At 60.0% G+C, this 55,218-nt stretch carries 57 protein-coding genes, 1 tRNA gene and 1 riboswitch (2 of these 59 only partly in view); of the genes, 23 read left to right on the top strand and 35 right to left on the bottom strand.

Annotation, left to right across the window (positions count from 1 at the left end; all coding sequences use genetic code 11):
- The 4 genes from cobS to IEX27_RS07485 form a co-directional block, all read left to right on the top strand.
- Positions 1-74 carry the final stretch of a cobaltochelatase subunit CobS gene (gene cobS, locus IEX27_RS07500; RefSeq protein WP_188720324.1) on the top strand. 913 nt of this gene lie to the left of the window's left edge, so the window shows 74 of its 987 coding nt (coding positions 914-987); the start codon falls outside the window, past its left edge; it ends in the stop codon at positions 72-74.
- A gap of 27 nt (positions 75-101) precedes the next feature.
- Positions 102-449, top strand: coding sequence for a GFA family protein (locus tag IEX27_RS07495; protein ID WP_188720323.1), 348 nt, complete (start codon positions 102-104; stop codon positions 447-449).
- A gap of 89 nt (positions 450-538) precedes the next feature.
- Positions 539-2,440: a cobaltochelatase subunit CobT gene (gene cobT / locus IEX27_RS07490; protein WP_188720322.1), complete on the top strand. Its 1,902-nt coding sequence runs from the start codon at positions 539-541 to the stop codon at positions 2,438-2,440.
- Positions 2,441-2,511: 71 nt separating this feature from the next.
- Complete coding sequence (locus tag IEX27_RS07485; protein ID WP_244630267.1) at positions 2,512-3,447, top strand: esterase-like activity of phytase family protein; 936 nt, start codon at positions 2,512-2,514, stop codon at positions 3,445-3,447.
- Between the two features lie 4 nt (positions 3,448-3,451).
- Here the strand turns inward: IEX27_RS07485 and IEX27_RS07480 are convergent, their stop codons facing one another.
- The gene (locus IEX27_RS07480) at positions 3,452-4,090 is read right to left on the bottom strand and encodes a VUT family protein (RefSeq protein ID WP_188720320.1); all 639 of its coding nucleotides are present in this window, start codon (positions 4,088-4,090) and stop codon (positions 3,452-3,454) included.
- A 69-nt stretch (positions 4,091-4,159) separates the two neighbouring features.
- Complete coding sequence (rpmB, locus tag IEX27_RS07475) at positions 4,160-4,462, bottom strand: 50S ribosomal protein L28 (RefSeq protein WP_188720319.1); 303 nt, start codon at positions 4,460-4,462, stop codon at positions 4,160-4,162.
- A gap of 200 nt (positions 4,463-4,662) precedes the next feature.
- Between rpmB and IEX27_RS07470 the strand changes: the two genes are divergently transcribed.
- Both IEX27_RS07470 and yddG read left to right on the top strand, forming a co-directional pair.
- The gene (locus IEX27_RS07470) at positions 4,663-5,421 is read left to right on the top strand and encodes a DUF3108 domain-containing protein (protein WP_188720318.1); all 759 of its coding nucleotides are present in this window, start codon (positions 4,663-4,665) and stop codon (positions 5,419-5,421) included.
- Between the two features lie 23 nt (positions 5,422-5,444).
- Positions 5,445-6,338, top strand: a complete 894-nt coding sequence (yddG, locus tag IEX27_RS07465) for an aromatic amino acid exporter YddG (protein WP_188720317.1) — start codon at positions 5,445-5,447, stop codon at positions 6,336-6,338.
- Here the strand turns inward: yddG and gloB are convergent.
- A complete protein-coding gene (gene gloB, locus IEX27_RS07460) occupies positions 6,335-7,102 on the bottom strand; it encodes a hydroxyacylglutathione hydrolase (RefSeq protein WP_188720316.1) in 768 nt (255 codons plus the stop codon). The genes yddG and gloB overlap by 4 nt on opposite strands.
- A gap of 167 nt (positions 7,103-7,269) precedes the next feature.
- Here gloB and IEX27_RS07455 point away from each other — a divergent pair, with 167 nt between their 5' ends.
- Entirely contained in the window at positions 7,270-8,031 is a 762-nt protein-coding gene (locus IEX27_RS07455) for a class I SAM-dependent methyltransferase (protein WP_188720315.1), read from the top strand.
- Here IEX27_RS07455 and metW read toward each other — a convergent pair.
- Positions 8,028-8,642 (bottom strand): methionine biosynthesis protein MetW, encoded by a 615-nt coding sequence (gene metW / locus IEX27_RS07450; RefSeq protein ID WP_188720314.1) that lies wholly within the window; start codon positions 8,640-8,642, stop codon positions 8,028-8,030. The two genes, IEX27_RS07455 and metW, sit on opposite strands and share 4 nt — an antisense overlap.
- Positions 8,639-9,808 carry a homoserine O-acetyltransferase MetX gene (metX, locus tag IEX27_RS07445; RefSeq protein WP_188720313.1) on the bottom strand — a complete coding sequence of 390 codons (1,170 nt, stop codon included), beginning with the start codon at positions 9,806-9,808 and terminating at the stop codon, positions 8,639-8,641. The genes metW and metX overlap by 4 nt, the downstream gene beginning before the upstream one ends.
- Before the next feature lie 58 nt (positions 9,809-9,866).
- A riboswitch (SAM riboswitch) is annotated at positions 9,867-9,944 on the bottom strand.
- Between the two features lie 78 nt (positions 9,945-10,022).
- Here metX and hisC point away from each other — a divergent pair.
- The gene (hisC, locus tag IEX27_RS07440; RefSeq protein WP_373869866.1) at positions 10,023-11,123 is read left to right on the top strand and encodes a histidinol-phosphate transaminase; all 1,101 of its coding nucleotides are present in this window, start codon (positions 10,023-10,025) and stop codon (positions 11,121-11,123) included.
- A 3-nt stretch (positions 11,124-11,126) separates the two neighbouring features.
- Complete coding sequence (locus IEX27_RS07435; RefSeq protein ID WP_188720311.1) at positions 11,127-12,053, top strand: prephenate/arogenate dehydrogenase family protein; 927 nt, start codon at positions 11,127-11,129, stop codon at positions 12,051-12,053.
- Positions 12,054-12,095: 42 nt separating this feature from the next.
- On the opposite strand, the gene IEX27_RS07430 is transcribed toward IEX27_RS07435, so the two are convergent.
- Positions 12,096-12,461: a response regulator gene (locus tag IEX27_RS07430; RefSeq protein ID WP_188720310.1), complete on the bottom strand. Its 366-nt coding sequence runs from the start codon at positions 12,459-12,461 to the stop codon at positions 12,096-12,098.
- Positions 12,462-12,546: 85 nt separating this feature from the next.
- Entirely contained in the window at positions 12,547-13,089 is a 543-nt protein-coding gene (hpt, locus tag IEX27_RS07425) for a hypoxanthine phosphoribosyltransferase (RefSeq protein ID WP_188720309.1), read from the bottom strand.
- A 282-nt stretch (positions 13,090-13,371) separates the two neighbouring features.
- Between hpt and ftsE the strand changes: the two genes are divergently transcribed.
- From ftsE to IEX27_RS07405, 4 genes are all read left to right on the top strand, one after another.
- On the top strand, positions 13,372-14,031 hold the full coding sequence (gene ftsE, locus IEX27_RS07420) for a cell division ATP-binding protein FtsE (protein WP_188720308.1): 660 nt from the start codon (positions 13,372-13,374) through the stop codon (positions 14,029-14,031).
- Complete coding sequence (locus IEX27_RS07415; protein WP_188720307.1) at positions 14,024-15,013, top strand: cell division protein FtsX; 990 nt, start codon at positions 14,024-14,026, stop codon at positions 15,011-15,013. The genes ftsE and IEX27_RS07415 overlap by 8 nt, the downstream gene beginning before the upstream one ends.
- Before the next feature lie 194 nt (positions 15,014-15,207).
- Complete coding sequence (locus tag IEX27_RS07410; RefSeq protein ID WP_188720306.1) at positions 15,208-15,804, top strand: YdcF family protein; 597 nt, start codon at positions 15,208-15,210, stop codon at positions 15,802-15,804.
- Between the two features lie 101 nt (positions 15,805-15,905).
- Positions 15,906-16,703: a lysophospholipid acyltransferase family protein gene (locus IEX27_RS07405; RefSeq protein ID WP_188720305.1), complete on the top strand. Its 798-nt coding sequence runs from the start codon at positions 15,906-15,908 to the stop codon at positions 16,701-16,703.
- A 3-nt stretch (positions 16,704-16,706) separates the two neighbouring features.
- Here IEX27_RS07405 and IEX27_RS07400 read toward each other — a convergent pair whose 3' ends face one another.
- On the bottom strand, positions 16,707-17,228 hold the full coding sequence (locus IEX27_RS07400) for a gamma-glutamylcyclotransferase (protein ID WP_188720304.1): 522 nt from the start codon (positions 17,226-17,228) through the stop codon (positions 16,707-16,709).
- A 58-nt stretch (positions 17,229-17,286) separates the two neighbouring features.
- Here IEX27_RS07400 and IEX27_RS07395 point away from each other — a divergent pair, with 58 nt between their 5' ends.
- A complete protein-coding gene (locus IEX27_RS07395) occupies positions 17,287-18,276 on the top strand; it encodes a DUF2125 domain-containing protein (protein ID WP_188720303.1) in 990 nt (329 codons plus the stop codon).
- 8 nt (positions 18,277-18,284) lie between these two features.
- Here IEX27_RS07395 and IEX27_RS07390 read toward each other — a convergent pair whose 3' ends face one another.
- The 9 genes from IEX27_RS07390 to IEX27_RS07350 form a co-directional block, all read right to left on the bottom strand.
- Complete coding sequence (locus IEX27_RS07390; RefSeq protein ID WP_188720302.1) at positions 18,285-20,843, bottom strand: TIGR02302 family protein; 2,559 nt, start codon at positions 20,841-20,843, stop codon at positions 18,285-18,287.
- Between the two features lie 152 nt (positions 20,844-20,995).
- Positions 20,996-21,277 carry a GNAT family N-acetyltransferase gene (locus IEX27_RS07385; protein ID WP_188720301.1) on the bottom strand — a complete coding sequence of 94 codons (282 nt, stop codon included), beginning with the start codon at positions 21,275-21,277 and terminating at the stop codon, positions 20,996-20,998.
- 9 nt (positions 21,278-21,286) lie between these two features.
- Complete coding sequence (locus tag IEX27_RS07380; protein WP_188720300.1) at positions 21,287-21,907, bottom strand: alpha/beta hydrolase; 621 nt, start codon at positions 21,905-21,907, stop codon at positions 21,287-21,289.
- A 147-nt stretch (positions 21,908-22,054) separates the two neighbouring features.
- Positions 22,055-23,110 (bottom strand): PRC-barrel domain-containing protein, encoded by a 1,056-nt coding sequence (locus IEX27_RS07375; protein WP_188720299.1) that lies wholly within the window; start codon positions 23,108-23,110, stop codon positions 22,055-22,057.
- Between the two features lie 236 nt (positions 23,111-23,346).
- Positions 23,347-23,619 carry a hypothetical protein gene (locus IEX27_RS07370; protein WP_188720298.1) on the bottom strand — a complete coding sequence of 91 codons (273 nt, stop codon included), beginning with the start codon at positions 23,617-23,619 and terminating at the stop codon, positions 23,347-23,349.
- Entirely contained in the window at positions 23,612-24,052 is a 441-nt protein-coding gene (locus IEX27_RS07365; RefSeq protein WP_188720297.1) for a hypothetical protein, read from the bottom strand. The genes IEX27_RS07370 and IEX27_RS07365 overlap by 8 nt, the downstream gene beginning before the upstream one ends.
- A gap of 12 nt (positions 24,053-24,064) precedes the next feature.
- The gene (locus IEX27_RS07360; RefSeq protein WP_244630266.1) at positions 24,065-24,379 is read right to left on the bottom strand and encodes a hypothetical protein; all 315 of its coding nucleotides are present in this window, start codon (positions 24,377-24,379) and stop codon (positions 24,065-24,067) included.
- 121 nt (positions 24,380-24,500) lie between these two features.
- Positions 24,501-25,049, bottom strand: coding sequence for a sigma-70 family RNA polymerase sigma factor (locus IEX27_RS07355; protein ID WP_188720296.1), 549 nt, complete (start codon positions 25,047-25,049; stop codon positions 24,501-24,503).
- 4 nt (positions 25,050-25,053) lie between these two features.
- Positions 25,054-25,257 (bottom strand): NepR family anti-sigma factor, encoded by a 204-nt coding sequence (locus IEX27_RS07350; protein ID WP_188720405.1) that lies wholly within the window; start codon positions 25,255-25,257, stop codon positions 25,054-25,056.
- 200 nt (positions 25,258-25,457) lie between these two features.
- Between IEX27_RS07350 and IEX27_RS07345 the strand changes: the two genes are divergently transcribed.
- Together IEX27_RS07345 and IEX27_RS07340 are read left to right on the top strand one after the other, a co-directional pair.
- Positions 25,458-26,255 (top strand): response regulator, encoded by a 798-nt coding sequence (locus IEX27_RS07345; RefSeq protein ID WP_188720295.1) that lies wholly within the window; start codon positions 25,458-25,460, stop codon positions 26,253-26,255.
- 206 nt (positions 26,256-26,461) lie between these two features.
- Entirely contained in the window at positions 26,462-26,629 is a 168-nt protein-coding gene (locus IEX27_RS07340; RefSeq protein WP_188720294.1) for a DUF1328 domain-containing protein, read from the top strand.
- A gap of 69 nt (positions 26,630-26,698) precedes the next feature.
- Here the strand turns inward: IEX27_RS07340 and IEX27_RS07335 are convergent, their stop codons facing one another.
- The 3 genes from IEX27_RS07335 to xylF form a co-directional block, all read right to left on the bottom strand.
- Complete coding sequence (locus tag IEX27_RS07335) at positions 26,699-27,520, bottom strand: ATP-binding cassette domain-containing protein (RefSeq protein WP_188720293.1); 822 nt, start codon at positions 27,518-27,520, stop codon at positions 26,699-26,701.
- Positions 27,521-27,523: 3 nt separating this feature from the next.
- Positions 27,524-28,834 (bottom strand): sugar ABC transporter permease, encoded by a 1,311-nt coding sequence (locus IEX27_RS07330; protein WP_188720292.1) that lies wholly within the window; start codon positions 28,832-28,834, stop codon positions 27,524-27,526.
- A 95-nt stretch (positions 28,835-28,929) separates the two neighbouring features.
- Positions 28,930-29,973, bottom strand: a complete 1,044-nt coding sequence (gene xylF / locus IEX27_RS07325) for a D-xylose ABC transporter substrate-binding protein (RefSeq protein ID WP_188720291.1) — start codon at positions 29,971-29,973, stop codon at positions 28,930-28,932.
- 147 nt (positions 29,974-30,120) lie between these two features.
- Between xylF and IEX27_RS07320 the strand changes: the two genes are divergently transcribed.
- A complete protein-coding gene (locus tag IEX27_RS07320; protein WP_244630265.1) occupies positions 30,121-31,368 on the top strand; it encodes an ROK family protein in 1,248 nt (415 codons plus the stop codon).
- A gap of 2 nt (positions 31,369-31,370) precedes the next feature.
- Here the strand turns inward: IEX27_RS07320 and phoB are convergent, their stop codons facing one another.
- The 6 genes from phoB to IEX27_RS07290 all read right to left on the bottom strand — a co-directional run bounded on the left by phoB (position 31,371) and on the right by IEX27_RS07290 (position 37,380).
- Positions 31,371-32,060 carry a phosphate regulon transcriptional regulator PhoB gene (gene phoB, locus IEX27_RS07315; RefSeq protein WP_188720290.1) on the bottom strand — a complete coding sequence of 230 codons (690 nt, stop codon included), beginning with the start codon at positions 32,058-32,060 and terminating at the stop codon, positions 31,371-31,373.
- Positions 32,057-32,770 (bottom strand): phosphate signaling complex protein PhoU, encoded by a 714-nt coding sequence (gene phoU, locus IEX27_RS07310; RefSeq protein ID WP_188720289.1) that lies wholly within the window; start codon positions 32,768-32,770, stop codon positions 32,057-32,059. Before phoU ends, phoB begins: the two co-directional genes overlap by 4 nt.
- A gap of 26 nt (positions 32,771-32,796) precedes the next feature.
- Positions 32,797-33,642, bottom strand: coding sequence for a phosphate ABC transporter ATP-binding protein PstB (pstB, locus tag IEX27_RS07305; protein WP_373869868.1), 846 nt, complete (start codon positions 33,640-33,642; stop codon positions 32,797-32,799).
- Between the two features lie 29 nt (positions 33,643-33,671).
- On the bottom strand, positions 33,672-35,027 hold the full coding sequence (gene pstA, locus IEX27_RS07300) for a phosphate ABC transporter permease PstA (protein WP_188720288.1): 1,356 nt from the start codon (positions 35,025-35,027) through the stop codon (positions 33,672-33,674).
- Complete coding sequence (pstC, locus tag IEX27_RS07295; RefSeq protein ID WP_188720287.1) at positions 35,028-36,248, bottom strand: phosphate ABC transporter permease subunit PstC; 1,221 nt, start codon at positions 36,246-36,248, stop codon at positions 35,028-35,030.
- Between the two features lie 100 nt (positions 36,249-36,348).
- Positions 36,349-37,380, bottom strand: coding sequence for a substrate-binding domain-containing protein (locus IEX27_RS07290; RefSeq protein WP_188720286.1), 1,032 nt, complete (start codon positions 37,378-37,380; stop codon positions 36,349-36,351).
- 191 nt (positions 37,381-37,571) lie between these two features.
- On the opposite strand from IEX27_RS07290, the gene rfbC reads away from it, so the two are divergent.
- From rfbC to rfbD, 3 genes are read left to right on the top strand one after another with little or no spacing between them, the layout of a single operon-like run.
- Positions 37,572-38,123 (top strand): dTDP-4-dehydrorhamnose 3,5-epimerase, encoded by a 552-nt coding sequence (rfbC, locus tag IEX27_RS07285; RefSeq protein WP_188720399.1) that lies wholly within the window; start codon positions 37,572-37,574, stop codon positions 38,121-38,123.
- A gap of 10 nt (positions 38,124-38,133) precedes the next feature.
- Positions 38,134-39,177, top strand: coding sequence for a dTDP-glucose 4,6-dehydratase (rfbB, locus tag IEX27_RS07280; protein WP_188720285.1), 1,044 nt, complete (start codon positions 38,134-38,136; stop codon positions 39,175-39,177).
- Positions 39,174-40,058 (top strand): dTDP-4-dehydrorhamnose reductase, encoded by an 885-nt coding sequence (gene rfbD, locus IEX27_RS07275; RefSeq protein WP_188720284.1) that lies wholly within the window; start codon positions 39,174-39,176, stop codon positions 40,056-40,058. The genes rfbB and rfbD overlap by 4 nt, the downstream gene beginning before the upstream one ends.
- A 3-nt stretch (positions 40,059-40,061) precedes the next feature.
- Here the strand turns inward: rfbD and IEX27_RS07270 are convergent, their stop codons facing one another.
- From IEX27_RS07270 to IEX27_RS07250, 5 genes are all read right to left on the bottom strand, one after another.
- The gene (locus tag IEX27_RS07270; protein ID WP_210315507.1) at positions 40,062-42,176 is read right to left on the bottom strand and encodes a peptidase domain-containing ABC transporter; all 2,115 of its coding nucleotides are present in this window, start codon (positions 42,174-42,176) and stop codon (positions 40,062-40,064) included.
- Position 42,177: 1 nt separating this feature from the next.
- Positions 42,178-43,350 carry an HlyD family secretion protein gene (locus IEX27_RS07265; RefSeq protein ID WP_188720283.1) on the bottom strand — a complete coding sequence of 391 codons (1,173 nt, stop codon included), beginning with the start codon at positions 43,348-43,350 and terminating at the stop codon, positions 42,178-42,180.
- A gap of 440 nt (positions 43,351-43,790) precedes the next feature.
- On the bottom strand, positions 43,791-44,018 hold the full coding sequence (locus IEX27_RS07260; protein ID WP_188720282.1) for a hypothetical protein: 228 nt from the start codon (positions 44,016-44,018) through the stop codon (positions 43,791-43,793).
- A 2,368-nt stretch (positions 44,019-46,386) separates the two neighbouring features.
- Positions 46,387-46,462, bottom strand: a tRNA-Glu gene (locus tag IEX27_RS07255).
- Positions 46,463-46,571: 109 nt separating this feature from the next.
- Positions 46,572-46,955 carry a fimbrial protein gene (locus IEX27_RS07250; RefSeq protein ID WP_188720281.1) on the bottom strand — a complete coding sequence of 128 codons (384 nt, stop codon included), beginning with the start codon at positions 46,953-46,955 and terminating at the stop codon, positions 46,572-46,574.
- A 27-nt stretch (positions 46,956-46,982) separates the two neighbouring features.
- Between IEX27_RS07250 and IEX27_RS07245 the strand changes: the two genes are divergently transcribed.
- Together IEX27_RS07245 and rpoH are read left to right on the top strand one after the other, a co-directional pair.
- Positions 46,983-48,008 (top strand): RluA family pseudouridine synthase, encoded by a 1,026-nt coding sequence (locus IEX27_RS07245; RefSeq protein WP_188720280.1) that lies wholly within the window; start codon positions 46,983-46,985, stop codon positions 48,006-48,008.
- A gap of 186 nt (positions 48,009-48,194) precedes the next feature.
- Entirely contained in the window at positions 48,195-49,100 is a 906-nt protein-coding gene (gene rpoH / locus IEX27_RS07240) for an RNA polymerase sigma factor RpoH (RefSeq protein WP_188720279.1), read from the top strand.
- 247 nt (positions 49,101-49,347) lie between these two features.
- On the opposite strand, the gene IEX27_RS07235 is transcribed toward rpoH, so the two are convergent.
- The 3 genes from IEX27_RS07235 to IEX27_RS07225 all read right to left on the bottom strand — a co-directional run bounded on the left by IEX27_RS07235 (position 49,348) and on the right by IEX27_RS07225 (position 52,806).
- Positions 49,348-51,027, bottom strand: a complete 1,680-nt coding sequence (locus IEX27_RS07235; RefSeq protein ID WP_188720278.1) for a hypothetical protein — start codon at positions 51,025-51,027, stop codon at positions 49,348-49,350.
- 120 nt (positions 51,028-51,147) lie between these two features.
- A complete protein-coding gene (locus tag IEX27_RS07230; RefSeq protein ID WP_188720277.1) occupies positions 51,148-52,446 on the bottom strand; it encodes an adenylosuccinate synthase in 1,299 nt (432 codons plus the stop codon).
- A 114-nt stretch (positions 52,447-52,560) separates the two neighbouring features.
- Entirely contained in the window at positions 52,561-52,806 is a 246-nt protein-coding gene (locus IEX27_RS07225; protein WP_188720419.1) for a hypothetical protein, read from the bottom strand.
- On the opposite strand from IEX27_RS07225, the gene IEX27_RS07220 reads away from it, so the two are divergent.
- Entirely contained in the window at positions 52,720-53,622 is a 903-nt protein-coding gene (locus tag IEX27_RS07220; RefSeq protein WP_188720276.1) for a DMT family transporter, read from the top strand. The two genes, IEX27_RS07225 and IEX27_RS07220, sit on opposite strands and share 87 nt — an antisense overlap.
- Before the next feature lie 62 nt (positions 53,623-53,684).
- Here IEX27_RS07220 and serA read toward each other — a convergent pair whose 3' ends face one another.
- Positions 53,685-55,218, bottom strand: partial view of a phosphoglycerate dehydrogenase gene (gene serA, locus IEX27_RS07215; RefSeq protein ID WP_188720275.1) — the 3' portion only. 65 nt of this gene lie beyond the right edge of the window; 1,534 of the gene's 1,599 nt are visible here — the last part of the coding sequence; its start codon lies off the right edge, out of view; its stop codon occupies positions 53,685-53,687.

Genomic DNA, 55,218 nt, shown 5'->3' with positions numbered 1-55,218 from the left:
TCGTTGCCGAGTTCTACCAGCGCGCTTTCGGCGAGGAGCTGCCGGAGTCTGCTTCCAACGTGGTCTTGGGATAATCGTTCATCTTCGGGAGGGAGGGAACAATGCAGTATCGGGGTAGCTGTCACTGCAAGGCGGTATCGTTCACAGTCGATGTCGATCTGGCGAACCCGATCACGTGCAATTGTTCCTACTGCCAGCGTCGCGGCAGCATTCTCGCGTTCACTCCGGAGCAGAACTTCTCGCTGGAAAGCGGCAAGGACAAGCTCACCGAGTACCGCTTCAACACGAACAAGATCGAGCACCTCTTCTGCTCGGTCTGCGGCATGGAATCCTTCTCCCAGGGTGAAGCACCCGATGGACGAAGGATGGTTGCCGTCAACGTTCGCTGCCTTGAAGACGTCGATGTTTCAAGCCTTAATCCAACCATGGTGGACGGGCGTTCCCGCTAGCCACCATGCATGACGCCAATTCTCAACGCTGTTCCGGATCATACCCGCCTGCGGGATCCAGGAGCGCGTAAACGCCGGAGTTCTCCTTCGTGAGTAGCCATTCAAATCGCAATCCCGCGCAGCAGCAGCCCGCGTCGCTCGACGCCTTGAAGCGGGCCCTTACTGTCACGGTCAGGGCGATTGCCGGCGACAACGAACTGGACGTCAGTTTTTCCAAGGACAAGCCGGCCATCGTGGGCAATCGTGCCCGCCTGCCGGATCTTGCCAAGAAGCCAACGGCTGAGTCCATCGCCGTGACCCGCGGCACCGGTGACGCGCTGGCCCTTCGCCACGCCTGCCATGACGCCAGCCTGCATGCAAAGCTGGCGCCTCAGGGCGATCAGGCCCGGGCGATCTATGATGCAGTCGAGCAGGCCCGCGTCGAAGCCATAGGCACCCGCGCCATGCTGGGCGTGGCCGACAACATCGCGTCGATGCTCGAGGAGCGGTACGCTCGCATTCCGGTGATGGAAGGCGCCAGCCGCGAGGATGCGCCAATTGAAGATGCCATCGCGCTTATGGTGCGCGAGCGCCTGACCGGCAAACCTGTACCGCAGAGCGGCGAGCGTCTGGTCGCCCTCTGGCGCGACTGGCTGGAAGACAAGGCAGGTGCCGACCTCGACCGCCTGATCGATACGATCAACGATCAGGACACCTTTGCGCGCACCGTCCGCGACCTGCTGGGCGCGATCGAGCTTGGCGAGGAGCTCGGCGAAGAGGACCTTGAGTCTGAGGACGAGCCCGCGGATGACCAGCCGCAGGGAGAGGACAGCGAAGAGGAAGGCGGCGAGGACCAGTCCGAGTGTGAGCGCACCCAGGCTGAGGACGCCGAAGCCTCCGGCGAAGAAAACGAGTCCGGAGAGAGCGAAGCTTCCAGCACCACGTCCGAAGAAGTGATGGACCCGGACCTCGACGAGGAAAACGCCGGCGAGGGCCGCCGTCCGGAGAACCCTTTCGATCAGGCTGCCAACGAAATCGACTACAAGCGCTTCACGACCGAGTTCGATGAAGTGGTGGCCGCCGAAGACCTTTGCGACGAAGAGGAACTGAACCGCCTGCGCGGCTTCCTCGACAAGCAGCTTGCGAACCTTCAGGGCGTCGTCGGACGGCTTGCCAACCGCCTGCAGCGTCGCCTGATGGCGCAGCAGAACCGCTCCTGGGAGTTCGACCTCGAGGAAGGCGTGCTGGACCCTGCCCGCCTGCCGCGCATGATCATCGATCCGATGCAGCCGCTCTCGTTCAAGCGGGAGAAGGACACGAACTTCCGCGATACGGTCGTCACGCTCTTGATCGACAATTCCGGCTCGATGCGTGGCCGACCCATTTCCGTTGCGGCAACCTGCGGCGACATCCTCGCACGCACGCTGGAGCGCTGCGGCGTTCGCGTGGAGATCCTCGGCTTTACCACCCGCGCCTGGAAGGGCGGCCAGTCGCGCGAAAAGTGGCTCAAGGACGGAAAGCCTGCGGCTCCCGGCCGTCTGAACGACCTGCGCCATGTCATCTACAAGTCTGCTGACGCCCCGTGGCGGCGCGCCAAGCGCAATCTCGGCCTGATGATGCGCGAAGGCCTGCTCAAGGAAAACATCGACGGTGAAGCCCTGCTCTGGGCCCACCAGCGCCTGATGGCGCGTCCGGAGCAGCGCAAGATCCTGATGATGATTTCTGACGGCGCGCCGGTCGATGACTCAACGCTGTCAGTGAACCCGGGCAACTATCTGGAACGGCATCTGCGTGCGGTCATCGATCTCATCGAGACCCGTTCACCGGTGGAGCTGATCGCCATCGGCATCGGCCACGACGTGACGCGCTACTACCGCCGCGCTGTCACCATCGTCGATGCGGAAGAGCTCGCCGGGGCGATGACCGAGCAGCTTGCTTCCCTCTTCGAGGAAGAAAACGCGCGCGGTGCACGTTCACGCGGTCAGTCGCAACTGCGACGCCGGGCCAGCTAGGCATGTATCTTGGACGGCTCGTCCTTCCGCTTCTTCTAGTTCTGAGTATCTCCAGCCCTTCCGCCACTTTGATGGCGGAAGAGCGTGTTGTTGAAGCCGTCGAGGTCACCACCCGGCCAATACGCTCCTTTCGCATCCGCTCGGACGAAGAACGGTTCGGTTCACTCCAGTTCATCGGCGGATTCGAGCTCAAGTCCTCGTACCCTGAATTCGGCGGCTTCTCCTCGTTTCGCTTCGTCCAGCCAGGCGGTCGGATCGTCGGCGTCACTGACAATGGCATGTGGTTTTTTGCCGGTATCGAACGCGATGAGGCGTTCAGGCCCGTTGGCGTAAGCGATTTCTCCATGCAGCCGATCCTGTCCGGTAATCGCCGGGAAAAGGAGAGCTCGGATGCGGAAGCGGTCGCAATCAAGGGTTCGAAGGCATACGTCGGCTTCGAGCGCCAGCACCGCATCACGCAATTCGAGCTTGGCAATGACCGCGCCGGAAATCCCGAGCGCGACATCCCTCCCCTGATCCCGCTCTACGAACTCAGAACCAACCGCGGCTTTGAAACGCTGGCCTTCGCTCCCGAGGACAGCGCACTCGCCGGCGCGCTGGTTGTCGTCACTGAAAAGAGCCTTGATCAGGCGGGGAATATCTTTGCCGCCGTTCTGGAAGGCCCGCGCGAGGGTATTTTCACGGTGAAGCGGGATGCGGGCTACGACATCACCGACGGTGCTTTCCTGCCCAACGGCGACATGCTGCTGCTGGAGCGGCGATTTTCAGTGTTGAGCGGGGTCGCCATGCGGATACGGCGCATTCCGGCATCAGCCATCGCGCCGGGCCATGTTGCTGACGGAACGGTGCTGCTGGAAGCCGACATGGACTACCAGACCGACAATATGGAAGGGCTGGATGTATGGCGTGCGCCGGATGGCGCACTGATGGTTTCGCTCATGTCGGACGACAACCAGTCGATCTTCCAGCGGAACCTTTATCTCGAGTTCCGCTACGTCGGCAAATAGAAGGCTAGATCACGCGTCGTGCCGACTTGATCATCGGCTGAAAGACCGAGAGCAGCGCTCCGTAAGGGACCAGCATCAGGAGCGCGATGGAAATCTTCACCAGGAAGTCGCCAAGGCCAAGTGACACCCAGAGCGGCACTTCAGGGCCAAAGCCCAACAACGGGACAGCGAAGGCAAGCGAGCCGTCTTCAAGCCCGAGGCTCGTGTCCAGGAAGGCAAAGCGCGCCGCGAAGGCGATGCCGAAGAAGATGATCGTGTCCAGCACCGAGCCACAGAAGCTGGAGATGAACGGCGCCTTCCACCAGGTGCCGTTACGCAGCCTGTCGAAGATCGACACATCGAGCAATTGAGCGCAGAGGAACGCCATGCCGGAGGCGATCGCGATGCGCGGGCTTGCGAGCCAGGCTGAGATGCCGAAAGCGAGGATGAAGCCGATCAGCACCAGCTTGCGTGCAGCGCGCACGCCGAAGGTGCGGTTCGTCAGGTCCGTGATCAGGAAGGCGACCGGATAGGTGAACGCGCCCCAGGTGAGAATTTCTCCCAGGCCGAAATGCTCAAACGGATACTGAACGAGGAAGTTGGATGCGGTAACTACAACCGCCATGGCCACCATGAAGGGCCATACAGGAGTCTGAGAGTTCATTTTTTTAGCCTGGGTGATGGAACCAGTGAGGGTGGGCAGAGCCCACGCCTCTCGGATCTTCAAGCGAAGTTACGCAGCAGCAGCGGCGTCTTCAGCAACCTTCTTGGCGATCTGCTTCTTGAGCAGACGAGCGCGCTGTGACAGGTCGTTGGAGCTTGCCTTGAGCAGGAAAGCGTCCAGACCACCGCGATGCTCAACCGAACGGAGCGCATTTGCCGAAACGCGAAGACGGAAGCTCTGGCCGAGGGCTTCGGACATCAGGGTCACTTCGCAGAGGTTCGGGAGAAAGCGACGGCGGGTCTTGTTGTTGGCGTGAGAGACGTTGTTGCCGCTCATCACAGCCTTGCCAGTAAGTTCACAAGCGCGAGACATATTCGTTCTACCTTATCTTTCGGGCAAACCGGACTGACGCCTTGCGGGCGCAAAGACACCGGCAGCCTCGTGGAAACGGTGCTTCCTTAGAGACATTTCCCAGCAAGGTCAAGCTTTGCCGGGAATTCAGGGGCGGAGCATCCATAGAACGGCCAGATTCTACCTGCGTGATGGATAGAGCAGGAGTAACGGAGAGCTGAATGTCATTGCGCAGAGCAACCCTCGTTCTCGCGGCGGTTTGTACCGCCATCATGAGCCTTGCGGCAAGCGCTCAGGCGCAGCGGATGCAATACGACGTCTCGCTGCTGGGGCTTCCCATCGCGCGCGCCGTGTTTGACAGCCGCTTCAATGATGCAGGCTTCGCCATTTCCGGCTCGTTCTGGAGTGCAGGTATCGCGCGCATCTTCGACAAGACGGACGGCACCATTACGGTCACCGGCAGGTTTGACGGCGGAGAAAGCCGGCCGCAGGAGTATGCGCTGAACTACGTGAGCGGCAAGAAGAAGCAGCTGACGCAGATCCAGTTCAACGGGGCACGGGTGACCAACACGGTCAACGAGCCGCCATTGCGCAAGCGCGGTTCTGACTGGGTACCGCTGCAGGACGAACATCTCGCTCGGGTGGCGGATCCCATCACCGCCTTGCTGATGCCCGCGGACAATGCTGCAAACGTATGCAACCGGACGGTCAGGGTCTACGACGGTGAAGCGAGGGTCGACCTGGTGCTGAGGCCTGCGCATCCATCGGACAATTTCCGCTCGGCTGAGGTCACCTGCGTCGCGCAGTTTGTGCCGGTGGCCGGCTATCGCCCGAACCACTCGACCATCAAGCATCTGCGCGACAAGGCGAAAATCCGCATTGGTTTTGCACCCGTCGGCAATCAGAGGCTTTATTCTCCCGTAGAAGCAAGTATTGGTACGAAAATCGGGACCGTGTACGTCAAGGCGCGGCCTGCATAACGCGCTTTTCGGGGGGCTCCTTTATGGTCCGCGCTACGCTTGTCGGCCTTTCAACGTTCGCCATGTGGGCGCCGCTTGCGCTGCTCACCGCCTTTTCGGGCGACGTGCCCCCATTTCTGCTTTCGGCCATCGCCTTCGCCATCGGCACCGCAGTCGGCATCCTCGCCCAGGTTGTCTTCCCGTCTTTCCGGCAGCGGGCGCACGTGCCGCCAGCAGCCTGGCTGGTCGGCATTGCAGGCCTGTTCGGATATCATTTTCTCTATTTTACGGCGCTGAAGAACGCACCGGCAGTCGAGGCGAACCTCATCTCCTACCTCTGGCCGCTGCTGATCGTGCTGGGATCGGCGTTGATGCCGGGCGAACGGCTCGGCTGGCACCATATCCTGGGGGCCATTGCCGGCCTTGCCGGTACGGTGCTGATCGTTGCGAAGGGCGGCAGCCTTTCGTTCGAGGGTCAGCATTCGGTGGGCTATCTTGCGGCTGCAGGGGCTGCGATCTTCTGGTCCAGCTATTCGCTGCTGTCACGGCGGTTCGGGGCGGTGCCGACGAGTACCGTCACCTGGTTCTGCGGCGCGACGGCGGTGCTTTCCGCCCTCTGCCATGTGCTGCTTGAACCGACGATCTGGCCAGCGAACAGTGCTGAGTGGATCGCTGTGATCCTCATGGGCCTGTTTCCGCTTGGCGCTGCCTTCTTCACCTGGGACTACGGCGTGAAGCACGGAAACATCCAGCTGATCGGCTCTGCGAGCTACGTGATACCGATGTTCTCCACGCTGCTCCTGATCATCGCTGGAAGGGCGGAGCTTTCCGCCCAACTGCTGCTCGCATGTCTGCTGATCACCGGCGGCGCAACGCTGGCTGCCAAGAACATGATCCTGCGGTCGCGAAAGCCTGCGGTGGAGACCGTCCTGGATTAGGCCGCGTCCTTGCGCTTGCGGATCTCGGCAAAGACCGCTTCGTCCGTTGCGTCCATCAAATTCAGGTTCTGGCGGATGGCAGGATCTCCCCAGCGCAGGAACGGATTGGTCGCCAGCTCCTCGGCAAGGGTCGTGGGGAGCGTGGGCTTACCGTCACGCACGAGCGCCTCGATCTTTCTGGCGCGGTCCTGCAGTGCCTGATTGATGGGATCTACCGTCAGGGCAAAGCGGGCGTTCGACGCCGTATATTCGTGTCCGCAGTAGACGACGGTCTCAGGCGGAAGGGCTGCAAGCTTCTTCAGCGATTGGTGCATGATTGCAGGTGGACACTCGAAGAGCCTTCCGCAGCCCAACGCGAAAAGTGTGTCGGCGGTGAAGACTATGCCTGAATCCCTGAAATAGTAGGAGACGTGGCCAGCGGTGTGGCCCGGCGTCTCGATGACCGTGGCCTCTTCGCTGCCTATGCGAACGGTGTCGCCTTCCCGCATCGAACGATCGATGCCCGGGATCTTCTCCGCCTCCTTGGCAGGTCCGATAATGGAGAGGCCGAAGCGCTGTTTCAGCGCCAGATTGGCCTCCACGTGGTCGCCGTGGTGGTGCGTGATCAGCAGGAGTGAAGGCGGCTGCCAGCCCGAGGCTTCGATGGCGCGCAGAATCGGCGCCTCCTCCGGCGCATCGACTAGGGCCGTGGTTCCCGACTGACTGTCACGCAGAAGAACTCCGAAGTTGTCGCTTCGGCACATGAACTGATGAACTTCAAGCATGGCACCACCTGTTTCATTCCCGTTGCCCGCAGACTAGATGATCGGCGCGAAAATCAAAAATGCTTTTGGACGTTATGTGCGGGTCAGAAAAGAATGGGGTTGAATGCCGCATGCCGTCCGGGTGTGGTAACCTTGCAGAATGGATTTGAGCCGCCTACCGTTCGCGCATGAATACTGACATCGTTGAATTCCGCTCCTTTTACACGAGCCTCCTTGGCAAGCTGGTCGAACGGTCAATCGCGACCGCGCTTGCGTCCGTCTGGAGCAAGATGCCCGAAGAACGGCTTGTGGGGCTTGGTTACGCCTTGCCATGGCTCGAGCAGCTTGGACGTGATGCGGAGCGGGTCTTCGCCTTCATGCCAGCGCGGCAGGGTGCGGTGCGTTGGCCGTCGCACGGTTTCTGTGCCTCGGCGCTGGTGCATGAGGACGACCTCCCCCTGCCCGACGCTGCTGTCGACCGGATCGTGATGATCCACGCGCTGGAACATGCGGAAAATCCGCAGCAGATGCTGCTCGAAGCCTGGCGGGTGCTGGCACCCGGTGGCCGTCTGGTGATCGTCGTACCGCATCGTCGCGGGCTCTGGGCGCGGTTTGAACATACGCCGTTCGGCACTGGCCAGCCCTATTCGCGCAGGCAGCTCACCGACCTGCTGCGCGATGCGAATTTTACGCCAACGAGCTGGGCGGACACGCTGCACTTCCCGCCATCACAAAAGCGCTGGCTCCTGCGCATGGAGCCGCTGCTCGCAAGTGCGGGCCAGCATCTCTGGCCCCTTTTTGCCGGCGCGTTGATCGTGGACGCCGAAAAGCGGCTCTACCAGGGCATTCCCGCCATGGCGCGCCGGACCAAGCGCGCGCTGGTGCCGGTGCTTTCACCTCAGGGTGCAACGCGCGGGTTCAGACCCGTTGCCGGGCGCGTCAGGGATTAACGTCGCAGCAGGAAGATCGCTTGCTGGCCAAAGAAGTTCCAGAACCACCACGGCATCGAGAGGCCGATCTTCGTGCCGTTGGCGTCGAGTGCCTGAGCACTTTCGACCGTTGCCCCGACCTCGGCGCAGAGGGCGACGAAATCGCGGATGGTGCAGAAGTGGATGTTCGGCGTGTCGTACCACGAGTACGGCAGGTCCTTCGTCACCGGCATGCGACCCTTGAACATCAGCGAACACCGCACGCGCCAATGGCCGAAGTTCGGGAAAGAGACGATCGCGCGGTCGCCGATGCGGAGCAGCTCGTTCAGCACCTCTTTCGGGTTGCGTGTCGCCTGCAGGGTCTGCGACAGCACGACATAGTCGAAGCCCTTGTCCGGGTAGTACGAAAGATCGCGATCGGCATCGCCCTGGATGACAGAGAGGCCGCGCGCAACGCATTCATTCACGCCACGTTGCGAGATTTCCAGACCGCGTCCGTCCACCTGCTTTTCGCGGGCGAGCAGGTCGAGCAGTTCACCGTCGCCGGAGCCGACGTCCAGAACGCGGGAGCCAGGGCGGATGAGGTCGGCGATGACGCGCAGGTCGACGCGGGATTCAGTGTTGACGCTCATTCGCCAATCCCCATCTGGCGGGCTGCTGCATTGACGAAGCCGTGCACCGCCGCATGCATTTCCGGTTCATCCAGCAGGAAGGCATCGTGCCCCTTGTCGGATTCGATCTCCACGAAGGAGACGGAAGCGCCCGCCGCGTTCAGCGCATGGACAATCATGCGGCTCTCTTCAGTCGGGAACAGCCAGTCGCTGGTGAAGGACACGAGGCAGAAGCGGGTCTTCGTTCCCCGAAAGGCGTCAGCCAATCGCCCGTTGTGTTCGGCGGCGAGGTCGAAATAGTCCATCGCGCGGGTGAGATAGAGGTAGGAGTTCGCGTCGAAACGATCGACGAAGGTGAAGCCCTGGTGCCGCAGATAGCTCTCTATCTGGAAATCCGCGTCGAAACCGAAGGTGATCTCGTTCCTGTCCTGCAGGTTGCGACCGAACTTGCGGTGCAGTGCTGCCTCGGACAGGTAGGTGATGTGCGCACCCATGCGGGCCACCGCGAGACCCTTGGCCGGGTGCCGCCCCTGTTCGATGTAGTCGCCGCCGCACCAGTCGGGATCGGCCATCACAGCCTGACGGCCCACCTCGTTGAAGGCGATGTTCTGCGCCGTATGGCGCGCGCCGGTCGCGATCGGGATGGCGAGGCGGACACGGTCGGAAAAGCTGTGCGCCCATTCGAGCACCTGCATGCCACCCATGGAGCCGCCAACGACGGCGAAAAGCTGGTCGATGCCCAGATGGTCCACCAGCATCGCCTGTGCCTTCACCATGTCGCCAATGGTGATCACGGGAAAATTGAGGCCGTAGGCCTTGCCCGTGGCCGGGTCGATGGTGGCCGGGCCGGAAGAGCCCATGCAGCCGCCGATCACATTGGAGCAGATGACGAAGAAGCGGTTCGTGTCGATCGGCCTGCCCGGACCGACCAGCATCTCCCACCAGCCGGACTTGCCGGTGACAGGATGGACGTTCGCCACATGCTGGTCCCCCGTCAACGCGTGGCAGATGAGGATCGCGTTGGAGCGGTCCGCGTTCAGCTCGCCTTCCGTCTGATAGGCAATCTGAAATGGGGAAAGCAAACTGCCGGAGCCCAGCTTCAGTGGCTTATCGGCACCGAACTGAACCAGCTTGCTTGTTGGCGAATTTGCTTCATCGCGGGCAGATCTAACTTTTGACTGTTCCATACTGTTTGCCGTTCGCCGGAAACAAAAAGACCGGCACTGTTGTAACAATTGCCGGTCACGGAACACGGGATCGGCCCTTTAGCAAGTTATTTAACGTGGCTGCAAGCCGACCGGCCAAATCACCACGGATTTGTCTCACCTTTAGAACCGGAACCCCTTTGCGTCAATGAGTTTGATAGGATAAAGCAAGTGCGCCTAACCAATGGATTTGATGATGAGCACACTTGATCGCCCGCAGCCCAGACCGGGCGTAATGGATATCGCCGCCTACGTTCCTGGCAAAGAGACTGTTGAGGGCGTGGCAAAGGTGTACAAGCTGTCGTCCAACGAGACGCCGCTTGGGGCTTCTCCCAAGGCGATTGAGGCGATTGCAGCCGTGACCGATCGACTGGAGATCTACCCGGACGGTCAATCACACAAGCTGCGCGATGCCATCGCCGAAGTGCACGGGCTCAACCCGGCCAATATCATCTGCTCTAACGGATCGGACGAGCTTCTTGGCCTGCTCGCGCATACGTATCTGCAGCCAGGCGACGAAGGCATCATCACCGAGCACGGCTTTCTGGTCTACAAGATACAGATCATGGCAGCTGGCGGCGTACCGGTCGTGGTGAAGGAAAAGGATCAGCAGGTTGACGTCGACGCCATCCTGGCGGCCGTGACGGACAAGACCCGTCTCGTCTTCATCGCCAACCCAGGCAACCCGACCGGCACCTATGTTCCTGCCGAAGACGTCCGCCGCCTTCATGCGGGACTGCCAAAGAACGTCTTGCTGGTAATCGACGCCGCCTACGCGGAATATGTGCGCAAGAACGACTACGAAGCTGGGATCGAGCTCGTCTCCTCCTACGAAAACGTGGTGATGACCCGGACTTTCTCGAAGATTTACGGCCTTGCCGCTATGCGCATCGGCTGGATGTACGGCCCCCTGCACGTCATCGACGCGCTCAACCGCGTTCGCGGCCCGTTCAATGTGAATGCGCTGGCCATCGAAGCTGGTGCTGCGGCGATCCGCGATCGTGTCCACGTGCAGAATGCAGTGGAGTATAATCTGAAGTGGAAGGACTGGCTCACCGAGGAGCTGACCACGCTCGGCCTGCGCGTTACGCCATCCGTAGCAAACTTCATTCTGATCCAGTTCCCGGACCAGGATGGGAAGCGCGCTCCGGACGCAGACGAATTCCTCTGTTCGCGCGGTTTCGTTCTCCGGCAGGTCAGGGGCTATGGCTTCCCGAATTCGTTGCGCATGACCATTGGACCGGAAGAAGCAAATCGTGGCGTGGTGGACTCGCTGCGAGAATTCCTGAGCAGGTGATTTGTGACTGACCCCCACTTTAATAAGGTCGCGCTGATCGGCATCGGCCTTATTGGCTCCTCTCTGGCGAGAGTCATTCGCCGGGAGAAGCTGGCAGATACCATCGTAGTCAATACTCGCAGCGCGGAAACGCTTGCCCGCGCGCGCGAACTGGACCTTGGCGATGAGTATTATACGAGCGCTGCAGAAGCCGTGCGTGACGCCGACCTCGTCATCGTCTGCGTGCCGGTTGGTGCGTGCGGCCGCGTTGCCACCGAGATTGCCCCTGCCCTGAAGGCAGGCGCCATCGTTACGGATGTTGGTTCGACCAAGCGCTCCGTCATCGAGCAGATGAGCCCTGAGCTGCCGGACACGGTAGAGTTTCTTCCAGGCCATCCACTCGCCGGTACGGAGCATTCCGGCCCGGACGCCGGCTTTGCCGAACTCTTCCGTAACCGCTGGTGCATTCTGACGCCTGCTGGTCGTTCAAGCGACGAAGCGGTCGAAAAGCTCACGGCGTTCTGGGAAGCCTGCGGCTCGCGCGTCGACACGATGGATCCGGATCACCACGACAAGGTTCTGGCGATCGTCTCGCACCTTCCGCACATCATCGCCTATAACATCGTCGGCACCGCGGACGATCTTCAGACGGTGACCGAGTCGGAAGTGATCAAGTACTCGGCTTCGGGTTTCCGCGACTTCACGCGTCTGGCCGCTTCCGACCCCACCATGTGGCGAGACATCTGCCTGCACAACAAGGATGCGATCCTGGAGATGCTGTCGCGCTTCTCGGAAGACCTGTCGGCGCTGCAGCGGGCCATCCGCTGGGGTGACGGTCAGGCGCTGTTCGACCTGTTCACGCGCACCCGCGCCATCCGCCGGTCGATCATCGACGCAGGTCAGGACGTGGCCGCACCGGACTTCGGTCGTCAGGCTTCAGGGCAGAAGTGATTCTGGAACGGTCCCCGCAGGCAGTGGGGACCGATTTCCTGTTCAAGCTGCGAGAGCCTGACCGACACGTTCGCGCAACTCCACCAGCGTGAAGGGCTTGTTCACGACACCTCTGACGGTGCCATCAAGCTCCACTGCCCGCTCCCGCTGATCGGCAAAGCCGGTCATCAGCATCAGCCGCAGATGTGGGAAGGTCCGCGCAATCTCGCGGGCCATCTCGATGCCGTCCATCGTCGGCATGCGGATGTCTGAAAGCACCAGGTCATATGCGCCCGCTGCTTCCATGATCTTGTTCAGGCCGTCGAGCCCGTCCTCAGCAGTCTCCACGGTGTAACCGGAGGCTGCCAGAGCGCGGGCAACGAAGGACCGTACGGAAATATCGTCTTCGACAACAAGTAACTTAGCCATGAGCGGACCTTGCCACGGACTTCTTACGGTTCGCTGAACTGGCAAAGTGAACAAATGGTTCCTGTGGAAGACGCCCTATCTTCCCTCAGGCGTCACCCCGCACGACACCGACAAACGGCAGCTCGCGGAAGGCATGCGCGACGTCCATGCCGTAGCCGACCACGAAATAATCAGGACATTCGAAGCCCACATAATCGGCTTCGATATCGATCTGGCGCTTCGACCGCTTGTCGAGAAGCACTGCGATCGAGACTGACTTCGCGCCACGCGAAAGCATCAGGTCGCGCACGAACTTCAGCGTCTTGCCGGATTCCAGAATGTCATCGATGAGCAGGATGTCGCGGCCGGCAACATCGTTGTCGATGTCGCGCAGGACGTTGATCTGGCCGCTCGTGGTGCCCGTGCCGTAGCTGGAGATCATCATGAACTCGACCTCGGGCGATATCCCCGCATCATGCATGGCGCGAATGAGGTCAGCCGCGAAGATGAAGGAGCCCTTGAGGATCGAAATGACGAGAAGATCCTCGTATTCCCGCTCCGCGACCTGCTTGGCGAGCTCCAGGTTGCGCCTCGCGATCGTTGAAGCGGAATAGAAAACCTCAATATCCTTGCCACGGACTACCGGCATTGGCCCTTGTCTCCATCAAATTATAAGCGAACACTTACGCCATAATCTGGCGCCATAAAATGGCGGAAGGCATTTTCGCTTGATCCAGAGGGCAATCGATCCTGCATGTCCCCAGCAAATATTGCAGGTTCGACGTGCGGCAACGCGGGGGACGAAAAATTCGGTGGAATACGCGCTATTCTCAGCCGCGATCAGCCTATGTTAAGCAGGCGTTAACCATAACGCTTCGATTGTGCAGCAAACGCCCGGGGTTCCGGGCCGTACCAGATATGGCAAGTTTCAGTGATACGTTTTGAGAATGTAGGCCTCAGATACGGAATGGGTCAGGAGGTTCTTCGTGATATCTCCTTCCGCATTCCCGAGCGCTCGTTTCAGTTCCTGACCGGACCTTCGGGCACCGGCAAGACGACGCTTTTGCGCCTGCTGTTCATGTCGCTGAAGCCAACGCGCGGCCTCGTGACGATCTTCGGCAAGGACCGCTCCCGCATCACCCCGCAGGAGCTTCCGCTCATCCGCCGCAAGATCGGCATGGTGTTTCAGGACTTCCGCCTGCTTGATCACCTGACGACCTACGAGAACGTGGCCCTGCCGCTGCGCGTTCGCGGACGCGAGGAATCCAGCTACAAGAATGACGTTACCGACCTCCTGAAGTGGGTCGGTCTTGGCGACCGGATGCACGTTCTGCCACCAGTCCTCTCGGGCGGTGAGAAGCAGCGTGCCGCGATTGCCCGCGCGCTCGTCGAGCAGCCAAGCATTCTGCTTGCCGATGAACCCACGGGTAACGTGGACCCGCAGCTTGCCCGGCGTCTGCTGCGCCTCTTCATCGAGCTCAACCGGATGGGTACCGCGGTGCTGATCGCAACGCACGATCTCGGCCTCATGGATCAGGTTGACGCGCGACGCATGGTGCTTTCCGGTGGAAGGCTGGAAATCTATGACTAGCCTTTCCCGCAGCTCCAACGCGTTTGACAGGGCAAAGGGCCTCACCAGCGGCATGAAGCGCTTCGCCCGGAACAGGCTTGGCAGTGGCCAGAGCCCGATCGTACCGAGGGACAATGTTGCCTCACGGGCCATGGTGCTGGTCATTGCAATCATGACCTTCCTGTCGTGCCTGACCCTTGGTGGGGTTACGCTGGTGCGCGATACGGCGACCACCTGGCAGACGCAGATTTCGCGGGAAGCGACCATCCAGATCAAACCCGCCGACAATCTCGACATGGAAGAGGCGCTGACGAAGGCGCAGTCGATCGCTTCGACCTATGCCGGCGTGCGGACCGCCACGATCGTTGACCGCTCCGCCACCGTGCGCCTGCTCGAGCCGTGGCTGGGATCGGGACTGGAGCTTGAGTCGCTGCCGGTGCCGCGGCTGATCATCGTCACCATTGATCCAAACACACCGCCGGACTTTGAATCTATGCGCGCGGAACTCGCCCAATCGGTGCCGCAGGCGATCCTCGACGATCACCGCACCTGGGTTGACCGCCTCGTTGCAATGGCAACAACCACGGTGACCATCGGCATGGCGATCCTGGCGCTGATGCTTTCAGCCACCGCGCTTACGGTTATCTTCGCCACGCGCGGAGCCATGTCCGGCAATGTTCATGTCATTGAAGTGCTTCACTTTGTTGGAGCAGAAGCGCCCTTCATCGCGCGCGAATTCCGCCGTCACTTTCTTGTGGCCGGACTGCGCGGCGCTATCGGCGGCGGCGTCGCTGCCATCATTGTCTTCGTTGTCTTCTCCTGGTGGTCGTCGCGCAATCTGGGCACGCCGGAAGGAGACCAGGCTACGGCGCTCTTTGGAAACTTCGCCATCGGAAGTGCGGGTTACGCCGGCGTCGCTCTGATTGCCGTATTGATTGCAGTACTGGCTGCCGTCACCTCCCACTTCACAGTGATCACTTATTTGCGGCGAATTGAATCGTGATGCCAAACTCCCTCACGCCATGATTCTAACAGAAATTATTTTTGTAAGGCGCGGTGTGCAGTTCTGTCCGCCAGCCGCATTTATCGGTTACAACTAACGGTATGAGTGACGTGGCACAGGCGATTGATGGAGCGAGATCACGGACTTGGCTTCGGCTAAGGTCTCTCTATCGTACCTGCTTCGCTGTAAGCGGGATGGCCCTGTTTGCCTTCTTCATCGGCTTCCTGCTCTTTGTGGATCACGTTGCAGGGCTTGAAACCCCCTCCCAAATTCCAGCAGCCGACGGCATCGTGGTGCTGACCGGCGGCGCTTCGCGCATGGAAACTGGCATGGAGCTCTTGAAGGCCGGCAAGGCCAAGCGGCTGCTGATCAGCGGCGTCAACCCCTCGGCCCGGATCGTTGACCTCAGGAGAGCGACGGGAGCCGACAGCTGGCTCTTCAACTGTTGCGTCGATATCGACCGCGTGGCGCTCAACACGATCGGTAATGCGCAGGAAAGCGCCAAGTGGGCGCTCGCCAACACCTACGGCAGCATCATTGTCGTCACCAACAATTACCACATGCCGCGCAGCCTCCTGGAAATGCGGCGCATCCTGCCCAACGCCGTGCTGAAGGCCTATCCGGTTGTGAACAATCCGCTCCAGGGCACGGCATGGATCAGGGACGCCGACGCTCTGCGTGTGCTTACCACTGAATATGTGAAATACGTCGCCGCGCTCCTGCGTACCGTGCTTCCGGCGGAAGCCGCTGCTTCCTACAACCAGCTTGCCGCAGTCGCCCGCAGCCATTGAGCGCAGGTCTGTTTTCCGCACATTCGCCTTGCCAAATCCCGTCGATGGGTTAACCAGCAAGCTACACGCCGACGCGCCCCCGCATTTCGGAAACAAGCTGCATGGTCATCATTCGCTCGCTGCTCTTCAACATAGCGTTTTACATCAACACGATTGGGCGGCTTCTCATTTCCCTGCCCTACTTCTTTTTCCTCCCCCGGGAAAAGACCTGGGAAGTTCCCAAGCGCTGGGCGCGTTCGAACGCGTGGCTCCATCGGATTCTCGCGGGTACGGATTTCCAGATCACCGGGATCGAGAACATTCCTGACGGACCGTGCATCATTGCGCCAAAGCACCAGTCCTTCTGGGATACCTTCACCTTCCTCCCCTATATTCGCGATGCCGTCTTCATCCTGAAGCGCGAGCTCACCTGGATCCCGCTCTTCGGCTGGTTCCTCAAGAAGATGGACATGATCGCGATCGATCGCGGCTCAGGCTCGAAGGCTCTCCGGCAGGCCGTGGCTGCAGGACGCGAGCGAATGAAAGAGGGTCGGCAGCTCATCATCTATCCCGAGGGAACGCGGCGTCCGCCCGGCGCCGAGCCAGTCTACAAGTACGGGATCGTTGAACTCTACTCGAAGCTGAACGTGCCGGTCGTGCCGATCGCGCACGTGGCCGGGCTCTACTGGCCTCGCCGCAAGTTCCTGCGCTTTCCGGGAACGATCCACGCTCGCGTGCTGCCGCCCATTCCGCCCGGTCTTTCGAAGGAAGAGTTTCGTGACCGCCTGATCCGCGAGACCGAAGCGGCCTGTGACGAGTTGCTGATTGAAGCAGCAATGTCCACCAATCCGCCGCCGCTGCCGGAAACCGCACGGAGGCGGCTTGCGGAGCTTGGCGTCAAGCTGCCGGCTCGGAAGTAACCCCTACGCGCGTTTCAGCCTTGCAGCTACCTGCTCGAGCCAATGGTCTCGGATGCCAAGCGCCTGCAGGTGCTCGACGGTGTTGAAGACGTAGTCTTCGTTCGGCCCGGCCTGCCCTACCGCGCCCGCAACGTGGGTTGCGGCTTCCTCTGCCATCAGCGCGCCCGCATATTGTTCGTGGCGACGGTCCACCACATAGGCGACACCCTGAACCGTGCCGCCGTTTTCCAGTGCCATCGGCAGCATGCGTTCGATATATACATTGGTGACAAGTTCACGCTCGCGAAGGTAGGCTATCACCTCGTCGTGCAGTTCACCGGGCACCCGAAAGGCCATCCCGATGCAGGAACCGCCCCGGTCCAGACCCAGCACAAGACCCGGCCTCGCGGGTGTTCCGCGATGCACATGGGAGTAGATGCACAGCGCCCGGCGATAACCGTAAACGCGCGCCTTCTGCGTCTCCACATGCGCAAATCCTGGCCGCCACATCAGAGAGCCATAGCCAAAGACCCAAAAATCGTTCATTTCGTTCTTACTTCTTGCCGCCAGGAAGGACAGCGATTCGCCTAGCGAGAGGACATCCATGTCGTCAAGCCCTCAAAGTGGACCAAACTATAGCCGCCGAGCCATGTGGCTGGCGATTGCGGTTGTCGCGGTTGGCCTGATCTACACCGGATTCTGGTACTATGGGGCGAGCATGCTGATGGACCGCGTGAATACATCGCTCGCTCGCCTCAATGCGGACGGGCGTCGCGCCAATTGCGAGGAACCTGACATCCACGGATATCCGTTCCGGCTTGGCGTGCGCTGCCGCAGCGTGTTCTACGAGGACGTGAAGGAAGGCCTGTCCTTCCGCGCGGAGCAAACTGAAACGGCTGCCAACATCTACGACCCGCGCCACGTGGTGATGAAGGTTGGAAGTCCGGCAACGGTCCACCTGCCCTTCCTTCCACCTGCAACCGTGCACTGGGACGGACTTGGCGCCAGCACAGAGCTTGCTCAGCCGTTCCCGACGCGCGTTTCGATCGCGGGATCGAACATCGAGCTTGCCCCCGAGGGAAGCGAAGATGATGCCCGGCCGGTCGCCCGCATCAGCGCCGGCGAACTCCATGCCCGTCAGGTGGAGCAGGATGTCGAGATCGCCACAAGCTTCCAGGAACTGAAGCTCAGCGAGGACGTCGTCGCGAACGTGCCTCCGCTCGAAGGTCGGGCGATGGTCGTGGTAAACGACGGTCTGACCATGATGATGGACCGCAATATCGCGCTGCGCGGCCAAAAGGGTGTGATCGAGGAGTTCGTGGTTGGCGTCGTGGGTCAAAAGGCCGGCATCTCAGTATCGGGCCCGATCGAGTTCGACAATGAAGGTCTGATGACGGCGCAGCTCAGGATCAAGGTCGATGACCCGGTCGGCACAGCCAAGATCCTGGCCGAGATCTTCCCGAAAGTGGCTGATCCAATCCGGTCCGCCACAGGGATGCTCACAGCCCTCGGCAATGCAGCGGTGGAAATCCGCGTCGTGCGCGGTGACGCGTTCCTTGGTTTCGTCCCGCTCGGCAAGATCCCGCCCGTCTGATCAGCTGATCAACGCATCTCTAGCAGGCGCTCGAGGTATTCGCGCTCGAGTTCAGGGCTTAGAGCATCGCCCAGACGGCGGCGGATGGCATCGAGGATTTCGCGCGCCCGCTGAATGTCGATCTCATCGGGAACATCGACGGAATCGCCGAAGTCGGGGCCGGTGGTTGCGCGCGGACGCCCCAGCGGGTCACGATCGGCACGTCCAGCGCGCTGACCCGGACCATCCTGGCCATCCTGACCCTGCTGCATGGCCTGTTGCATCTGCTGCATCATGTCCTGAGCGCCACGACGGAGCGCTTCCAGCGCGCGGCCCTGTTCGCCGGTTGCGCGTTGGCCTTCGCCTTCACCCAGCGCACCTTCGGCCTCGCCCATGGCTTCGCCAGCTTCACCGAACCCTTCGCCGGGCTCCATGCCCATGCCACGCAGTGCCTCGGTCAGCTCCTGGAGCTTGTCGCGGAGCTGGCCCTGACCTTCCTGCAGCTGGCGTAGCGCTTCAGCGAATTCTTCCGCGGTCATGCCCTGCCCCTGGCCAGGCTGCTGGCCCTGTCCTTGTTGCCCTTGTTGGCCCTGTTGTCCCCTTTGGCCTTGCTGGCCTTGTTGCCCCTGCTGGCCGCGCTGCTCGCGATCCATGCGGAACGTCTCATTCAAGAGCTCCTGCTGGCGGCGCATGATCTCGCCCAGCTGGTCCATCTGCTGACGCATTTGGGAATTCTGCTGGCCCTGCTGCCCCTGTTGGGGACGACCGGCCTGAAGATTGTTCATCATGTTCTGGAGCTGCGACAGGAGATCCTGCGCCTGCTCGCGGGCACCTGAACGGGCGAGATCCTCCAGCTGATCGAGCATACGCTCCAGATCCATCTGGTTCATCATCTGGCCTTCTGGCGCTTGCGCCAGGTCCTGGGGGTTCTGCATGGCCCGTTCGGCGAACTCGCGCAAGAAGTCGCGCATCGCCGTGCGAAGCTCGTCCATCAGGCGCTTCAATTCCTCGTCGGTCGCGCCGTTTTCAAGCGCCTGCTTCAGCGCTTCCTGCGCGTCGCGCAGACGACGCTCCGCTGCCGTCAGATCGCCATCCTCAATGATGAGCGCGATCTCCCAGAGATCATCAACAACGCCGCGCAGCGCCTCGTCATTGCGGGCAAAACCCAGGCGCGAGCGGATCGAGGACAGCAGCAGGAAGTGCGCGGGATTGGTGATGGTCTCATCCGCCCAGAGCAGGACGGCATCCATCATGGCCATGGTGCGGCGCTTCTGGTTTGCGTCGAGCGCCAGCACCTGCCGCTGCTCCACGATGGCGCGGGCGAGGCTGTTGGTGAAGGAGCGCTGCGGAAGCGTGAATGTCTTCGTCTCGCTTTCGCCCGTCTGCCCTGCGGCGTCAGTGGCGGTTAGCTTCAGCTCGACCTCGCGTCCCGCCCAGGGGTGCTCGGTCAGGTCCTTGGCCACCTTTGCCACGTTGTCCTTGCTGGAACGGCGCGGCAGGCTCAGCGGCATCTCGGGCGCGTCATAGAGCGGCTTGGCGTTCGGGTTCTCGTCAACAAGGCCGAACTGCGCCTCGGCCTTGGTCACCCCGTGGTCGTCCTGCACGAAATAGGAGAGTTCAAGCGCGCCGTTGGCGGCCCGACGCGGATCTTTCTCGAAGCGAATGACGGGCGGCGCATCCTGAATGATCTTGAAGTGCCAGGTGGAAAGTTCACGCGAACCATCGGCCAGCGTCACACTGCTTTCACCGACTAGTACCTGGGAAAACTGAGCCGCACCAGCGGTGCTGCCCTCCTCAGGCTCCACGACCTGCTGCTCACCATTGGCATCCGTCAGAGTCAGGTTCTCTTCGCCGGACCCGCTGCTGATACGCACCGACACCGTGCTGTTCTCGGGCACGGTGAATTCCTGCTTGTCGCGGTTCACGTCGGCCGTCAGGAACACGGGTGCACGTCCAGTATAGGGCGGCGGCGTTACCCATGCATCGATGCGGGCAGTGATGGCTTCCGATGAAGGTACCGGCGCATGGAAAGCATCCCGCACGCTTCCGCCATAAGGCCCAGTGGCATAGGCGGCGGCCACAACGAACAATAGCGCCACAGCCGCGCGCAGCGCGAACGGATCGCGTTCAGGGATGTTGGTACTTGGAAGATCGGCGTGGAGGGAGGCGAGCTTTTCCGCCATCCGCTTCTGGTGTTCGCGCCACAACGCATCGGCAAACGGATTCGAGACACCACTTGCGAGGCGATCAGTCTGCGTCGAAATCGGCGCGTGCTGGAGCTTGTTGGCGCCCTCGATACGTCGATCGATCTCTTCACGCTCGGGAAAGCGGAGATGCCGAAACGGAATCAGGGCCGCAAGTGCGGCAAGCCCCAGGACACCCAGCAAGATGAAACGGCCGACTTCCGGAACCATCCGGAAGACGCCGAACCAGGAGAGGCTCAGGAACAGGCCCAACAGCAGCACGAATGGCAGGAGAAGCGGCCAGAGCCTTTCAAGGGTCATCACGGCCCAGATTGCCGAGCGCGTGCGAGAGAGCCGGGCTCCCAGGCTACGCAATCGACCATCTGTGACGTGGATATCCTGCATTCTTTCGCCTTACCGTGGGGGGCGAAGCGTTCCACCCAATCCACAAAAGATAGTAACAATAGCGGCGAAGGCGAGGCGTGGGCTAGAGATTGTGGGCCGGAACCTTCACGATCGCGTCATGCCCACAGCAATAGCCGTCTGTCACCAACAATTCACGCTTGAATATCGGCCCATTCAGGATGACGGCGGAAAGCCACCACAACATAAGGGCACACGGGGCGGATCTTGAACCCGCGAGCACGCGCGTCATCCACAACATGGCGCACCAGTTTCTCGGCCACACCCTGGCCACGCCAGGCTGGTGGCACAAAGGTATGGTCCACAACAATCTCGTGCTCGCCGACCTTCACGTAGGTGAGTTCGGCCTCATCGCCATCGCGCGCGAGGACATAGCGGCCCTTGGTTCCAAAATCCTGCAGTTCAATATCGGTCAAAGTTTTCTCCTATGCCGGGTTGGCTTTGTCCTGCTTGAAGAAGCGAGATGCCGCAAGCACCTCTTCCTGGCGAAGCTCATGGCCTCCATCGTGCCAGACCAGTTCGGCATCAGCGTCTGAACCTGCAAGGCTTGCAGCCAGCTGCTCCGTCATGTGCGGCGGGCAAATCGGATCGTTACGGCCCGCCGTCAGCAGGAAGCGTGTCTTGATCGGTCCTTCGATCCGCGGCTCAAATGGGATCAGCGGATGCATCAGGATTGCCTGATCGAAGAGCTGCGGCTCGGCGAAGATCAACGAAGCGAGGATGTTCGCGCCGTTGGAATAGCCAAGCCCAAGCACTGCGCCCGGTTTTGCTGCTTCCACGTGAGCCTTCACAAAGCCCGCCATCTTTTCGGTCGCGCGCGCAAGATCCGCCATGTCGTAGACGCCTTCCGCGGTGCGTCGGAAGAAACGGTTTGCGCCGAATTCGCTCACATCGCCTCGCGGTGAAACGATCGCGGCCTCCGGCACAAGCCGTGCTCCCAGGGTAACGAACTGCGTCTCGTCCCCGCCGGTTCCATGGAAAAGGAACAGGAGCGGGGCACCTTCAGAAGCCGCCTTTTGAAAGTGATCGTAAGAATCAGTGGACATAGTCAAACTCCTGCTGCGTGAGGCATCATATGGGCGGCCAGCAGGATTGCGGAAGGGCCAATAGACTTGACGCACTGTCCAGCAAACCGAAACGAAGAAAGGCCCCATGCTTGCGCTGGGGCCTTCTCGCGAGGGGGATGCTATCCCTTACTGAACGTTGAGACGCATCTTGTCGCGCTGCTCAGCATAGGTCGCCTCATCGTATTCCGGCTGTGCTTCCAGCTGTTCCTTGGTGAACTGGGTGTAAAGATAGTGGTCGCCATCTTCGTCAGCCAGGAAGGCCAGGTTGTCCATGCCGACTGCTACCTGCTTCTCACCGATGCCGAGGAAGCCGCCAACGTCGATGATGATTGCGTCGACCTTGCCGTCGTCCGAGAGAACCACGTCACCGATTTCGCCAACGTTTTCGTCATCTGCGCCGTATACGGTGGTGCCGATCAGGTTGTCAGCGGTGATCTCACCGGCCGGAACTTCGGTCAGGGTGTTGCGGTCAACAGCCGTGGCGTCAGGGCGGGTGGAGGACGTCGTGGTGGACGTATCCGGTGTGCCCGTTACGGCCGGCGTATCGGACTGAGCCATGTTGGTGTTGTTCGCGTCCGGCGTCGCCGGAGCGTCCGTTGCTGCCGTGTCAGCCGGAGCTGCGGTGTCTGCCGGGGCCGGTGCATCTGCCGGAGCCGGTGCGGCTGCAACGGTGTCACCGCTGTTTGCGGGTGCGGCGCCAAGGTCAGATGCCGTTACCGGCGTGGTCTTGCCTACGTCAGCATCAGCCGGCATCGGCTTGAATGCTGAGCGGTCGAATTCTTCCTGAGCCTCGAGGGCGTCCTTCGTGGTCGCTACAACGATCCAGCGGTCGCCGTCGGCCTGGTCGGCCCATTCAATGAGATCGTATTCAAGAGCGACGTCCTTCTGGCCGATGCCGAGGAAACCGCCAACGCCGACGACGATCGCCTGTACGTCACCATCATCGCTGAGGACCAGATCGACAACTTCGCCGATCTTCTCGGCATCGTCGGAAGTGCTGTTATAGACATCCTCACCGATCAGGTTAGAAGCCAGCTGACCATCAGCATGCTTTACCATCGGGGTTTCGCTGCCGGTCGCAGCCGGAGCGTCGACTGGTGCGGCTGGGGTGGTCTGTGCGAATGCTGCACCGCTAACTAAAAAACTAGCAATTGCGGTGGTCGCCAAGAGATTGCGGATCATGTTAAAGTCTCCATGTGCAGTTGATCTGTACATGGCCGCGCATCCGACCCTAACCTGCCAGTGAAAATCGGGTGTGCGGCCACCACGGGGATACAACGCGACTTCCCTGAATGGGTTCCGTCACTAATTTTACTTAAAATAACGGAACTAAACTTCGCGCATGCGCAAAGCCGGTAAAGAAACGGCCGGCGCGCATAGGCGAACCGGCCTCATTGATAAACAATCTGTATGTTGATCTAGTTCTGGCCAGCCGGCGGCAGCTGGTTTGGATCCTGCGGGGTGGTCTGTTCCGATTGCTGGCCACTAGGGTTCAGTTCACGGGACTCGTCCTGTATTCCCTCGCCGTAGAGTTCCACCAGCGCCCAAACGATAGCGACCAGGATCAGTCCTCCAACCAGCACCATGAGCACCGGAGTGCCTCTCCGACCCTGACGAGCCCGGGTACCGGAAACATCCACCTCGTGATCCGGGGGGTTCTTGCGCGGATCAGGGTTGCCGTTGTCATACATCTTTTCTGCTCCGCTGTTCGAATTGTCTGTAGGCCGCGTACCCTCCCAGTCCGGCAAGGACCAGCAGCGCTGCGTTTGCGCCGAGCTTCTTCTTGCCAAGGAGCGCCGGGATTGCCGCGGCTGCGGATGCACCTGCGGCAAGCGTTGCATTTTCAGCCCTGCGCATGCGTTGCTGGCGTTGGTAGGCGCGCGCCGAGATCCTGTGCGCACCAAAAATGATCAGTGCCAGGAGGGCAAAGACGACTGCAAAACCTATGGCTGCCTGAACGGCGCCCCATCTGTAGGCAGCGGCTATATAGATCGCCACCACCAGAAAGATCAGGGCCAGCAATCCCGCGACGGCTGCCAGTGCGTAGGTAATGAGCGCTGAGCGCAGGCGTCGCTTCAAGTCGGAAGCTTCACCCGCCAGAAGTAGGGTGAGTAGCTGAGCCACAATGCCCGCCCCTTATCGATGAGAGATCAGCGCGAACAGATAACCAATGCCTGCGGCCAGAGCGATCGCAGTAAGAGGCTTTTCGCGAACCATCTCCGCCAGTTCTTCCTGATAATCTTCAGCCGTACCACGAAGCTGCTGTGCGCCTTCCTTGGCTGCCCTCTGCGCCGTTGAGACGGAGCGGCTGCCCAGTTTCTTCATGTGATCAGAAAGACGCGCGATATCTTCGCGAAGTTGCTTGATGTCATTCTCGACGGAGGGACCATTCTCCACATCGCGATCGAGGTCCTGATCAGCCGATGCTCGTGCGTCTGATGTAGCAGCCATAGCAATCTCCTTCTTGCATGATGGCTATCAACGCTCAGATCGGGTTGCGGTTCCCATTAGCCGGATAATACCAAGTATAAGGAAGAAATGCGGAGAGGATACTGACGCTTCGGGGGATGCGTCAGGCAACGATCGTGCTGGTAACCTGAGCAGTAACCGGATCCGGACCAAAATCGCCTTCGCCCGTGATGCCAAGAATATCCTGGAGTCGGGTCCGTGCGCGGCTGACACGGCTCTTGATCGTGCCCACGGCGCAGCCGCAGATTTCCGCAGCCTCCTCGTAGGAGAAGCCGGAAGCGCCGATCAGAATGATCGCCTCGCGCTGGTCCTCGGGCAGAAGCTCGAGCGCCTTGCGGAAGTCGTTCAGATCGGACGAGCCATCCTGGGCGGGGTGAACAGACAGGCGAGCGGTGATGGCGCCATCGCTATCTTCTACCTCGCGGCGACGCTTGCGCATCTGCGAGTAGAACTCGTTGCGAAGAATGGTGAAAAGCCATGCCTTCAGATTAGTACCGGGCTGAAAGCTCGACTGCTTGTCCCACGCCTTTACAAGCGTCTCCTGAACCAGGTCGTCTGCCCTGTCGGCATTCTTGGAAAGGGAAACAGCAAAAGCGCGCAGGGTTGGCACCGACGCAAGCAAACCGTCGCGGAAACTCTGGGAATCGGACATAGCCTTACTCCTCAGTCGCCGATTGAGGCAGTTCATGCTTTTCCAGTTCTTGAAGGAGCTTGCTAAAACGATCAGGGACGTCGGGCGTCAGCAGCTCGTCGTAGTACTGCTTCAATTTGCGTCCGATTTCCGAATTGTTGCCCAATGGGTCATTTGCGGCGATGTCCCGCCCAAGCCCCCGATTCTTGTCCGGATTTTTTTGATTCATACCGCTCACAGTAAGGTTCTCATCCTTGCCATTCAGCCACGATGATCGCAGCGGCTGTCAGCCTTGTCCCTAGATTCGAAGCACAACGATTTTTCACGAAGAATGTTCCAACTTGCGGAACTTTTTTTTTGCGCGCACGTTGGAGCAGCTCGTGTTCATACAAACTAGTTTTAAAACCGTTCGAGGGAGATAGAAAAAGCATGAGTTTGTCAGCGAGAATAGCCCCCCATCTGCCGTACCTGCGCAGATTTTCAAGGGCCGTCTCTGGCTCCCAGACAAGTGGAGATGCCCTCGTTGCCGCCACGCTTGAAGCACTGATCGCCGATACTTCGATTTTCCCGAACGTCTCCAACGACCGCATCGCCCTGTTCAGGCTCTTTGCGCAGCTCTTTGGAACCTTTGACGTCAGGGTTCCTGAAGTGCGGCCGACCACCGCGTGGGAGCAGCGGGCCGTGACGAACCTTTCGGCGCTTGCGCCGGAACCCAGACAGGCATTCTTGCTGGTTGCCGTCGAAGGCTTCAGCATCGAGGAAACCGCCGAAGTACTTGATACGGACGCGGCGCACGTGAACGAGCTCCTGCGGGAGGCAAGCGACGAAATTTCCCGTCAGGTGGCCACCGACATCATGATCATCGAAGATGAGCCGCTCATCGCGATGGACATCCAGAACATGGTCGAGGGTCTCGGGCACAAGGTTGTGGGTATTGCCCGCACCCACGCCGAGGCCACCGCGCTGTTCGAGAAGACCAAGCCGTCCATGGTGCTGGCCGACATCCAGCTTGCCGATGGCAGCTCGGGCATTGATGCGGTGAACGAAATCCTGTCCGCGACGCCGGTCCCGGTGATCTTCATCACCGCCTTCCCCGAACGTCTTCTGACCGGCGAACGCCCTGAACCGGCCTTCCTCGTAACGAAGCCCTTCAACCCGGACATGGTCAAGGCACTGATCAGCCAGGCTCTGTTCTTCGATCATCAGGCAAGAGCCGCTGCGGCTTAAACCTGCAAGGTTTGCAACAAACGGCCGCCTCCGGGCGGCCTTTTCTTTTCGTGCGAGCCGTGTCGGATCAGCCTAATGTACTAGCCGACAAATAAACGTCCACGGAACCATTATAGAAGCAAGGCGTTGATCTTCCGTAGATTTTGTTTGTGCAGTTCCACACGACTTATCGGTCAACGATCCACTGGAACTGCTAGGAGGTTAATATGCTTTACTGGGCTCTCGTATTCCTCGTCGTGGCCATCGTTGCCGGCGCGCTCGGCTTCGGCGGAATCGCCGGCGCATCCGCAGGCATCGCGCAGATCCTGTTCTATATCTTCCTGGTTCTGCTGGTTGTATCGCTGCTGTTCGGCTTCTTCCGCCGCGCTCGCTAAACAAAACGGGGATAAAAGGGAAGCAGCAGCGTAGCCACTTCCCTAAACAAGATCCGCGACCGCCTCGTTCTAGGCGGCGGTTGCAACCTGCAAAGCGCCAGGCCCGGGAACAGCACCTGGGGGGCACTTGCCGAGGATGATCATGCCAAGCACCTCATCCTCCGTCACGTCCGACGTCCTGGCCGTTCCGACGACCTGACCGTTCTTCATCACCACAATGCGATCCGCCAGGTCAAAAACATCGTGGATGTCGTGACTGATGAGGAAGATGCCGATCCCATCCGCCTTCAACTGACGCACAAGATCCGAAACCTGCGCCGTTTCCTGGGGCCCAAGTGCGGCCGTCGGCTCATCCATGATCAAAATGCGCGCGTTGAAGAGGATCGCGCGAGCGATCGCCACCGATTGCCGCTGACCGCCGGAAAGGCTGCTGACCGGCTCCTTGAAGCGCTGGAAACGCGGATTCAGGCGACCCATCACCCGACGTGTCGCCGATTCCATCGCGGCATCATCCAACGTCCCCCAGCGCGTTCTCAATTCGCGACCCAGAAACAGGTTGGCTGCCGCATCCACGTTGTCGGCCAACGCCAGCGTCTGGTAGATCGTCTCGATCCCGTAGCGCTTCGCGTCGCGCGGGTTGGCGATGTGCGCTTCTTCGCCCTGAACATAGATTGAGCCCGCATCGCGTTTGTAAGCGCCGGAAAGAATCTTGATCAGCGTCGACTTGCCCGCTCCGTTGTGGCCGACGAGCGCCACGACCTCGCCCGCGTTTAGCTCCACCGAGGCATTGTTGACCGCGTGAATGCCCCCGAAGGAGATCGAAATGTTGCGCAGTTCCACAAGAGGTACGTTGCCGGCGCTACTGTTGGTGTTCTCGGAAATCTCTGTCATCGGTTACACCTTCACGCGCTTGCGATAAATCGTATCGAGCCAGACGGCCACCACCAGCACCACGCCAACGACGATGTTCTGCAGCGGTGTATCCACGCCGAGCAGGATCATGCCGGTCGCGATCGACTGCATGAGCACTGCGCCGATCATGGCGCCCGCGATGGTGCCGACGCCGCCGCTCAGTGACGTGCCGCCAATGACGGCTGCAGCGATGACAAGCAGTTCATCGAGCGTGCCCATCGCGTTCGTCGCGGCATTGAGGCGGGCGCTTGAAACCGCCGCCGCGATCGCTGCCAGCACACCCATAAGAATGAAGATCTTCATCATCACCCAGCGCGTATTGATGCCGGCAAGTACTGCAGCCTCGGGATTGCCGCCGATCGCGAAGACATAGCGGCCAAAGCGGGTTCGCCGCGCGAGGAACGTCATGATCACGCCAACGCCTACCGCCATCAGCACGGGGATTGCGATACCGTGCGAGATGAACAGCCCGCCTTCCGGAATGGGGATGTTGTTGTCCTCCGCATAGCGGCGGGCGATCGCGGGCGGCAACGGATAGGCATTGACGACAGCGATGCAGGCCAGGATGAAGCCCGAGCCGACCACACCGAGGAAGACTTCCGCCCATAGCGGGCGCAGCGGGAAGTTGAAGCGGCGGCGCTGCCGTCGCGCCATCCACAGCAGCAGCACCAGAGCCACGCAGGCGACGATGCCGACGATCCAGCTCCATTGCGCGCCGATCGCGCCATTTGCGCCGCCGCCCATCAGGCGGAAGGTGGAATCAAGAGGTGCAACCGTTCGGCCGCTCGTTACCCACCAGGCAGAACCGCGCCAGATGAGCAGCCCGCCAAGCGTGACAATGAAGGCCGGGACGCCGAGATAAGCTATGATGAACCCTTGCAGGCCGCCGATCATGGCGCCAACGGCAATGCCCACGGCAAGAGCGATGATCCACGTGGCGGGATGTTCGAAGCCCAGAAACTGCGGCAGGAAACTAGCCTGCGTCACGCCCATGACCATGCCGACGAAGCCCAGAAGAGAGCCGACGGAAAGATCGATGTTGCGGGTTACAATCACCAAGACCATGCCGGTCGACATGATTGCCACTGAGGCCGATTGAACCGATAGGTTCCATAGATTGCGCGGGGTTAGAAACAATCCGCCAGACAGGATGTGAAATCCGATCCATATGATTGCAAGGGCACCCAGCATGCCCAACATTCGGGTATCGAGTTCCGTCGCCTTCAGGAAACGGGACACCATTCCACCCGATGTCACCGACGCGCGATCCTGCGCCGCAGCAAGGTCGGCCATCTGCACCTCCATACTCCTCGCGCGATCCCTCGTTGAATCGTGCGCGGGATGGCCGCAGGACTTACGCCCTGCGGCTTTTGAGCCCCCTCAAACGATTATCCGCAAACCTCGGTCGAGCCCGGCTTCACGCCTTGGCAGACAACGTCCTTGGACACCCAGCCGGCATCAATGACGACATTGAGGTTGTCCTTGGTAATCGGGACAGGCGCCAGGAAGACTGCGTTCATCTCGACGCCGTTGGGGCCGTCTGCCCATTTCACGACGTTGTCGATCTCTTCCATGGTTGAACCATCCGCGAGTTTGCCAGCGATCTGGGCAGCCGCCTTGCCGAGATCACGCGAGTCTTTCCAGACCGAGACGGTCTGAGTTCCCAGCGCGATGCGATTCAAAGCGGCATGATCCGCATCCTGACCGGAAACGGGGACCGACCCTGCAAGGCCCTGGGCTTCCAATGCTGCGATCGCACCGCCGGCGGTACCGTCGTTCGAGGCCACAACCGCATCGACCTTGTTGTCGTTGGCGGTCAGGAACTGCTCCATGTTGCGCTGGGCGTTGGCCGGCAGCCAGCCGTCCGTATACGCTTCGCCGACATTCTTGACCTTGCCGGAGTCCACGGCTTCCTTCAGCACTTCCATCTGGCCCGCAAACAGGAAGTCCGCGTTTGGATCAGCAGAAGAACCCTTGATGAAGACGTAGTTGCCCTCAGGCTTCACGTCGAAGACAGCCTTGGCCTGCAGACGGCCGACTTCCTTGTTGTCAAACGTCAGATAGAAGGCGTCCGGATTTTCGATCAGGCGGTCATATCCAACCACCGGAATGCCTTCGGCGACAGCCTTTTCAACGGCTGGTCCAATGGCGGAAGAGTCCTGCGCAAGAATGATCAGCGCATTCGCCCCCTGCGAAATAAGGGACTCCACATCGGTCAATTGTTTCGAAGCAGAGGACTGGGCATCGGCGGAAATATACTTGTTTCCGTCGGCCTCGATCTGGGCCTTTATTGCCGCCTCATCGGTCTTCCAACGTTCCTCCTGAAAGTTCGACCAGGAGACACCAATTGTCTTTCCTTCGGCAAGTGCAGCGGTGGACAAAGATAATGAAAGCGTGAGACCTGCCAGAATGGCAGTCATTGTAGTCTTCATGATTTCCTCCCGGCGCGAAATATACCTGCGGTAGAGTTTACCGCCTCCCTGAGCTATATTTTTCGAGCTCCGAAAAAATAAATGACTCAGGACTCCACTAGTGTCAATATGACAACGCGAAACGATGATGGCAGGCAATCATTCAGAATGACGACCGGAATACTGAAGGGCGGTATCAGACACGATGAAATGCGCAGGAGTAACAGGTCGCTGGTGATCGGGGCCGTGCGCCGGGCGGGAAAACTCTCTCGCACAGAAATTGCGGGCCTCACCGGACTCAGCCAGTCGACGATCTCTGCCATCGCTGCCGATCTCATCTCGGAAGGGATCATGCTGGAGACGGAGCACGCTTCCAGCACAGCCACCACCCGCCGCGGCAGACCGCAGGTTGCACTGACCCTCAATCCGGAAGCGGCGAGGGCCGTCTGCCTCTACCTTTCCTACAACCAGTTGCTCGCAGCAATTGTGGACTACAGCGGCGCCACCATCCGTTCCACGTCGCAAACGCTGGACACCCTGGCGCTTGGCCGTGAGGAACTGATCGACGCCGTCATGGGCGCGGTGCGCAACATCACCGACGGCCAAGGACAATTCATGCGGATCGTTTTTGCGTTTCAGGGTGTTACCGACGCACGGGCGAATGAGGTGTTATGGTCGCCCATCGTCTCGCACAGCAACATTCCGTTCGGCAGCCTGCTTGAGGACGCGTTCAGCGTTCCAGTCAGCGTGCAGAATGACTGCAACCTCATCGCCACCGCTCTGCACTGGAAGAATCCGGAACGCTACGGCAAGAATTTCCTGGCCGTCCTGCTCTCCCACGGCATCGGCATGGGCTTGATGTTGAACGGGCGCATCTTCACCGGCATCCGGTCTTCCGGAGGCGAGTTCGGCCACATGATCCACAAGCCGGACGGTTCGCTCTGCCGGTGCGGGCGACGCGGATGCATCGAGGCCTATGCGGGGTCCTACGCCATCCAGCGACGGGCGCAGGACGAGAACCTCCACGCGCCGCTAGCCGATACGCATGGCGCTGATCTGCAGTCGCTGCTCGCCACCGCTCGGGCGAGCGAAGGACCGGCGCGTCTGGCGTTCCGCGAGGCCGGGCAGGCTATTGGCTTCGGCCTCGGCAGCCTGTTCTCGCTGATCGACCCCGCCCCGGTGGCGCTGATCGGGCATGGCACGGCCGCTTTCGATATTCTTGAACCGGAGATCCGCACAGCACTCGCGCAGACGGCGGCTGGTGACATTGCGAGCGAGCTCGCTTTCGAAGTCTGGCCGGACGAGGTTCCGCTGATCCAGGAGGGAAGCGCGATGTCGGCGCTGATCAGCGTCGACCAGGACGTCTTTGGCCCTGGCCTGCGTATTCTGGGAGCTGAGCCTGAGGTCGTAGCCTGACTTTATGACTCACTGATCGAATAACCCGCTCCACGAATGGTTCGGATGACATCCGGCTGGTCACCAAGGTTCACCGACTTGCGCAACCGACCGATGTGCACGTCCACCGTGCGCTCATCGATGTAGATCGTCTCGCCCCAAACCTTGTCGAGCAGCTGTGCGCGCGAGAAGACGCGACCCGGATTCTGCATCAGGAATTCAAGCAGCCGGAATTCGGTCGGCCCAAGGTTCAGCTCCACGTCATCGCGGTAGACGCGGTGCGTCTCCCGATCGAGCGTGAGGCCGCCAACCTTCAGGACTGTCGAAAGGGTCTCGGGCTTGGCGCGGCGCAGAAGCGCCCGAACCCGCGCGATGAACTCGGCCGTCGAGAAGGGTTTTACCAGATAGTCGTCAGCTCCGGTGGTCAGGCCGCGAACGCGGTCGTTTTCCTCGCCCCGGGCCGTCAGCATGATGATCGGCAGGCGCTCGGATTCGGGTCGCTGGCGGACGCGTCGGCAAAGCTCGATGCCGGAGACAGCCGGCACCATCCAATCGAGCACCAGAAGGTCAGGCACGTGTTCCTGAAGGCGCAAGTCCGCCTCATCGCCGCGCGTGATAACCTCGACCTGATATCCTTCTGCCTCAAGATTGTAGCGCAGCAGGACGCACAGCGGCTCGTCGTCCTCGACGACCATGATTTTGGGTGCGATCATGATCCCTTCGTGCTCTCCATTCGGCTCAGTTCATCCTGCTTTGGCCTTCCTACGGGAAGCTGCTGGCCAGTCAGGATGTAATAGGCATTCTCGGCAATATTGGTCACGTGGTCTCCGACGCGCTCAAGGTTTTTCGCGCAGAACAGCAGGTGTGTGCAAGCCGTGATCTTCCTTGGGTCTTCCATCATGTAGGTAAGCAGCTCACGAAAAATCGAAGTGTAGAAGATATCGATCTTCTCGTCATTGTCCCTGAGTTCGACCAGATCTTCCGGACGCCTTGCCACGTAATGCTCGATGACCGCGTCCACCTGCTTCAGCACCAGATCGGACATGGACTGGATCGAGGCCGAAAGTTCCGGCGATATTGGCGTCTGGCCGACAGCCCCAACGCGCTTGGCGATGTTCTTGGCGAGATCACCGATGCGTTCGATGTCGGCTGCCATGCGGATCGTGCCCACCACAAGGCGAAGGTCCTGCGCCATCGGCTGACGCCTCGCGATCAAGGTAACCGCCCGGTCATCGAGGTCACGCTGCTTTGCATCCACCTCGCGATCATCGGTGACCACCTTCTGCGCCAGCTCTACGTCGGCCTCCAGCAGCGCCTGCGTAGCCCGTCTGATCATGGAACCGGAAAGTTCGTCCATCTCGCGCAGGAGCTGGTCGAGCTGCCGCAGCTCCTCATCGAACGAACTGACAATGTGTTGCGCCATGAGCTTTCCTCTCGAAGTGCGGACGGTCAGCCAAAGCGGCCGGTGATATAGTCCTGGGTACGCTTTACCTCAGGACTCGTGAAGATCTTCTCCGTGGGCCCCTCCTCCACCAGATTACCTAGGTGGAACATGGCCGTGCGCTGCGACACGCGCGCCGCCTGCTGCATGGAGTGCGTAACGATGATGATCGTGTAGTTTTCACGCAGCTCGTCGATGAGTTCTTCCACGCGTGCCGTCGCGATGGGATCGAGCGCCGAGCATGGCTCGTCCATCAGGATCACTTCCGGAGACACGGCAATGGCGCGCGCAATGCAAAGGCGCTGCTGCTGGCCGCCGGAAAGGCCGGTCGCCGTATCGTGCAGCCGATCCTTCACTTCATCGAAGAGGCCAGCTTTGCGAAGGCTTCGCTCCACGATCTCGTCGAGATCGGCCTTGGAGCGCACGAGCCCGTGGATGCGTGGACCGTAGGCGATGTTTTCGTAGATCGACTTCGGGAACGGGTTCGGCTTCTGGAACACCATGCCGACGCGTGCTCGCAGCTCCACCACATCCAGCGAGCGGTCAATGATCGACCTACCGTCGAGCTCGATCAGGCCATCGACACGGCTGCCCTCAATCGTATCGTTCATGCGGTTGAAGCAGCGCAGGAACGTGGACTTGCCGCAGCCGGACGGGCCGATGAAAGCGGTCACTGCCTTCTCCGGTATGTCGATCGAGACGTCATGGATCGCCTGCTTCTCGCCGTAGAAGACGTTGACGTTGCGGGCCTTGATCTTGACCGGCTGCGGTTCAAGGTCAGGCGTCCGGATGGTCGTGGAGGGAAGAGTGTAGAGGTCGGTGTCGACCGCTAGCTGACGTACGACCATGTTCATTTGCGTGAGGTCCTCGCGTAGCGCGTTCATCATTTGCGTCGCTCCAGCCTTGTCCTCAGATAGATCGCGATCGCGTTTAGCGCCAGCATGAGGGCGAGCAGCACGATGATCGCAGCTGAGGTACGGGCTTCGAAGAAGTTGCGGTTTTCATTGCCCTGCCAGAGGAAGATCTGCACCGGCAGCGCGGTTGATTGTTCGAAGGGTGTACCCGGAACAGCCGCCACGAAGGCGTTCATGCCGATCAGCAGCAGCGGCGCAGTTTCGCCCAGCGCCTGCGCAACGCCGATGATCGTGGCCGTCAGGACGCCAGGATAGGTGACCGGCAGGACGTGGTGAAACACTGTCTGCGTCTTCGATGCGCCAAGCCCAAGTGCCGCCTGCCGCAAGGAAGGCGGAACTGCCCTCAAGGCCGAACGGGTGGCGATGATGATCGTCGGCAGGGTCATCAGGGTCAGCACCAGTCCGCCAACGATTGGGGCCGAGAGCGGCAGGTGGAAGAAGTTGATGAAGACCGCAGCACCCAGAAGACCGAAGACGATCGAGGGTACTGCCGCGAGGTTGTTGATGTTCACCTCGATGAAGTCTGTGAACCGGTTCTTCGGCGCGAATTCTTCGAGATAGATCGCGCTTCCGACGCCCAAGGGTACCGCCAGCACGATCACCACCAGCATCATGTAGAGCGAGCCCATGAAGGCTCCGGCCAGTCCGGCACTGGCAGGTGCCGAACGGGAGTCCACGTTGGTGAAGAGGTGCCAGGCGAAGGCGAAGCGGATGGTGCCTTCCTCCAGCAGCCTGTCGGCCAGCGCCCGCGCCGGTGCCGAAAGCTGCTGCTGCGCGTCGGGCAGGTTACGGTCGATATTCCCCTTCAGCCAGTTGTCGGCATTGGCCGATGCCAAAAGATTTACAGTGACCGTCTGCCCCAGCAGTCCGGGATCGTTCACGAACATGTCGCGCAGTTCGTAACGGCCATTGGTCTCGATGATGGAAAGCGCCTGCTTCGTGTCGATTTCCACGTCGGGTGCCGCCTTGCGGATGGCTGCCTTGATCACGCGGTTCCAGTTGACCATCGTCACCTGCCGCTCCCAGGCAAGCTGCTGCTTTTCCAGTTCGGCGGGAGACTGCCCCGGCTGCGGTTGCGGGCGTTCGGGAACCTTGATGATCTCGGGGTCGAAGAAGATTTCGAGCTCAACGTTCGCCTGCCAGAAGGCCGGGACGCCCTTGTAGAGGATCATCCCGAAGAGGATCGCCACGGCAGTAAGCGCGGCGCAAATTGCGGCAATGCCATAAGCGCGGAAGCGGCGCTCACGTGCGTGGCGTTTGGCGATCCCGGCGCGGATGGTGGAATGTTGCCGCTGCTGCGGAAGAGAGGAAGACGTGTCACTCATCTATTCATACTGCTCCCGATAGCGGCGGACGATAAAGAGTGCTGCGATGTTGAGCACGAGCGTCATGGCGAAAAGCGTAAGGCCCAACGCAAAGGCAACCAGCGACTGCGGCGAGCTGAAATCCGTATCGCCCGTCAGCTGGTTCACGATGGTGACGGTGACCGTCGATACGGGCTCGCCCGGGTTCAGGCGCAGGTAGGGGCTGTTGCCCGCTGCCAGCACCACGATCATGGTTTCGCCGATTGCTCGGCTGACGGCCAGCAGTACGGCGCCAACAATGCCTGGAAGCGCTGCCGGAAGGATGACGCGCCTGATCGTTTCGGACTCGGTTGCACCAAGGCCGAGCGACCCGTCGCGCAGGGCGCGCGGCACCTGACGGATCACGTCATCGGAGAGCGACGAGATGAAGGGAATGATCATCACGCCCATGACGATGCCAGCCGTCAGCGCACTCGTTGCGCGGATGTCCAGCCCGAACATGGCTCCCAGTCCGGCCAGCGCAGGCCCCACGGTGACGAGCGCAAAGAAGCCGTAGACGATGGTGGGTATGCCCGCCAGAACCTCGATCATCGGCTTGATGATGTTACGGGTCTTGGGCTTCGCATACTGCGTCAGGTAGACGGCTGTCATCAGGCCGATCGGGAGGGCCACGAGGATCGCGATGGTTGCGATCATGACCGTACCCCAGAGCAGCGGCAGCAGGCCGAAGTCACCCGAGCCAGTGCCAACGCTCGAGAAGCGCGGGTTCCATACCGTGCCGAAGAAGAAATCGACGGGGCTTACAAAGGTGAAGAAGCGCAGCGCTTCACCCAGGAGCGAAAGCACGATGCCAAGGGTGGTCAGGATCGCGACTACAGAGCATCCGATCAGCAGATAACGGATTATCCGTTCGACCTCGTTGCGGGCACGGAAACGCGCGCTGATGCGGTTTCTGGCGAGATAAAGGCCGATCGCGCCCGTGCCGAAGGCGCTCGCAAGAACAACTGCCGATGTAAGGGTCCGGAAACGTGTGTTGGCCGTCGCCGTACCGAAGAGAGCCCAGAGGCCAAGGATGAGCAACGCCGGGACGATCGCCCAGATCGCCACCAGCGCGCCATGATAAATCGGCTTGGAGTGCAGCCGGCCCTCAACCTGGGCCAGCCTACTGCTGCGCGACCAGCCGGTCTGATAGGCGAAGCCAAGCAACAGAAGAAGCACAAGGGTCACGAGCATGGAGTTCATGCTGGAACCTCGCTAAAGGGACGGGATGAAATCATTTGCATCCACTTCGCCATATTGGGAGGCGGTCGGAGCAATCCGTTGATTGCCCCGACCTCGCCATCTAGTTCAGTTCCGCAGCCGTGACCGCCTTGCGGTTCTGGAAGTTCTGGAGGATTTCTCCAGTTTCCTCCGCTGGGGCCGGGATCAGTCCGGCAGCCTCAAGCGTGCCGCCCGCACCCGCCATGCCTTCGGACAGGAAGAACTCGACATATTCCTCGATGCCCGGAACCGTGCCGATGTGCTCGCCCTTCACGTAGAAGAAGAGCGGGCGTGATACGGGGTATTCACCGGAAGCGATGGTCTCGAGCGAAGGGGTCACACCGGAGACCGAGGCGACCTTCAGCGTGTCGCGGTTCTGCTCGTAGAAGCTCAGACCGAAGACACCGACCGTGTCCGGATTGCTTTGCAGGCGGGCGAGCGTTTCGGTGTAGTCGCCGGCGATCTCGACCACCACGTCCTGACGTACGTTCAGGCAGGCTTCCTTGGGCGCATCGGTTGGCAGTTCTGCCGCCTTGCATCCTTCGGCGAGAACCTTTTCCTCAAACACTTCGCGTGTGCCGTGGTTTGAAGCCGGGATAGCAAGAGCAATCGGCTGGTCGGGCAGCGAAGCGTCAATTTCTTTCCAGGACTTGTAAGGATTGTCGACCAGCTTGCCATCAACCGCCACCTGCGCGGCAATCGCCTTGAAGATGTGTACCGGCTCGAGCGCAAAGTCGGCCTTGCTGGCGCTCGACGCGAAGACGATGCCGTCGTAGCCAATCTGGACTTCAAGGATCTCGTTCACGCCGGCCTTGTTGCAGGCCTCAACCTCGGAAGCGCGGATGCGGCGCGAGGCGTTGGCAATGTCGATCGTGTTGTCGCCGACGCCCTGGCAGAACTGGCGAAGACCGCCGCTCGAACCGCCAGAACCGACGACAGGGGTTTTGAACTCGGGGAATGCATTGCCGAATTCCTCGGCAACGATGCTGGCGAATGGCAGAACGGTTGACGATCCAGCGATCTGGATCGTGTCGCGCGTCTGCGCCCCTGCGGATGAAGTCATGGCGGCGATCGTAAGGGAAGCCGCTGCGGCCGCGAGGGAAAACTTCGTCATTGATCATCTCCTGTCGGAACCATCGCCATCTGGCGACGCGACGGGCAATAACGCGCTTATGTAACAGCTGCATGACAGTGACACGGGACCGAGTTTTTTCTTCGGCGAGCTGCGTTCCCTCTGGACTCTGCGCGAGTTTGCGTGAATGATGCAACCAGTGCGTGTGGAGCCACATCGCGATGGGGGAGGCAATGGAGATCCGCCCGCTGAGGCTCGGAGGTGTCTGCGAAATCCTTCCGCGGAGGATAGAAGATACCCGAGGGTTCTTCTCCGAGACCTACAACGCGCGGGCGCTGCGAGAACACGGGATCGAGATCGATTTCGTGCAGGACAACCATTCCCGCTCGCTTCGCAAGGGGGTGGTGCGCGGACTGCACTATCAGCTGCCGCCCCACGCTCAGGCGAAGCTGGTGCGGGTCGTCAAAGGCGCCATCTGGGACGTGGCGGTGGACATACGCCGGAACTCGGCGACGTTCGGGGAATGGGTGGGGCTCGAGGTTTCGGCGGAGAGGTGGAACCAGATCCTGATACCGGAGGGGTTTGCGCACGGGTTCATCACGCTCACTGAAGACACGGAGGTGGTTTACAAGGTCTCCGCCTATTATTCACCCGAGCACGACAGGGCGATCCGGTTCGACGATCCCGCGATCGGGATAGATTGGCCTTTCGTGGCAGCTGACGTTTGCCTGTCGGATAAGGACCGAACCGCGCCGCTGCTCAACGAGGCGGAGTTGTTCAAATGAGGCTGGTCGCATGAATATTCTGGTCACCGGAGGTGCTGGTTTCATCGGATCCGCAGTGTGCCGGCTGCTCGCCTCGGACCATCGATGTAACGTCGTCAACCTCGACAAGTTGACATACGCGGCGAACCTGAATTCTCTGCGCGGACTTGAAGACAAGCCGAACTACAGCTTCGTGCGGGGCGACATCTGCGACAATGATCTTGTTCGCGGAATACTCGAGAAATACGCGATAAGCGCGGTTTTGCATCTGGCTGCGGAAAGCCATGTCGACCGCTCGATTGCCAATCCGGAAGCCTTCATCCAAAGCAATGTTGTCGGCACATTCAGGTTACTCAACGCGACGTTGGAGTATTGGCGTCATTTGCCCGAGAGAAGGCGAGACAGCTTCCGCTTCGTGCATGTCTCGACCGACGAGGTTTTCGGTGACCTGCCCTTCGAGAGCGGAATTTTCACGGAAGATTCCCCGTACAGGCCTTCCTCGCCCTACTCGGCCTCAAAAGCGGCCTCCGATCATCTGGCAAGAGCCTGGTACGAGACCTATGGCCTGCCCGCCATCGTGACCAATTGCTCCAACAATTTTGGGCCCTACCAGCATCCCGAGAAGCTGGTTCCCGTAGTCATCCTCAACGCGCTGCGGAATAAGCCGATCCCCATCTACGGCGAGGGACGGAACGTGCGCGACTGGCTCTATGTGGAAGATCACGCCTGGGCGCTCAAGCTTGTTCTGGAGTGGGGGACGGTTGGGGAGAGATATAACATCGGCGGTGAAGCGGAGCGGACAAACCTGGAGCTCTCCTGGACCATCTGTGCCATTCTTGATGAAGAGCAGCCGCGCCCGGATGGCCGATCCTATGGAGATCAGATTGCGTTTGTCGAAGACCGTCTCGGGCACGATCGACGCTATGCAATCGACGCCACGAAAATCCGCAACGAACTCGGCTGGCGGCCCCTGGAACCGCTTGAGCAGAATCTCCGCAACACCGTCCGCTGGTACCTGGACAACGAGTGGTGGTGGACCTCAGCCCATCGAAGAGCCCTGGAGCCGGTGGGGTGAGGATTGTCGTCACCGGCAGGTTCGGCCAGCTGGCGCAGAGCCTGCGGGAGAAAGCCGCTGAACGGTCGGGCGTGGAACTGGTGATGCTCGGAAGGCCGGAACTCGATCTTGCTCGGCCTGACATAGTGCGTGCTGCGCTATGCGATGCTCGGCCTGATATCGTCGTGTCTGCCGCAGCGTATACAGCCGTGAATCAGGCAGAAGATGAAGCGGATCTTGCTTACACAATCAATGCCAAAGGTGCAGAAACCGTGGCGCTGGCAGCGCGAAAATGCAACGCACCGATAATCCATCTTTCAACTGACTATGTTTTCTCGGGATCTTCGGGGGAGCTCTATACGGAGGATGATGCTCCGGGTCCCCTCAATGTTTACGGGAAGAGCAAACTTGAGGGGGAACGCCTCGCCGCAGAAGCCCATCCGCAGCACGTCATCCTGCGGACATCCTGGGTCTACAGCCCGTTCGGCCGCAATTTCGTGAAAACCATGCTGCGACTTGCCGAGGAGCGCGCCAACGTCTCAGTAGTCTCCGACCAATGGGGCAATCCCACCAGCGCTCTCGACCTGGCAGAGGCGATCCTTCGCGTTGCGGAGCGGCTTCACGGGAATGAGCCGCCCGTTCATGGGACCTATCATCTTGCCGGCGCCGATCCAATCAACTGGAGCGGGTTTGCTCGCCTGATCTTTGGAATTTCGGATGAGCTCGGCGGTCCAAAGGCAAAGGTCGCCGATGTTCTCACCCGAGATTATCCAACCAAAGCCCTCCGGCCCCAGAATTCGCGCCTCAGTTGCGAGAAGTTCAAGGCTACGTTCGGTTTTGAACTTCCTGGCTGGAATACATCGTTGCGTCCCGGCGTCCAGCGTTTGCTCAAAAGAGGATAATCGTCACTCGCTGGCCCGCGTCAGGTGGACAACGCGATCGGCAACATCAAGACTGGTCTGGCGATGCGCGACGAGGATGCGCGTGATCTTCAATGCCCGGATGGAGTTGTTGATACGCGCCTCGTTCTCGTTATCCAGGTGGCTCGTCGCCTCGTCCATGATCAGGATCTTTGGTGAGCGATAGAGCGCACGGGCGATAATTACACGTTGCGTCTGGCCACCTGACAGGCTGCTGCCCATGTCTCCGACAAAGGTCTCGTAGCCCATGGGGAACGACAGAATTTCCTCATGGATCGCCGCGAGCCGCGCGCATTCCTCCACGCGCTCCATGTCAACCTTGTCTGCGAAGCCCGCGATATTCTGGGCTATCGAACCGGTAAACAGCCGATCGTTCTGCAGCACGCAGGCAACGTTCCTGCGATAGACTGCAAGTCCCATTGAGGCAACAGAAGCGCCGTTGAACAACACGTTGCCTGACGTTGGCTCGTTCAACCCCGCCGCGATCTTCAGAAGCGTGGACTTACCCGCACCGGAAGGTCCGGCAATGCCAATGCATTCGCCTTCCCGCACATCCATGGAGAAATCGTTCAGGATAAAGGCTTCATTGTCGCCGTATCGGAAGGAAACGTTTTTCAGGCTCAGGTGGACGTTCGTACTCTCGCGAACAGCCATGGCACTGCCGGATGCTTCCAATGACGACGGGCCTTTTTCCGGAACTGCCAACGCGATATCCGAAATACGTTCGCCATGGAGCGACAGCATCCGCGCGATCATCATCGCGTCAATGAGACCGGCAATGCGTTGGGTAAACTGATCGCGATAAGACAGGAACGCGATGAGCATTCCTACCGTCATGCTGTTTGCCATCACTGCCGCGGCACCGAAATAGATAAGCAGGATGCGGTCGCCCCCCAGCAGGCAACCACTCAAGGTGGCAAAGATGGCGTCCAGCTTGCGCACCCGCACGTCAGCCGCAATGCGCGCGACCAGGTGGTTGATCCAGGTTTCCTTGCGCCGGTGCTCCAGGCAGAGAGCCTTCAGGCTGGAGATCCCGCGAATGGATTCCAGAAAGTGCGAGCTTTCTCGCGCGGCATTGTGGATCGCCTGCTCCGACCGGGAGCGGTAGGCAGGATAAGTTGCAACCCGTAGAAGCACATAAAGTGTCACGGATACGGCCACGATGAGAACGAGCCAGCCGCCATAAGCAATCATGACGGCGAGCAGCGCCAGCGCCATGACGCCATCGAGGACGGCCATCAGCACGCGGGCAGTCAGCGTTTGCTGGATCTGGTCGAGCGAGTCGAAACGCGAAACGATGTCGCCAACGTGCCTCTTTTCGAAAAAGCCTAGCGGCAGCTGCATGAGGCGGTCGAAAAGCCCCGCCTTCCATTGCAGGCTCAGGGTGGAACTCAAGACAAGGGTCGACCATGCGCGGATGAAGCCGAGCATCGCCTGCAGGAAAAGAAGCCCGGCAAGGCCGATGACCACAGTCAGCAGGAGGTCGCGGTCTGCCACGACAATCACTTCGTCCAGAACGATCTGAAAAGCGAACGGCATGGCGATGCCGACCATCTCCAGAAGCGCCGAAATGGCAAGGATCTGGATCGCGGCACGTCCGAGACCAGACGTTCGTTTCACCAGATCCAAGACGCTGATCGACCGGCGCTCATCACGCTTCTCGAAGCTTAGGTCTGGCCAAGCCTCCAATGCGACCCCGGTAAAACGCTTCCCAACTTCGGCGAACGGAATCGTGCGGCGCCCGGCCGCCGGGTCATGAATGACGATGCCCTTCGCGTCCACCCGGACGAGCACGACGAAGTGGCTGTGATCCCAATGCAGAATACACGGTAAACGCAGCAGCTTGAGTTCGTCGAGATCGAGGGACAATCCCCGCGAGGCCATCCCCAGTTCACGGCCGACATCAATGATATCCGCCAGCGTCATACCGTTTATGGAGATGGTGAAACGCTGCCGTGCGGACGTCATATCCAGGTGGCGGCCGCGGTGTCCGGCCACCATCAGCAGGCAGGCGAGCCCGCACTCTGCTGCTTCAGACTGCAATAGGATGGGGGTGCGGTGACGCAGTGCATCCGCAAGAGGCATGGAAGGATTTGCCACGTCAAAGATCCGCTATTCTGCCGGTTACGCGCGAGAGCGGATTCAACAACCACTCATAAAGCTTTCGAGTTTCTGTGCGCACATGGGCTTCAAACCGCATGCCCGGCGGCAACTGAGCAGTCGTTTCGGCGACCGTTTCATTCGGCTCAATGGTTACAAGGTAGAAGGTTCCTGCGGGGCCGGAGAACCTTTGAGAGATAAGCGTACTGAGTTCGTCCTGGTTCAGCGCGGCGCCGGAGATGGAAACGATCCTGCCGCCGAACTGGCCGAATTTCTGGTAGGGAAAGGCTTCGTAGCGCATCAGCACCTCGTCGCCCGCACGGATGAAACCGATGCCGGTGCTCGGCACCAGGAGATTTCCTTGCAGATGGGCATCCTTCGGCACAATCGTAAGCAGAGGAAACCCCGCCTGGACCATCTGCCCCTCGTCCGCCATCACGGCGGTGACCACACCGGCCCGAGGAGCGACGATCTGAATCTCGCTTCGGCCTTCGCCTTCAAACATCTGGCGATCAATTTCCACCAGCCGCTGGCGAAGTTCGCTGATCCTTGCTTCGGCAGTCCGGTCGTGCATCTGCAGCCGGTGTTCCAGCTGGTTGATGCGGGCGCGCAGTTGCAGCCGGTCACGCTCCGCTGCCTCCAACTGGAGCTGGTAGGACATGTGGGCCTGCTGGCGCGTTTCCACCTGTCCAAGGGTGGCGAGCCCCTTGGCGATCAGATCCTCCTGACGTATCGCGTTCTTTTCCAGCGCGACCGTGAACTTGCGCAGAAGTGCCCGATAGGATCCCAGATGCGCCTGCTCCTGTCTCGCATCTTCCAGTTCGTCTGAAAGCTGCTGCTTTTCGATCCTGGAGAGAGTCTGTTGCCGCTCGATCGCGTCAGAAACTTCCTGCCTTTGCATGCGCAGCAGGTTGAGGCCTGCTTTGTTTACCCAGCCGTTCTCGGTGATGTAGTCCACGCAAAGCGTATACAGAACGTTGCCAGCCTGAACCGCATCCCCCTCCTGCACGCGCTTCAACTTGATCCAGCCACTTGACGGCGCTGTAAGGCGGGCTAGACCACCCACCGGAAGCATTACGCCTTCGGCTCTCACAAGGCGGGTATACTCGCCGAAGAAGAGAAACAATGCAGCCGCCAACAGCGCCGCGCTCGATACCCAAGCCGCTACGTTCAAGGAAATGCTGCGGGGCAGATGGGACTGAACAGCCCACCCATTCCTTCGCTCGTCATTTGCTTTAAAGAGAAACAATGAGCTTTGACCTGGTCGCTCCAAAAGCTGCCCCGCATAGTTTAGTCATTGTTGCGAATGTCGCGGTGAATGCCGTTCGTTCGCTGGTTACCCGGTGGGATGCTTGATCAGATCTAGAAGGTTGTAAATCAAACCAAGCGTGGTCCCGAACGCGCAGCCAACTCCGCCAGCAACAGCCGCCCCCACCGGACCGGCTAACACCGCCGCGGTAAGCCCGCCCACAATACACCCTCCAAGGATACCCTCCCTCATCGACTCCCCGTCCCAGCCGCCTGTAACGTTTTCCAGTTCTGTGTTGTGCAATTGCCGCATGGTTCCCCTCTAGGTATACTTTTGACGAGTGTATTCGGAACGGTACAACACCGTCAGCCCTTGGAGCCCCGGTACTGAACGCACTGGACCAGACCCTCGCCGAGGACGCTGTGAGCATCGGCGCCCGCACTTATCGGCAGAAAGCCGGCAGTTGTGAAAGCCCCACCTACTCCGCCTACCCTTGCTTCCAGCACGCCTACGGGCGAAGCAATGGCAACAGACGGACCAAGAATTGCGCCACCCGACACACGCGCCAGGCAGCGTTTACCAACTCGCAACATTGTTTATCTCTCATATTTCTGACTGAACTAGCTGCTTTGCAGCGCCAGAACGGTTGGTACGAAGAAGGTTTTGCACCAACTCCGCAGCTGATTTCATAGAAACGACTAAGTGCTTCACACCAGTTAAAATAAATTCTTTTTAATACTTCCGTGGAATTTTTGTGAACACGTGCGTCCACTCTGAAATAGGACGCCCCGCCAATTTGGCGATCTAAGAAGATCCATACCCGCTAAGTCATGTATTTATGCCAGAGCGCCGGGCGATGACTTCGATGTATCCACCTTCTTCTGCTCACCGGTTAGTAAGTATCCGATGGCCCCGCCTCCAGCGCCCATACTTCCACCGCCAATGGCAGCCCCAAGGGCGCAACCGATCACGCTACCAAACGGGCCCACGATCATCCCGCCGGTACATCCCGCTGCAGCACCTACCACTGCGCCCCACACTCCCAGGTAGATCGTGTACAAAAGCGACCTACCACCCACTACATCGATCAGCTCATCTTGATCCAACCGTCTCATAAACACCTCTAGTTTACCTGAACTATTGTATAATGGCTTCTGATTGCAGATGTACGAGCGCTCGACCAACCTAGGTGGTGTCCCCAGAAGTGTGAGAGCGGTTCAGAAAGTAGTGTATGACGCCAGTGCCAAGCCCAATCGTGTAGCCTATTCCGGCCATGGCAAGTGTGCAGATTGGACCAACAAATATTCCAGTAAGCCCATCTTCTATGCCGCCGGTCAAACCGCCCGCAAGCCCAACTGCGACGGAAATGCCTTCTTTATCGCCTCCTGACACGGTCGTCAGTTCGCAGTTACGTAGTGGTCGCATTTAAACCTCGTATATCGCTCGTCGGTCTAAAGAATAAGAAGCAGCGCCCAGCCGCTCAGCGCCCGCTGCCTCAATTACGCTCGTTTAAAATAACGGGATATATAGTACCCGGCTGCCCCGCCGCCCGCGCCAGCACCCAACGCGCCGACAGCCGCCCAGATGGCACTACCGGCAAGGCTTCCCACCGGGCCGAAAAACAATCCAGCCACAAGTCCGACCCAGCCCCCGACGCGGCACCCCACGCCCCCATTCCTAGCGCTGCCTTAATCTGATCGTTGCCACCAGCAGCCAACGCGATCTCGCGTCGTTCCAAAAATCTCATAAACTCAACAAAGCCCCTCAGTAAAAATACAATAAATATATAATTATTATTCTAATCTATTGGTGGCTTTGAGATAAGTGGTGCATCAGACCAAGACTACCCCCCAGCACCATTCCGACCCCACAACCGAGCAGTGTCCCGCAAGGGCCGAAGACGCGGCCAATGGCGCACCCGGCAGTACTGAGCGTGAACATGCCGGTCACACCTATGGCAGCCGACGGCCCGCTCGCTCCGCTCACCGTACAAGCCGCCAGCTTCAATTCAAGAGGGTTCAAGTAACGCAACCGAGCTCCTTAAATCAAACGCAATACAGACCAGAGCTATCGGTTCAGTTTATGCTGAATGAACAAAGTATATATTCAGTTATGCGTAGTGATGAAATGATGGACTACCCCACAGCTAAGCCCGAGTGCTGCCCCAACCCCGCATCCAACGAGACCCCCCACAGGACCCAAAAAGCCTCCCGCAAGGCAGCCCACCGCGCCCCCGGTAAGCGTCGCACCTGCGGCTACGGCTGCCCCTCTTGCGTCTTCTTCATCTAAATGACCGCCACCGATTGTCGTCAGATCACCTTCATCCAAACAGCGCATAGAATACCCCTTAGCAAGCGTATTTTGAAAAGCTTAAGCGAAATTTGTTCGAACAACGGACCCCATCGCGCCAAGGATGCCGGCGACGAGACCCGCCCCCATACCAATTCCGCAGCCAGCTAGTTTGGCAATCGGGCCACCCAGGCTACCAATAGCGCACCCGACCCCCGCGCTGGTCATAACCCCTGCCCAGGAGATTCCAATTACACCCAATCGCACCAACTCATCCTCGGTGCTTCCGCCTGCAATCGGCGTCTTTTCAGATTCAACCAAAAGGCGCATACAGATTACCCACCAGAAAAATAATAGAGCACCCTTGAATACATAAATAATCCAAATGTCAACTCTTATAAATTGTAAGTATATTTGTTTATATTCATATTATACTTATATTGAATTGCAAATTGATCATTCCGGATGGCAGCTGCACGAGTTTCAGCAATAGACTGGCGACTTGCGCCAGGCAACAGAAGAGCGCAGGGACGAGTACCCCAAGCCAAAGGAGAAGTTGGACGATAAGGAGGGTTCAAGACGGAGGAGTCAAAAACGACTGCGGCCAATCTTCTGCACGAAAGACAGAAGCTTTCTATCCGCGAAAATCTCTAATAATCTTCAATAGAAAGATGGTACTCCCAAGGGGAATCGAACCCCTGTTTCCGCCGTGAGAGGGCGGCGTCCTAGACCGCTAGACGATGGGAGCATCAGCAGTTGCCGCGATATAGACGGGCCTCGCGTTGAATGCAACACCTTCCTTCGTGATTTTCTCGGTATCTGTGAAGAAAGATGCGCGAAGCCCGGAATAGCTGGGGCTACTGCCCCTGCCAGCCGATCTCAAAATTCCCGATTACGCGGCGTTCCGTCAGATCGTAGAGGAGAATCGATTCGCCGCCGCCATTGCGACGGATGTGAAGCGTGATTCGGTTGCCGTCGAGGGACTGGGACACCACCTGTGACGACGGAGGCAACAGAATGCTGCCCGAGATCATCTCGCTCGACGGCGGAGCCTGCGTGACCGTGTCACTTGGCGATGGGCCGAAGGACTTGTAGACAAGCGCAACCATGACGGCCATAAGCGCAAAGAAAAGGATGCCCAGGTTGATGAACATGAATCGCAACATCTTGCGACGCACGTTCTCAGCAGCTGGATCCAGTGTCTTTTCTTCTTCGAGGTGGTCTGGGGCTTCCCCGTTCATGGCTGTCCTGTCGCCGAAAGGTTCGTGATGCACGCTTCTGATAACGAAGAGATGGCTGAATGGAAAGTGCTGCATGCCGATGCGGATGCTCAGGGCAGCCGGTTGGACCAGTGGCTTGCCGCCACGCTTGCTCCGGAACTTTCCCGCAACCGCATCCAGGCGCTCGTGCGCGGCGGCAGCGTGACGCTCAATGACCGCGTGGTGACGGAGCCCAAGCAGAAGGTTGCCGAGGGTGACGTATGCTGCATCAACATGCCCGAGCCAGAAGCGCCGGAACCCATGGGCGAGGACATCCCGCTCGACGTGCTCTACGAGGATGACAGCCTGATCGTCATCAACAAGCCGGTGGGTCTCGTCGTTCATCCCGGTCCCGGCAACTGGACAGGCACGCTCGTCAACGCGCTTATCCATCACTGCGGTGCGTCCCTGTCCGGGATCGGCGGCGTGCGGCGGCCAGGCATCGTCCACCGCATCGACCGCGACACGAGCGGCGTTCTTGTCGTTGCCAAGACGGACCAGGCACATCGTTCGCTGGCGGAAGCGTTTGCCGACCACGGACGCAACGGGGACCTGGAGCGTGCCTATGTAGCGCTCGTCTGGGGTGCGCCCAGCCGGGTGACCGGCGTCATCGAGACCTGGCTCGGACGCTCCAATCAGGATCGCACGATGCGGGCCGTTGTGCCGCAGGGGCGGCCGGACGCACGCCATGCGATCACGCATTACACATTGCTGGAGCGGTACGGCGACGCGAACAGTCCCATCGCGTCGCTGGTCGAGTGCCGGCTCGAGACGGGCCGCACGCATCAGATCCGCGTCCACATGGCCCACATCGGGCATCCGCTGATCGGCGATCAGGCCTATGGGCGATCATTCCGCACAAAGGTCAACAAGTTACCGGAAGAGTTGCGAACGGCGGTGGAAAGCTTCGAGCGGCAGGCGCTGCATGCGCGGCTGCTTGCCTTCCGCCATCCCGTCACTGGCGAGATGATGCGCTTTGAAGCTCCCCTGCCCGAGGACATGGCAACGCTTCAACACTTGTTTTCTGCGCTCTGAACGACTATCTCAGGGTCATTGAAATGACCTGCCCTTATAGCCTGCCCCGCCCATGCGACGGGATTGCAGGGCTATGCTTTAAATTTCGCCGCAATCTACCTATATATGTCGTACGTAGTGCGCTCAGGGGAGCGGCTGCGTATTTGCCCGCCGCATTTGGGGGCACGAGTGATAGGAGGGTGCTTAATGGCCCAGACATTGCCAAGTGTAGTTTCCGGTGAAGGCGGACTGGCGCGTTATCTTGAGGAGATCCGCCGCTTTCCGATGCTGCAGCCTGAAGAAGAGTACATGCTCGCCAAGCGCTATCAGGAGCATGGCGACTCTGATGCTGCACACAAGCTTGTTACCAGCCACTTGAGGCTCGTTGCCAAGATAGCAATGGGGTATCGTGGCTATGGACTCCCGATCGGGGAAGTCATTTCCGAAGGAAACGTCGGCCTGATGCAGGCCGTGAAGAAGTTCGAACCGGAGCGCGGCTTCCGGCTGGCCACCTATGCCATGTGGTGGATCCGGGCCTCGATCCAGGAATACATCCTGCGATCGTGGAGCCTCGTGAAGATGGGCACGACTGCGAACCAGAAGCGCCTGTTCTTCAACCTCCGGAAGACAAAGAGCAAGATCCAGGCGCTCGGTGACGGCGACCTCACCCCTGATCAGGTGAAGGAAATCGCTACCCGGCTGCATGTGAGCGAGGATGAGGTTGTTTCGATGAACCGCCGCCTTTCCGGCGACGCTTCGCTGAACGCTCCGATCCGCGCATCCGAGGGTGAGTCCGGCGAATGGCAGGACTGGCTCGTGGACGACCGCGAGAGCCAGGAGAGCATGCTCATCGAGCAGGACGAGCTGGAGCAGCGCAAGCGCATGCTGGACGATGCTCTCGGCGTTCTGAACGATCGTGAGCGCCGCATCTTCCAGGCTCGGCGTCTGTCGGAAGACCCGCTGACGCTTGAGGAGCTTTCCGGTGAATTCGAGATCAGCCGCGAACGCGTGCGCCAGATCGAGGTGAGAGCCTTCGAGAAGGTGCAGGACGCGATCAAGGCTTCGGCAAAGCGCCAGGCGGAAAGCATGGGGCGGGAAGCCCTGCCGGCCTAGCCCAGACCAGTTCGGACTTTCACAGAAGCTCTGAACTGCTCGAACTCTTTGTCTCGCGGTTCCGGACGGAAAACCGGTTCCCACTTTTCCTGGAACCGCTAACTCTTTGTTTTCTCGCGGTTCCGGACGGAAAACCGGTTCCCACTTTTCCTGGAACCGCTCAAGGCAGTCAACCACACATGAAAAAGGCCGCTTCGCGCGGCCTTTTCTTTGCATGAGTTCCGGACTGTCGGTTTCCCGGCGGTGTTTACCCGCTCATTGCCTGTTTCCAGGCATTCACCGCATCATTGAATACGGCGCTGCCTGGAACGCCCTTTTCAAGCGTGATCAGGGCGCGGCGACCGGACGTGTATACGATCGGAATGTCGATCCATTCCATACGGCCGAGCAGAAGATTGTTGGCTTCCACGTCCGCCTTATTGTCGCTCAGCGCTACCAGGAAGAAGCCGTCGGCGATCTTGGCGGGCACACCCAACAGGCGGTTGCCGGCATCCTGCTCCGTGCGCTTCAGCGAGACACTCGCGACGCTCCCAACCGCTCCACCGGGGAAATCTTCCGGCGTCAGGAAGATCAGCTCAGCGATGTAGCTCGCCGGCAGGGACTGGTCGACGTTCCGACGGATCGACATCTTCAGGCGCATCCGCTTGCTGGGGATCGTTGCCTCAGCGTAGATGACGGGCTCGGGCGGCAGGTCGGCACCCGGCGATTCCTGCTGGATGCTCCAGACAACATTTCCGTCGCTAGCCGATGCCTGTTCCTGGATCGTGCGTTCTTCGTAGAAGATTGCCTTCTGGCCCACCGCAACAGCAGGCTGGTTGTTCCCCGCTGGCTCGCTATTGGTTTCCTGCGGACCTGCAGCAGCAACCCTCTCGCTGGATGCGGCGATGGACGTACCCTCACCAAGCGTCGGATTCTCGGAAGCAGGTCCTTCATCGACCTCCGAGCCGTCGGGCAACAGGCGCTGCGTCAGCTTGCGCTGCTGAGCGCTCTGCGAGGCAGACTGTGCGGTCGCATTCTGGTCTGCGGCTGCTGCCACCGTTTCGGCTGGGGTTGAACTGTCTGCCGCCACCTCATCACTACCGGAGCCACCGGCAAGCTCCATCACCTGGTCGCGATAGAACCAGCCACCCGCAGCAACCGCACAGATCAACAGAACGGCAGCGGCCGCAAGCAATGGCTTCTTGAGCGAGCGCTTGGCCTTTCGTTCTCGTAGTTCACGCAGTGCCGGCCGCTCGTGCAACGCGTCGAGCACGGGATCTGCAGCCGCGTTCGCTTTCTTTGCAGGTGCTGGAGGCCGCTTGACGTCGAGGTGAATCTCATCGTCGGCAGGCTTTTTCGCTTTCGGGGCTTCGACTTCTGCCTTGCGCGCGGGCTGGGCTTGAACGGGCTCATCCACCCTGTGAACAAGGTCATCAAAATTATCGTCGTGAGCGTCCTCAGTATCGAGCTCAGGCTCGTCAGTCACCTCGTCGGAGGGCTCATCGACAACAGGTTCGGGCGACGTGGGCTTCGCCGCCGCGACAGGTTCAGCCTTCGGCTGTGTCGCAACCGGTTCAGGAGCCTTCGGTGCAGGTGCATTCGCTGCAACCAGTGGCGCAGGCGCCGTGGCGGGATTTTCCGTGGTGCTCCAGCTTGCGTTCGATGGCACTCTGGAAAGAGCTTCCAGATCCCGCAGAACCTCATCCAGCCCGTCCAGCCTATCCTCAGCCGGTGCGGGAGGAGCGTATTCCGCCTCTACCTCAGCGATCGCATCCTCGAGCACCTTCATCTGGCGGTCGACGACGTGCTGGGGCGGGGGCGGAGAAACTGCCTTCAGCTTGGCTTCAATTGTGGAGCGAGCCTTCTGATAGATGCGGTCGCGCGCTTCCGGAGTATTTTCCGCCAGCGTCGCTATCGTTTTCCGCAGAACCGCAGCAAAATCTGCCATGCTTGTCTTTCCGTTCCTACCCTGTCGCTCCCTGATGGCTTCATACACAAAATTGTGGTGACTCTAAAGCAAGCTGGCGGCCCCGATACCGGGGGACCGCCAGTTCACGGGAACCCTCCATCAGTTCTGGAAGGGATCCGTCACCAAAATTGCGTCTTCGCGTTCGGGGCTGGTCGAGAGAATTGCAACCGGCGCGCCGATCAATTCCTCGATGTTCCGTACGTATTTCACTGCCTGTGCCGGCAGATCGTTCCAGCTGCGCGCGCCCTTGGTGGTCTCGCTCCAGCCTTCGAAGGTTTCGTAGATCGGCTCGAGACGCGCCTGGGCACCCTGGCTTGCCGGCAGGTAGTCGATCACCTTGCCATCAAGCTTGTAACCCGTGCAAACCTTGATCTCTTCCAGGCCGTCGAGCACGTCGAGCTTGGTCAAAGCGATACCGGTGATGCCGTTGGCGATGACAGCCTGGCGCACCAGAACGGCGTCGAACCAGCCGCAGCGGCGCTTGCGCCCCGTGACTGTGCCGAACTCGTGGCCCTTGGTGCCGAGGAAGTCGCCGATCTCGCCCGTCTGTTCCGTCGGGAACGGACCCTCGCCCACGCGGGTCGTATAGGCCTTGGTGATGCCGAGCACATAGTCGATGGCGTGAGGTCCGAGGCCGGAGCCCGGAGAAGCCTGACCTGCAACGGTATTGGAAGACGTCACGAACGGGTAAGTCCCATGATCGATGTCGAGCATCGTGCCCTGAGCGCCCTCGAACAGGATGCGCTTGCCGGCACGGCGTGCGTCTTCCAGAATGTTTCCTACGCGGTCCACGAAGGGCAGGATCTTGTCGGCGACAGACGTCAGCTCTTCCATGATCGTCTCATGCGAGACTTCAGCATGGCCGAGGCCACGGCGCAGTGCGTTGTGGTGCGTGAGAAGGCGGTCGACCTTGGCCGGCAGCGTATCGAGGTCCGCCAGATCCAGAACGCGGATGGCGCGGCGGCCAACCTTGTCTTCATAGGCTGGGCCGATGCCGCGACGGGTCGTGCCGATCTTCGTGCCGGAGGCAGAAGCGGCATCCTCGCGGAAGCCGTCGAGCTCGCGGTGCAGGGACAGGATGAGCGGGGTGTTCTCGGCGACCTTCAAGGTCTCGGGGCTCACCGTCACGCCTTGCTCTGCGAGACGTCCGATCTCCGCCACAAAGGCGTGAGGATCGAAAACAACACCATTGCCGATGACAGACAGCTTGCCCGGACGCACCACTCCCGATGGGAGAAGCGAGAGCTTGTAGCTTGTGCCATCAATGACGAGCGTATGGCCGGCATTGTGCCCCCCCTGAAAACGCACGACGATGTCAGCGCGCTCAGAAAGCCAGTCAACGATTTTACCCTTACCTTCGTCGCCCCATTGCGAGCCGACGACTACGACGTTTGCCATTCCTGCTTCCTTCCGCGGGCGAGGCGTTTGCCAGCCCTCTGATCGAAACCAAAGGCTCTATAGCGCCAAGATTGTAATGATGCGACACTTCTTTCACTGTGGCGGCAAAATTGCCTAGGTTGAAGGGTCTCTGCTGTCGATAACAGAGGAACACCCCGTAATCCATTCCTCCCGGATTGCCATGCTGTTCAAATGGGATAAGTTCCTCCGCTCAAGCCATCCGCACCAAAGTGGCAGGTTCTCTGCCATATCCAGCACAGTCATCACCGCCTCATGCACCAGTCTGCTTACGTTCTTCTTGTTCTCACCACCCTGTTCTGGGGCGGCAATGCTGTAGCCGGCCGGCTTGCGTTGGGCCATGTCTCCCCATTCTCGCTCAATCTTCTGCGGTGGGGGATCATGTTCCTCCTACTCCTTCCCTTTGGCCTGAAGCATGTCCGGCGTGACTGGCCTGTCATCCGAAAGAACCTTTGGCTCATGCTGTTTCTAGGCGCGACCGGGTTCACCGGGTTCGCAGCCATCATGTACAAGGCGCTCGAATACACATCCGCCGTGAACGTCTCGATCGAGCAGGCGGCTATCCCGATGCTCATCATCGTCCTGAATTTTGTCCTTTTCCGGCTCAAGGCGACATGGCTGCAGATTTTGGGTTTTGCGATCTCGCTCGTGGGCGTGGCGCTGACTGCCACCCATGGCGAGCTTGAGCGACTGGCGCAGCTTGACCTCAACTTCGGCGATGCGCTGATGCTCCTGGCCATGTGCTGCTATGCTACCTATACCGCGATGCTGCGGCTGAGGCCGCAGATCCACTGGCTGAGCACGGCGACGGTCTTTTCGTTCGCGGGCTCTCTGGCGGCCATACCCTTCCTTTATTGGGAATATGCAACCGGCAATGCCTTCATGCCAGACCTGCAGGGTTGGGTGATCGCCTTATACGCCGCGGTGTTTCCATCGGTGCTGTCGCAGGTGTTCTTCATCCGCGGGACGGAGCTTATCGGCAGCAACCGCGCCGGGCTCTTCGTCAACCTCATCCCCGTGTTCGGGACGCTGCTGTCAGTCGCAATCCTTGGAGAAGCGCTCCACACCTACCATGTAATGGCGCTTGTCTTCGTGGTGATCGGCATCACGATCGCCGAGTGGAGCGGACGTCGCGCTGCAGGCGCCAAACTTCCGTAAATAAGAAGAGCCGCGAAGCGGGAGCTTCGCGGCCTTTGCATTCGTATCAGTGGCAGGCCTGATCAGGCGCCAATGTTGAAACGCAGCGGGCGTGCGGCGTTGATCTTGCCGGTTGCCAGAACTTCGTCGATGAACGCCTGCGGAACAGCCTCATCGAGGTAGAGCAGAGCGATCGCATCGCCACCCGGATGGTCACGGCCGAGCTGGAAGTTGGCAATGTTGATGTTGTGCTTCGCGCAGATCGTGCCGAGCAGACCGATGATGCCAGGCGTATCCGGATTGGTCGTGTAGAGCATGTGCTCGCCAACCTCAGCATCAAGATTGATGCCCTTGATCTGAATGAAGCGCGGTTTGCCGTCGGAGAAGCAGGTGCCTGCGATGGAGCGGGTCCGCGTCTTCGACTTGACGGTCAGCTTGATGTAGCCGTCGAACACACCGGACTTGTCGCGCTTGATCTCGGAAACGATGATGCCACGCTCCTTCACCATGATCGGCGCCGACACCATGTTCACATCGGAAACCTGCGGGCGGATGAGGCCGGCAAGGGCTGCGCTGATCAGGGCGCGGGTGTTCATCGTGGCGGTCGAGCCGTCGAACAGTATCTCGATCTCATCGATCGGTTCGTCGGTCATCTGGCCAACGAAGGAGCCCAGAACTTCGGCGAGCTTCACGAAAGGCTTCAGGCGCGGTGCTTCCTCAGCCGTGATCGAAGGCATGTTGATCGCGTTGGTGACGGCACCCTTGGTCAGGTAGTCCGACATCTGCTCTGCAACCTGCAGGGCAACGTTTTCCTGAGCTTCCGTGGTGGATGCGCCGAGGTGCGGGGTGCAGACGACGTTCGGCAGATTGAAAAGCGCGCTGTTGGTGGCGGGCTCTTCTGCGAACACGTCGATACCAGCGCCGGCAACCTTGCCGGACTTCAGGCCTTCAACCAAGTCAGCTTCGACAACCAGCTCACCGCGGGCGCAGTTGATGATGCGCACGCCGTCCTTCATCTTGGCGATGGAGGCAGCATTGATGATGCCGCGGGTCTTGTCGTTCAGCGGCGTGTGGAGCGTGATGAAGTCAGCGCGGGCGAAGAGATCGTCGAGCTCAACCTTTTCAACACCCAGCTCTTCCGCACGGTCTGCCGAGAGGAACGGATCGAAAGCGACGACATGCATCTTGAGGCCGACAGCGCGCATTGCAACGACCGAGCCGATGTTGCCGCAGCCGATGATGCCCAGCGTCTTGCCGGTGATCTCGACACCCATGAAGCGGTTCTTTTCCCACTTGCCGGCATGGGTGGAAGCGTTTGCTTCCGGGATCTGGCGGGCAACGGCGAAGAGCATCGCGATTGCATGTTCTGCAGTCGTGATCGAGTTGCCGAAGGGCGTGTTCATGACGATGATACCGCGGCGCGATGCAGCCGGGATGTCAACGTTGTCGACGCCGATACCAGCGCGGCCGATAACCTTCAGGTTGGTCGCAGCTTCGATCAGCTTTTCGGTGGCCTTGGTGGCCGAGCGGATGGCGAGACCATCGTACTTGTCGATGACGGACAGGAGCTTCTCCTTGTCCTTGCCGAGGTTCGGCTCATAATCGACTTCGATGCCG

Origin of the sequence: Nitratireductor aestuarii (assembly GCF_014641695.1) — a bacterium.
GTDB lineage: Bacteria > Pseudomonadota > Alphaproteobacteria > Rhizobiales > Rhizobiaceae > Chelativorans > Chelativorans aestuarii.
This window is presented reverse-complemented; position numbering and strand designations above follow the sequence as displayed.

What these genes read in the sequence shown, in the direction of transcription:
- IEX27_RS07495 (WP_188720323.1), top strand. Translation starts at nt 102, where the DNA reads ATGCAGTATCGGGGTAGCTGTCACTGCAAGGCGGTATCGTTCACAGTC.
- IEX27_RS07485 (WP_244630267.1), top strand. Translation starts at nt 2,512, where the DNA reads ATGGCGGAAGAGCGTGTTGTTGAAGCCGTCGAGGTCACCACCCGGCCA.
- IEX27_RS07480 (WP_188720320.1), bottom strand. Translation starts at nt 4,090, where the DNA reads ATGAACTCTCAGACTCCTGTATGGCCCTTCATGGTGGCCATGGCGGTT.
- rpmB (WP_188720319.1), bottom strand. Translation starts at nt 4,462, where the DNA reads ATGTCTCGCGCTTGTGAACTTACTGGCAAGGCTGTGATGAGCGGCAAC.
- IEX27_RS07470 (WP_188720318.1), top strand. Translation starts at nt 4,663, where the DNA reads ATGTCATTGCGCAGAGCAACCCTCGTTCTCGCGGCGGTTTGTACCGCC.
- yddG (WP_188720317.1), top strand. Translation starts at nt 5,445, where the DNA reads ATGGTCCGCGCTACGCTTGTCGGCCTTTCAACGTTCGCCATGTGGGCG.
- gloB (WP_188720316.1), bottom strand. Translation starts at nt 7,102, where the DNA reads ATGCTTGAAGTTCATCAGTTCATGTGCCGAAGCGACAACTTCGGAGTT.
- IEX27_RS07455 (WP_188720315.1), top strand. Translation starts at nt 7,270, where the DNA reads ATGAATACTGACATCGTTGAATTCCGCTCCTTTTACACGAGCCTCCTT.
- metW (WP_188720314.1), bottom strand. Translation starts at nt 8,642, where the DNA reads ATGAGCGTCAACACTGAATCCCGCGTCGACCTGCGCGTCATCGCCGAC.
- metX (WP_188720313.1), bottom strand. Translation starts at nt 9,808, where the DNA reads ATGGAACAGTCAAAAGTTAGATCTGCCCGCGATGAAGCAAATTCGCCA.
- hisC (WP_373869866.1), top strand. Translation starts at nt 10,023, where the DNA reads ATGAGCACACTTGATCGCCCGCAGCCCAGACCGGGCGTAATGGATATC.
- IEX27_RS07430 (WP_188720310.1), bottom strand. Translation starts at nt 12,461, where the DNA reads ATGGCTAAGTTACTTGTTGTCGAAGACGATATTTCCGTACGGTCCTTC.
- hpt (WP_188720309.1), bottom strand. Translation starts at nt 13,089, where the DNA reads ATGCCGGTAGTCCGTGGCAAGGATATTGAGGTTTTCTATTCCGCTTCA.
- IEX27_RS07415 (WP_188720307.1), top strand. Translation starts at nt 14,024, where the DNA reads ATGACTAGCCTTTCCCGCAGCTCCAACGCGTTTGACAGGGCAAAGGGC.
- IEX27_RS07410 (WP_188720306.1), top strand. Translation starts at nt 15,208, where the DNA reads ATGGCCCTGTTTGCCTTCTTCATCGGCTTCCTGCTCTTTGTGGATCAC.
- IEX27_RS07405 (WP_188720305.1), top strand. Translation starts at nt 15,906, where the DNA reads ATGGTCATCATTCGCTCGCTGCTCTTCAACATAGCGTTTTACATCAAC.
- IEX27_RS07400 (WP_188720304.1), bottom strand. Translation starts at nt 17,228, where the DNA reads ATGAACGATTTTTGGGTCTTTGGCTATGGCTCTCTGATGTGGCGGCCA.
- IEX27_RS07395 (WP_188720303.1), top strand. Translation starts at nt 17,287, where the DNA reads ATGTCGTCAAGCCCTCAAAGTGGACCAAACTATAGCCGCCGAGCCATG.
- IEX27_RS07390 (WP_188720302.1), bottom strand. Translation starts at nt 20,843, where the DNA reads ATGCAGGATATCCACGTCACAGATGGTCGATTGCGTAGCCTGGGAGCC.
- IEX27_RS07380 (WP_188720300.1), bottom strand. Translation starts at nt 21,907, where the DNA reads ATGTCCACTGATTCTTACGATCACTTTCAAAAGGCGGCTTCTGAAGGT.
- IEX27_RS07375 (WP_188720299.1), bottom strand. Translation starts at nt 23,110, where the DNA reads ATGATCCGCAATCTCTTGGCGACCACCGCAATTGCTAGTTTTTTAGTT.
- IEX27_RS07370 (WP_188720298.1), bottom strand. Translation starts at nt 23,619, where the DNA reads ATGTATGACAACGGCAACCCTGATCCGCGCAAGAACCCCCCGGATCAC.
- IEX27_RS07360 (WP_244630266.1), bottom strand. Translation starts at nt 24,379, where the DNA reads ATGGCTGCTACATCAGACGCACGAGCATCGGCTGATCAGGACCTCGAT.
- IEX27_RS07355 (WP_188720296.1), bottom strand. Translation starts at nt 25,049, where the DNA reads ATGTCCGATTCCCAGAGTTTCCGCGACGGTTTGCTTGCGTCGGTGCCA.
- IEX27_RS07350 (WP_188720405.1), bottom strand. Translation starts at nt 25,257, where the DNA reads ATGAATCAAAAAAATCCGGACAAGAATCGGGGGCTTGGGCGGGACATC.
- IEX27_RS07345 (WP_188720295.1), top strand. Translation starts at nt 25,458, where the DNA reads ATGAGTTTGTCAGCGAGAATAGCCCCCCATCTGCCGTACCTGCGCAGA.
- IEX27_RS07340 (WP_188720294.1), top strand. Translation starts at nt 26,462, where the DNA reads ATGCTTTACTGGGCTCTCGTATTCCTCGTCGTGGCCATCGTTGCCGGC.
- IEX27_RS07335 (WP_188720293.1), bottom strand. Translation starts at nt 27,520, where the DNA reads ATGACAGAGATTTCCGAGAACACCAACAGTAGCGCCGGCAACGTACCT.
- IEX27_RS07330 (WP_188720292.1), bottom strand. Translation starts at nt 28,834, where the DNA reads ATGGCCGACCTTGCTGCGGCGCAGGATCGCGCGTCGGTGACATCGGGT.
- xylF (WP_188720291.1), bottom strand. Translation starts at nt 29,973, where the DNA reads ATGAAGACTACAATGACTGCCATTCTGGCAGGTCTCACGCTTTCATTA.
- IEX27_RS07320 (WP_244630265.1), top strand. Translation starts at nt 30,121, where the DNA reads ATGACGACCGGAATACTGAAGGGCGGTATCAGACACGATGAAATGCGC.
- phoB (WP_188720290.1), bottom strand. Translation starts at nt 32,060, where the DNA reads ATGATCGCACCCAAAATCATGGTCGTCGAGGACGACGAGCCGCTGTGC.
- phoU (WP_188720289.1), bottom strand. Translation starts at nt 32,770, where the DNA reads ATGGCGCAACACATTGTCAGTTCGTTCGATGAGGAGCTGCGGCAGCTC.
- pstB (WP_373869868.1), bottom strand. Translation starts at nt 33,642, where the DNA reads ATGAACATGGTCGTACGTCAGCTAGCGGTCGACACCGACCTCTACACT.
- pstA (WP_188720288.1), bottom strand. Translation starts at nt 35,027, where the DNA reads ATGAGTGACACGTCTTCCTCTCTTCCGCAGCAGCGGCAACATTCCACC.
- pstC (WP_188720287.1), bottom strand. Translation starts at nt 36,248, where the DNA reads ATGAACTCCATGCTCGTGACCCTTGTGCTTCTTCTGTTGCTTGGCTTC.
- IEX27_RS07290 (WP_188720286.1), bottom strand. Translation starts at nt 37,380, where the DNA reads ATGACGAAGTTTTCCCTCGCGGCCGCAGCGGCTTCCCTTACGATCGCC.
- rfbC (WP_188720399.1), top strand. Translation starts at nt 37,572, where the DNA reads ATGGAGATCCGCCCGCTGAGGCTCGGAGGTGTCTGCGAAATCCTTCCG.
- rfbB (WP_188720285.1), top strand. Translation starts at nt 38,134, where the DNA reads ATGAATATTCTGGTCACCGGAGGTGCTGGTTTCATCGGATCCGCAGTG.
- IEX27_RS07260 (WP_188720282.1), bottom strand. Translation starts at nt 44,018, where the DNA reads ATGTTGCGAGTTGGTAAACGCTGCCTGGCGCGTGTGTCGGGTGGCGCA.
- IEX27_RS07250 (WP_188720281.1), bottom strand. Translation starts at nt 46,955, where the DNA reads ATGAACGGGGAAGCCCCAGACCACCTCGAAGAAGAAAAGACACTGGAT.
- IEX27_RS07245 (WP_188720280.1), top strand. Translation starts at nt 46,983, where the DNA reads ATGCACGCTTCTGATAACGAAGAGATGGCTGAATGGAAAGTGCTGCAT.
- rpoH (WP_188720279.1), top strand. Translation starts at nt 48,195, where the DNA reads ATGGCCCAGACATTGCCAAGTGTAGTTTCCGGTGAAGGCGGACTGGCG.
- IEX27_RS07235 (WP_188720278.1), bottom strand. Translation starts at nt 51,027, where the DNA reads ATGGCAGATTTTGCTGCGGTTCTGCGGAAAACGATAGCGACGCTGGCG.
- IEX27_RS07230 (WP_188720277.1), bottom strand. Translation starts at nt 52,446, where the DNA reads ATGGCAAACGTCGTAGTCGTCGGCTCGCAATGGGGCGACGAAGGTAAG.
- IEX27_RS07220 (WP_188720276.1), top strand. Translation starts at nt 52,720, where the DNA reads ATGCACCAGTCTGCTTACGTTCTTCTTGTTCTCACCACCCTGTTCTGG.
- IEX27_RS07225 (WP_188720419.1), bottom strand. Translation starts at nt 52,806, where the DNA reads ATGGCCCAACGCAAGCCGGCCGGCTACAGCATTGCCGCCCCAGAACAG.